The organism is Pseudomonas sp. NPDC088890 (genome assembly GCF_044900155.1).
Lineage (GTDB): Bacteria > Pseudomonadota > Gammaproteobacteria > Pseudomonadales > Pseudomonadaceae > Aquipseudomonas > Aquipseudomonas urmiensis.
The window spans coordinates 779243-834669 of record NZ_JBJDNG010000001.1; the positions used below are offsets into that span (position 1 = coordinate 779243).

55 protein-coding genes and 1 tRNA gene (2 of these 56 running past the window's edge) are annotated in these 55427 nt (G+C 62.4%); 25 read left to right on the top strand and 31 right to left on the bottom strand.

Annotated elements, in window-relative coordinates:
• From purB to ACI2JX_RS03520, 5 genes are all read right to left on the bottom strand, one after another.
• Positions 1 to 1159, bottom strand: partial view of an adenylosuccinate lyase gene (gene purB, locus ACI2JX_RS03500; RefSeq protein ID WP_404689385.1) — the 5' portion only. 212 nt of this gene lie to the left of the window's left edge; only the first 1159 of its 1371 coding nucleotides appear in the window; its start codon is at positions 1157 to 1159; the stop codon falls past the left edge of the window.
• Positions 1160 to 1353: 194 nt separating this feature from the next.
• Positions 1354 to 1980 carry a high frequency lysogenization protein HflD gene (gene hflD / locus ACI2JX_RS03505; protein ID WP_404689386.1) on the bottom strand — a complete coding sequence of 209 codons (627 nt, stop codon included), beginning with the start codon at positions 1978 to 1980 and terminating at the stop codon, positions 1354 to 1356.
• Complete coding sequence (gene mnmA / locus ACI2JX_RS03510; protein WP_404689387.1) at positions 1977 to 3101, bottom strand: tRNA 2-thiouridine(34) synthase MnmA; 1125 nt, start codon at positions 3099 to 3101, stop codon at positions 1977 to 1979. Before mnmA ends, hflD begins: the two co-directional genes overlap by 4 nt.
• Before the next feature lie 56 nt (positions 3102 to 3157).
• Positions 3158 to 3598 carry an NUDIX hydrolase gene (locus tag ACI2JX_RS03515; protein WP_404689388.1) on the bottom strand — a complete coding sequence of 147 codons (441 nt, stop codon included), beginning with the start codon at positions 3596 to 3598 and terminating at the stop codon, positions 3158 to 3160.
• A gap of 83 nt (positions 3599 to 3681) precedes the next feature.
• Complete coding sequence (locus ACI2JX_RS03520; RefSeq protein WP_264233178.1) at positions 3682 to 5907, bottom strand: NADP-dependent isocitrate dehydrogenase; 2226 nt, start codon at positions 5905 to 5907, stop codon at positions 3682 to 3684.
• A gap of 424 nt (positions 5908 to 6331) precedes the next feature.
• Here ACI2JX_RS03520 and icd point away from each other — a divergent pair, with 424 nt between their 5' ends.
• On the top strand, positions 6332 to 7588 hold the full coding sequence (gene icd / locus ACI2JX_RS03525; RefSeq protein WP_186557196.1) for an NADP-dependent isocitrate dehydrogenase: 1257 nt from the start codon (positions 6332 to 6334) through the stop codon (positions 7586 to 7588).
• A gap of 80 nt (positions 7589 to 7668) precedes the next feature.
• On the opposite strand, the gene cspD is transcribed toward icd, so the two are convergent.
• Positions 7669 to 7923 carry a cold shock domain-containing protein CspD gene (cspD, locus tag ACI2JX_RS03530; protein ID WP_404689389.1) on the bottom strand — a complete coding sequence of 85 codons (255 nt, stop codon included), beginning with the start codon at positions 7921 to 7923 and terminating at the stop codon, positions 7669 to 7671.
• 230 nt (positions 7924 to 8153) lie between these two features.
• On the opposite strand from cspD, the gene clpS reads away from it, so the two are divergent.
• A complete protein-coding gene (gene clpS, locus ACI2JX_RS03535; RefSeq protein ID WP_119140441.1) occupies positions 8154 to 8516 on the top strand; it encodes an ATP-dependent Clp protease adapter ClpS in 363 nt (120 codons plus the stop codon).
• Between the two features lie 30 nt (positions 8517 to 8546).
• Complete coding sequence (gene clpA / locus ACI2JX_RS03540) at positions 8547 to 10817, top strand: ATP-dependent Clp protease ATP-binding subunit ClpA (RefSeq protein WP_186557194.1); 2271 nt, start codon at positions 8547 to 8549, stop codon at positions 10815 to 10817.
• Between the two features lie 175 nt (positions 10818 to 10992).
• Here the strand turns inward: clpA and infA are convergent, their stop codons facing one another.
• The 3 genes from infA to aat all read right to left on the bottom strand — a co-directional run bounded on the left by infA (position 10993) and on the right by aat (position 12759).
• Positions 10993 to 11211 (bottom strand): translation initiation factor IF-1, encoded by a 219-nt coding sequence (infA, locus tag ACI2JX_RS03545; protein ID WP_002553999.1) that lies wholly within the window; start codon positions 11209 to 11211, stop codon positions 10993 to 10995.
• A gap of 103 nt (positions 11212 to 11314) precedes the next feature.
• Positions 11315 to 12022 (bottom strand): arginyltransferase, encoded by a 708-nt coding sequence (locus ACI2JX_RS03550; protein WP_264233180.1) that lies wholly within the window; start codon positions 12020 to 12022, stop codon positions 11315 to 11317.
• A 56-nt stretch (positions 12023 to 12078) separates the two neighbouring features.
• Entirely contained in the window at positions 12079 to 12759 is a 681-nt protein-coding gene (gene aat, locus ACI2JX_RS03555) for a leucyl/phenylalanyl-tRNA--protein transferase (RefSeq protein ID WP_186557192.1), read from the bottom strand.
• A gap of 429 nt (positions 12760 to 13188) precedes the next feature.
• On the opposite strand from aat, the gene ftsK reads away from it, so the two are divergent.
• The 6 genes from ftsK (at position 13189) to cysG (ending at position 20693) form a co-directional block, all read left to right on the top strand.
• Entirely contained in the window at positions 13189 to 15600 is a 2412-nt protein-coding gene (gene ftsK, locus ACI2JX_RS03560; RefSeq protein ID WP_186557191.1) for a DNA translocase FtsK, read from the top strand.
• A gap of 62 nt (positions 15601 to 15662) precedes the next feature.
• Entirely contained in the window at positions 15663 to 16286 is a 624-nt protein-coding gene (lolA, locus tag ACI2JX_RS03565; RefSeq protein ID WP_186557190.1) for an outer membrane lipoprotein chaperone LolA, read from the top strand.
• A gap of 12 nt (positions 16287 to 16298) precedes the next feature.
• Positions 16299 to 17624: a replication-associated recombination protein A gene (locus tag ACI2JX_RS03570; RefSeq protein WP_264233182.1), complete on the top strand. Its 1326-nt coding sequence runs from the start codon at positions 16299 to 16301 to the stop codon at positions 17622 to 17624.
• Positions 17621 to 17995, top strand: coding sequence for a fluoride efflux transporter CrcB (gene crcB, locus ACI2JX_RS03575; protein WP_404689390.1), 375 nt, complete (start codon positions 17621 to 17623; stop codon positions 17993 to 17995). The genes ACI2JX_RS03570 and crcB overlap by 4 nt, the downstream gene beginning before the upstream one ends.
• A 25-nt stretch (positions 17996 to 18020) precedes the next feature.
• Positions 18021 to 19301, top strand: a complete 1281-nt coding sequence (gene serS / locus ACI2JX_RS03580; RefSeq protein ID WP_368971648.1) for a serine--tRNA ligase — start codon at positions 18021 to 18023, stop codon at positions 19299 to 19301.
• On the top strand, positions 19302 to 20693 hold the full coding sequence (gene cysG, locus ACI2JX_RS03585) for a siroheme synthase CysG (RefSeq protein ID WP_404689391.1): 1392 nt from the start codon (positions 19302 to 19304) through the stop codon (positions 20691 to 20693).
• 107 nt (positions 20694 to 20800) lie between these two features.
• On the opposite strand, the gene ACI2JX_RS03590 is transcribed toward cysG, so the two are convergent.
• The 5 genes from ACI2JX_RS03590 to ACI2JX_RS03610 form a co-directional block, all read right to left on the bottom strand.
• A complete protein-coding gene (locus tag ACI2JX_RS03590; RefSeq protein ID WP_404689392.1) occupies positions 20801 to 22111 on the bottom strand; it encodes an OprD family porin in 1311 nt (436 codons plus the stop codon).
• A 111-nt stretch (positions 22112 to 22222) separates the two neighbouring features.
• Complete coding sequence (locus ACI2JX_RS03595; protein ID WP_368971650.1) at positions 22223 to 22621, bottom strand: PPC domain-containing DNA-binding protein; 399 nt, start codon at positions 22619 to 22621, stop codon at positions 22223 to 22225.
• On the bottom strand, positions 22618 to 23169 hold the full coding sequence (locus tag ACI2JX_RS03600; protein WP_368971651.1) for a hypothetical protein: 552 nt from the start codon (positions 23167 to 23169) through the stop codon (positions 22618 to 22620). Before ACI2JX_RS03600 ends, ACI2JX_RS03595 begins: the two co-directional genes overlap by 4 nt.
• Positions 23166 to 24749 (bottom strand): acyl-CoA synthetase, encoded by a 1584-nt coding sequence (locus ACI2JX_RS03605; RefSeq protein ID WP_404689393.1) that lies wholly within the window; start codon positions 24747 to 24749, stop codon positions 23166 to 23168. Before ACI2JX_RS03605 ends, ACI2JX_RS03600 begins: the two co-directional genes overlap by 4 nt.
• Positions 24746 to 25915: an acetyl-CoA acetyltransferase gene (locus ACI2JX_RS03610; protein WP_404689394.1), complete on the bottom strand. Its 1170-nt coding sequence runs from the start codon at positions 25913 to 25915 to the stop codon at positions 24746 to 24748. Before ACI2JX_RS03610 ends, ACI2JX_RS03605 begins: the two co-directional genes overlap by 4 nt.
• Positions 25916 to 26305: 390 nt before the next feature.
• On the opposite strand from ACI2JX_RS03610, the gene ACI2JX_RS03615 reads away from it, so the two are divergent.
• From ACI2JX_RS03615 to ACI2JX_RS03625, 3 genes are read left to right on the top strand one after another with little or no spacing between them, the layout of a single operon-like run.
• On the top strand, positions 26306 to 27337 hold the full coding sequence (locus ACI2JX_RS03615) for a TRAP transporter substrate-binding protein (protein WP_186557752.1): 1032 nt from the start codon (positions 26306 to 26308) through the stop codon (positions 27335 to 27337).
• Entirely contained in the window at positions 27337 to 29217 is a 1881-nt protein-coding gene (locus ACI2JX_RS03620) for a TRAP transporter large permease subunit (RefSeq protein ID WP_202885273.1), read from the top strand. Before ACI2JX_RS03615 ends, ACI2JX_RS03620 begins: the two co-directional genes overlap by 1 nt.
• Positions 29218 to 29229: 12 nt before the next feature.
• On the top strand, positions 29230 to 30021 hold the full coding sequence (locus ACI2JX_RS03625; protein WP_264233193.1) for an SDR family NAD(P)-dependent oxidoreductase: 792 nt from the start codon (positions 29230 to 29232) through the stop codon (positions 30019 to 30021).
• 291 nt (positions 30022 to 30312) lie between these two features.
• Here ACI2JX_RS03625 and ACI2JX_RS03630 read toward each other — a convergent pair whose 3' ends face one another.
• Entirely contained in the window at positions 30313 to 31236 is a 924-nt protein-coding gene (locus ACI2JX_RS03630; protein ID WP_264233194.1) for a LysR family transcriptional regulator, read from the bottom strand.
• 161 nt (positions 31237 to 31397) lie between these two features.
• On the opposite strand from ACI2JX_RS03630, the gene ACI2JX_RS03635 reads away from it, so the two are divergent.
• Both ACI2JX_RS03635 and ACI2JX_RS03640 read left to right on the top strand, forming a co-directional pair.
• Positions 31398 to 32447, top strand: a complete 1050-nt coding sequence (locus ACI2JX_RS03635; RefSeq protein ID WP_264233196.1) for a sigma-54-dependent Fis family transcriptional regulator — start codon at positions 31398 to 31400, stop codon at positions 32445 to 32447.
• Between the two features lie 88 nt (positions 32448 to 32535).
• On the top strand, positions 32536 to 33318 hold the full coding sequence (locus tag ACI2JX_RS03640; RefSeq protein WP_186555080.1) for an SDR family NAD(P)-dependent oxidoreductase: 783 nt from the start codon (positions 32536 to 32538) through the stop codon (positions 33316 to 33318).
• 65 nt (positions 33319 to 33383) lie between these two features.
• On the opposite strand, the gene ACI2JX_RS03645 is transcribed toward ACI2JX_RS03640, so the two are convergent.
• The 8 genes from ACI2JX_RS03645 to ACI2JX_RS03680 all read right to left on the bottom strand — a co-directional run bounded on the left by ACI2JX_RS03645 (position 33384) and on the right by ACI2JX_RS03680 (position 39265).
• The gene (locus tag ACI2JX_RS03645; RefSeq protein WP_404689395.1) at positions 33384 to 34346 is read right to left on the bottom strand and encodes a glutathione S-transferase family protein; all 963 of its coding nucleotides are present in this window, start codon (positions 34344 to 34346) and stop codon (positions 33384 to 33386) included.
• Between the two features lie 96 nt (positions 34347 to 34442).
• Positions 34443 to 35456: a glycosyl transferase family protein gene (locus ACI2JX_RS03650; RefSeq protein WP_404689396.1), complete on the bottom strand. Its 1014-nt coding sequence runs from the start codon at positions 35454 to 35456 to the stop codon at positions 34443 to 34445.
• Positions 35453 to 35788, bottom strand: coding sequence for a TusE/DsrC/DsvC family sulfur relay protein (locus ACI2JX_RS03655; protein ID WP_264233201.1), 336 nt, complete (start codon positions 35786 to 35788; stop codon positions 35453 to 35455). The genes ACI2JX_RS03650 and ACI2JX_RS03655 overlap by 4 nt, the downstream gene beginning before the upstream one ends.
• Positions 35785 to 36081, bottom strand: coding sequence for a sulfurtransferase complex subunit TusB (gene tusB / locus ACI2JX_RS03660; RefSeq protein ID WP_264233203.1), 297 nt, complete (start codon positions 36079 to 36081; stop codon positions 35785 to 35787). Before tusB ends, ACI2JX_RS03655 begins: the two co-directional genes overlap by 4 nt.
• On the bottom strand, positions 36081 to 36440 hold the full coding sequence (tusC, locus tag ACI2JX_RS03665; protein WP_404689397.1) for a sulfurtransferase complex subunit TusC: 360 nt from the start codon (positions 36438 to 36440) through the stop codon (positions 36081 to 36083). Before tusC ends, tusB begins: the two co-directional genes overlap by 1 nt.
• Position 36441: 1 nt before the next feature.
• Positions 36442 to 36834 carry a sulfurtransferase complex subunit TusD gene (tusD, locus tag ACI2JX_RS03670; RefSeq protein ID WP_404689398.1) on the bottom strand — a complete coding sequence of 131 codons (393 nt, stop codon included), beginning with the start codon at positions 36832 to 36834 and terminating at the stop codon, positions 36442 to 36444.
• Between the two features lie 148 nt (positions 36835 to 36982).
• Positions 36983 to 38362 (bottom strand): nucleobase:cation symporter-2 family protein, encoded by a 1380-nt coding sequence (locus ACI2JX_RS03675; protein WP_186555087.1) that lies wholly within the window; start codon positions 38360 to 38362, stop codon positions 36983 to 36985.
• A gap of 231 nt (positions 38363 to 38593) precedes the next feature.
• Positions 38594 to 39265, bottom strand: coding sequence for a Bax inhibitor-1/YccA family protein (locus ACI2JX_RS03680; protein WP_186555088.1), 672 nt, complete (start codon positions 39263 to 39265; stop codon positions 38594 to 38596).
• A 124-nt stretch (positions 39266 to 39389) separates the two neighbouring features.
• Here ACI2JX_RS03680 and ACI2JX_RS03685 point away from each other — a divergent pair.
• The 5 genes from ACI2JX_RS03685 to ACI2JX_RS03705 all read left to right on the top strand — a co-directional run bounded on the left by ACI2JX_RS03685 (position 39390) and on the right by ACI2JX_RS03705 (position 44081).
• Positions 39390 to 39477: transfer RNA gene (locus ACI2JX_RS03685), tRNA-Ser, on the top strand.
• Positions 39478 to 39638: 161 nt separating this feature from the next.
• Complete coding sequence (gene arfB, locus ACI2JX_RS03690; RefSeq protein WP_368971656.1) at positions 39639 to 40052, top strand: alternative ribosome rescue aminoacyl-tRNA hydrolase ArfB; 414 nt, start codon at positions 39639 to 39641, stop codon at positions 40050 to 40052.
• 187 nt (positions 40053 to 40239) lie between these two features.
• Positions 40240 to 40656, top strand: coding sequence for a hypothetical protein (locus ACI2JX_RS03695; protein WP_404689399.1), 417 nt, complete (start codon positions 40240 to 40242; stop codon positions 40654 to 40656).
• An 89-nt stretch (positions 40657 to 40745) separates the two neighbouring features.
• Positions 40746 to 41033, top strand: coding sequence for a hypothetical protein (locus ACI2JX_RS03700; protein WP_186555091.1), 288 nt, complete (start codon positions 40746 to 40748; stop codon positions 41031 to 41033).
• A gap of 609 nt (positions 41034 to 41642) precedes the next feature.
• Positions 41643 to 44081, top strand: a complete 2439-nt coding sequence (locus ACI2JX_RS03705) for a membrane-bound PQQ-dependent dehydrogenase, glucose/quinate/shikimate family (protein WP_404689400.1) — start codon at positions 41643 to 41645, stop codon at positions 44079 to 44081.
• A gap of 57 nt (positions 44082 to 44138) precedes the next feature.
• Here ACI2JX_RS03705 and ACI2JX_RS03710 read toward each other — a convergent pair whose 3' ends face one another.
• Together ACI2JX_RS03710 and ACI2JX_RS03715 are read right to left on the bottom strand one after the other, a co-directional pair.
• Positions 44139 to 44324, bottom strand: a complete 186-nt coding sequence (locus ACI2JX_RS03710) for a hypothetical protein (RefSeq protein ID WP_404689401.1) — start codon at positions 44322 to 44324, stop codon at positions 44139 to 44141.
• Between the two features lie 338 nt (positions 44325 to 44662).
• A complete protein-coding gene (locus ACI2JX_RS03715; RefSeq protein WP_404689402.1) occupies positions 44663 to 45580 on the bottom strand; it encodes a LysR substrate-binding domain-containing protein in 918 nt (305 codons plus the stop codon).
• 143 nt (positions 45581 to 45723) lie between these two features.
• Between ACI2JX_RS03715 and ACI2JX_RS03720 the strand changes: the two genes are divergently transcribed.
• The 3 genes from ACI2JX_RS03720 (at position 45724) to ACI2JX_RS03730 (ending at position 47299) form a co-directional block, all read left to right on the top strand.
• Positions 45724 to 46215 (top strand): GNAT family N-acetyltransferase, encoded by a 492-nt coding sequence (locus ACI2JX_RS03720; RefSeq protein ID WP_368971661.1) that lies wholly within the window; start codon positions 45724 to 45726, stop codon positions 46213 to 46215.
• A gap of 68 nt (positions 46216 to 46283) precedes the next feature.
• Positions 46284 to 46637: an SH3 domain-containing protein gene (locus tag ACI2JX_RS03725; RefSeq protein WP_264233350.1), complete on the top strand. Its 354-nt coding sequence runs from the start codon at positions 46284 to 46286 to the stop codon at positions 46635 to 46637.
• Between the two features lie 467 nt (positions 46638 to 47104).
• Complete coding sequence (locus ACI2JX_RS03730) at positions 47105 to 47299, top strand: hypothetical protein (RefSeq protein ID WP_264233352.1); 195 nt, start codon at positions 47105 to 47107, stop codon at positions 47297 to 47299.
• 129 nt (positions 47300 to 47428) lie between these two features.
• Here the strand turns inward: ACI2JX_RS03730 and ACI2JX_RS03735 are convergent, their stop codons facing one another.
• Complete coding sequence (locus ACI2JX_RS03735; RefSeq protein ID WP_404689403.1) at positions 47429 to 48328, bottom strand: LysR substrate-binding domain-containing protein; 900 nt, start codon at positions 48326 to 48328, stop codon at positions 47429 to 47431.
• 100 nt (positions 48329 to 48428) lie between these two features.
• On the opposite strand from ACI2JX_RS03735, the gene ACI2JX_RS03740 reads away from it, so the two are divergent.
• Entirely contained in the window at positions 48429 to 49190 is a 762-nt protein-coding gene (locus ACI2JX_RS03740) for a sulfite exporter TauE/SafE family protein (protein WP_404689404.1), read from the top strand.
• Between the two features lies 1 nt (position 49191).
• On the opposite strand, the gene ACI2JX_RS03745 is transcribed toward ACI2JX_RS03740, so the two are convergent.
• From ACI2JX_RS03745 to ACI2JX_RS03760, 4 genes are all read right to left on the bottom strand, one after another.
• Positions 49192 to 50616: a sensor domain-containing diguanylate cyclase gene (locus ACI2JX_RS03745; RefSeq protein ID WP_264233359.1), complete on the bottom strand. Its 1425-nt coding sequence runs from the start codon at positions 50614 to 50616 to the stop codon at positions 49192 to 49194.
• Between the two features lie 150 nt (positions 50617 to 50766).
• On the bottom strand, positions 50767 to 52596 hold the full coding sequence (locus ACI2JX_RS03750; protein WP_404689405.1) for an SLC13 family permease: 1830 nt from the start codon (positions 52594 to 52596) through the stop codon (positions 50767 to 50769).
• A 147-nt stretch (positions 52597 to 52743) separates the two neighbouring features.
• Positions 52744 to 53142: a glycine zipper domain-containing protein gene (locus ACI2JX_RS03755; protein ID WP_264233363.1), complete on the bottom strand. Its 399-nt coding sequence runs from the start codon at positions 53140 to 53142 to the stop codon at positions 52744 to 52746.
• Positions 53143 to 53216: 74 nt separating this feature from the next.
• Positions 53217 to 53396 carry a hypothetical protein gene (locus tag ACI2JX_RS03760; protein WP_186555277.1) on the bottom strand — a complete coding sequence of 60 codons (180 nt, stop codon included), beginning with the start codon at positions 53394 to 53396 and terminating at the stop codon, positions 53217 to 53219.
• A 222-nt stretch (positions 53397 to 53618) separates the two neighbouring features.
• Between ACI2JX_RS03760 and ACI2JX_RS03765 the strand changes: the two genes are divergently transcribed.
• Positions 53619 to 54779, top strand: coding sequence for a GGDEF domain-containing protein (locus tag ACI2JX_RS03765; protein WP_404689406.1), 1161 nt, complete (start codon positions 53619 to 53621; stop codon positions 54777 to 54779).
• Between the two features lies 1 nt (position 54780).
• On the opposite strand, the gene ACI2JX_RS03770 is transcribed toward ACI2JX_RS03765, so the two are convergent.
• Positions 54781 to 55086 carry an RcnB family protein gene (locus tag ACI2JX_RS03770; RefSeq protein ID WP_392464322.1) on the bottom strand — a complete coding sequence of 102 codons (306 nt, stop codon included), beginning with the start codon at positions 55084 to 55086 and terminating at the stop codon, positions 54781 to 54783.
• A 115-nt stretch (positions 55087 to 55201) separates the two neighbouring features.
• Between ACI2JX_RS03770 and ACI2JX_RS03775 the strand changes: the two genes are divergently transcribed.
• A protein-coding gene (locus tag ACI2JX_RS03775; RefSeq protein ID WP_404689407.1) for a hypothetical protein crosses the window boundary here: on the top strand, positions 55202 to 55427 show its 5' portion. The gene runs 125 nt beyond the window's last position; the window shows 226 of its 351 coding nt (coding positions 1-226); it begins with the start codon at positions 55202 to 55204; its stop codon lies beyond the right edge, outside the window.

Below are 55427 nucleotides of genomic sequence, written 5' to 3' on the forward strand. Positions count from 1 at the left end.
CCAGGACTTCCCAGCAGGCGTCCAGGTCGGCGGCGATGCGCTGGGTGTTGATTTCCAGCTTGCCGATGCCTTTGAGGCTGGCTTCGTAGGCGATCACGCTGTGGGCAAAGCCGACGCCCAGGTTACGCAGCACGGTGGAGTCTGTCAGGTCGCGCTGCCAGCGCGAGATCGGCAGCTTGCTGGCCAGGTGCTGGAACAGTGCGTTGGCGATGCCCAGGTTGCCTTCGGAGTTTTCGAAGTCGATCGGGTTGACCTTGTGCGGCATGGTCGAGGAGCCGATTTCGCCAGCGACGGTCTTCTGCTTGAAGTAACCCAGGGAGATGTAGCCCCAGACGTCACGGTCGAAGTCGATCAGGATGGTGTTGAAGCGCGCGATCGCATCGAACAGTTCGGCGATGTAGTCGTGCGGCTCGATCTGGGTGGTGTACGGGTTGAACTGCAGGCCCAGTTCGTCTTCGATGAAGGCGCGGGCATTTTCTTCCCAGTCGATCTGCGAGTAGGCCGACAGGTGGGCGTTGTAGTTGCCCACGGCGCCGTTGATCTTGCCCAGCAGCGGCACGGCGGCAACCTGGGCGATTTGACGCTCCAGGCGGTAGACGACGTTGGCCAGCTCTTTGCCCAGGGTGGTCGGCGAAGCCGGCTGACCGTGGGTGCGCGACAGCATTGGCACGTCGGCGTAATGGTGGGCGAGGGCGCGGATCGACTCGGCGATCTGGCGCATCAGCGGCAGCAGTACGTCGTCACGGCCTGCGCGCAGCATCAGGGCGTGGGACAGGTTGTTGATGTCCTCGCTGGTGCAGGCGAAGTGGATGAACTCGCTGACCTTGGCCAGTTCAGGCAGTTGCGCAGCCTGCTCCTTGAGCAGGTACTCGATCGCCTTGACGTCGTGGTTGGTGGTGCGCTCGATTTCCTTGACGCGTTCGGCGTGTTCCAGCTTGAAGTCGCTGGCCAGGGTATCGAGCACGGCATTGGCCTCGGCGGAGAACGCCGGCACTTCACCGATCTGCGGGTGAGCGGCCAGACGCTGCAGCCAGCGCACCTCGACCAGGGCGCGGAAACGGATCAGGCCGTATTCGCTGAAAATGGGGCGCAAGGCCTGGGTTTTGCCGGCGTAGCGGCCGTCTACAGGGGAAACCGCAGTGAGCGAGGAAAGCTGCATGGGGTGTTCTCGGACAGTCAGGCTTTTGGAAGGGCGCATATCATACATGAAAAATGCGTCCGGGTCGGGTGGCTGACCAAAGGTCGGGCCATTTCGAAGCGTGTAGTACCTGGCGTGGGAGCGGCCTGGCCCCGCGCCGGCGGTGGTGCCTTCGGCATCGCAATCGCGGGGCAAGCCCGCTCCCACGGTTCACTTCAGTCGTTGGGACGCATCATCGTGTACAGCTCGTTGAGCAGCTTGCGCCGGCTGAACACCAGCTGCCAACGGTGCCCGCCCAGCTGGCGCCACAGGCGGGCGGCGCGAATACCGGCGAGCAGCAGGGCGCGGATCTTTGAGGCGTTGCTGGCCTGCTGCAGGAAGCGCATGTCGCCATGTACCTGGATACGCTGGCGCAAGGTGCTCAGGGTGTCCTGGTACAAGGCTCCACTGGAAGCGATGACGTTTTCATGAACCAGGCCGAAATGGTCGGCCTGCGACTGGATCTGCGGCAGGCGGTTGCCGATGGTCTCGAGCAGGTCGTCGCGCTTGGCCAACTGCCGCTCCAGGCCGAGCATCGACAGGGCATAGCGCAGTGGCTCGCGCTGCAGGCTGCTGGGGTCGCGCTCCAGGGCGCCGACCAGCGCACGATAACCATCGCGCAGATTGAGGTCATCGCCGCCGAACACTTCCAGGGTGTCCTTGGGGTCACGTACCAGCAGGCTGTTGAGCATGCAGCCGATGTTGGCCTCGGTGGCCTGGCCGGTGCGGGCGATACGGTCGACCAGCACCGCCGCCTGGAACACGCCGCCAAGGGCAATCAGTTGCTCCTGGAGGTTGCTCATGGACGAGGGCTCCAAGGCTCGGCGGTTTCGATCACGCCGCCACCCAGGCACACTTCTCCGTCATAGAACACCACCGATTGGCCCGGAGTGACGGCCCGCTGTGGTTCGTCGAACACGGCGCGGTAGCCGTTTTCAGTGCGCTCCAGGGTACAAGCCTGATCACCCTGGCGATAGCGGACCTTGGCTGTCAGGCGGCGCGGCGCAGCCAGGTCGATTTGGTTGACCCAGTAGATCTGCGAGGCGAGCAGGGCGCGGGAGAACAGCCACGGGTGTTCGTTGCCCTGGCCAACTACCAGCACATTGCGCTCAAGGTCCTTGACCAGCACGTACCACGGATCGTCACCGGCATCCTTCAGGCCGCCGATACCCAGGCCCTGGCGTTGGCCGATGGTGTGGTACATCAGGCCATGGTGGCGGCCGATCACTTCACCTTCGGTGGTTTCGATGTCGCCCGGCTGGGCCGGCAGGTACTGCTTGAGGAAGTCACTGAAACGCCGCTCGCCAATGAAGCAGATCCCGGTGGAATCCTTCTTCTTGGCGGTGGCCAGGCCATGCTTCTCGGCAATGGCGCGTACTTCGGGTTTTTCCAGCTCGCCAACCGGGAACAGGGTGCGGGCGATTTCCTTGCCGCCAACGGCGTGCAGGAAGTAGCTCTGGTCCTTGTTCGGGTCCAGGCCCTTGAGCAGCTCGGTGAGCTCGCCAGTGTCGCGACGGCGCACGTAGTGGCCGGTGGCGATCAGGTCGGCGCCCAGCGACAGTGCGTAGTCGAGGAACGCCTTGAACTTGATTTCGCGGTTGCAGAGGATGTCCGGGTTGGGTGTGCGGCCGGCCTTGTACTCTTCAAGGAAGTGCTCGAACACGTGGTCCCAGTATTCGGCTGCAAAGTTGGCGGTGTGCAGCTTGATGCCGATGCGGTCGCACACGGCCTGGGCGTCGGCCAGGTCTTCGCGGGCGGTGCAGTATTCGGTGCCGTCGTCCTCTTCCCAGTTCTTCATGAACAGACCTTCCACCTGGTAGCCCTGCTCGATGAGCAAAAGGGCGGAGACGGAAGAGTCCACGCCGCCGGACATGCCGACGATGACGCGGGTCTTGGCGGGGTCTTTGAGTGCTGGGCTGGTCATGGCTACCGATGTGTATCAGGGAAAAAGGTCGATTCTATCAGGCCAGCTCGCGCGCGTCAGTCGCGCAGCAGGCTAAGGCTGTGCAGCGGGCCTGCCAGGTAGTCGTCGAGGCAGCGTGGCACCAGTTCGCTGCGCCAGCGCGAGGGCTCGGCCAGCAGTTGCTCGCGGGTCATCCATACGGCGCGGACGATATCGCTGTCCAGGGCAAGCGCTGGGTGATGGCGCACGGGGCGCGCGGCAAAGCAGATGCGCTGGTAGGTCACGCCGTTACTGGGGGCGGTATACAGGTAGATGCCGACCACGCCAGTTAGTTTGACGTCCCAGGCGGTTTCTTCCAGCGTCTCGCGCAGGGCAGCCTGGGCCAGGGTTTCGTTGGCTTCCAGATGGCCAGCGGGCTGGTTGAAGACGTGCTGGCCGGCTTTGAATTCTTCGACGAAGAGGAATTTGCCCTGGTCTTCGACGATGGTGGCGACGGTGATGTGCGGTTGCCAGGTCATGTGCATCTCCAGTCCCTGTAGGTTCTTAGAAAGCACAAACCCCGGTGCGTGGCCGGGGTTTATGTTGTTACTTCAAGCGAGCCTTACAGGGCGGCAATGGCACTGTTCAGGGTCTGGCTTGGACGCATTACCTTGGCGGTCAGCTCGGCATCCGGGGCGTAGTAGCCACCGATGTCGGCTGGTTTGCCCTGAACGGCGTTGAGCTCGGCGACGATGGTCGCTTCGTTCTCGGCCAGGGTCTTGGCCAGCGGGGCGAAGCGCGCTTGCAGTGCGGCGTCGTCCGACTGCGCAGCCAGCGCTTGTGCCCAGTACAGGGTCAGGTAGAAGTGGCTGCCGCGGTTGTCGATACCGCCAACTTTGCGCGATGGCGACTTGTTGGTGTCGAGGAACTTGCCGGTAGCCTGGTCCAGGGTGTTGGCCAGGACTTTGGCGCGCGGGTTATCGTAGGTGTTGCCCAGGTGCTCCAGGGAGGCGGCCAGGGCCAGGAATTCACCCAGCGAATCCCAACGCAGGAAGTTCTCTTCGACCAGCTGCTGGACGTGTTTCGGAGCCGAACCACCGGCGCCGGTCTCGAACAGGCCACCGCCGTTCATCAGCGGGACGATCGACAGCATCTTGGCGCTGGTGCCCAGCTCCATGATCGGGAACAGGTCGGTCAGGTAGTCACGCAATACGTTGCCGGTCACCGAGATGGTGTCTTTGCCTTCGCGGATGCGTGCCAGGGAGAACTTGATCGCCTCGACGGGTGCCAGGATACGGATGTCCAGGCCGGTGGTGTCGTGGTCTTTCAGGTACTTCTGGACCTTCTCGATCATCACGCCGTCGTGGGCGCGAGCTGGGTCGAGCCAGAACACGGCTGGGGTGTTGCTCAGGCGGGCACGGTTAACGGCCAGCTTGACCCAGTCTTGGATCGGCGCGTCCTTGGTCTGGCACATACGGAAGATGTCGCCAGCTTCGACGTTCTGCTCCAGGACGACCTTGCCCTTGCCATCGACGACGCGTACGACACCGTCGGCCTTGACCTGGAAGGTCTTGTCGTGGGAACCGTATTCTTCGGCTTTCTGCGCCATCAGGCCAACGTTCGGTACGCTGCCCATGGTGGTTGGGTCGAAGGCGCCGTTGACTTTGCAGTCTTCGATGGCGGCCTGATAGATGCCTGCGTAGCAGCGGTCAGGGATGATCGCCTTGGCATCTTGCAATTCGCCGGCGGTGTTCCACATCTTGCCCGAGTCACGGATCATCGCTGGCATCGAGGCGTCGACGATGACGTCGCTTGGCACATGCAGGTTGGTGATGCCTTTGTCGGAGTTGACCATGGCCAGGGCCGGACGAACGGCGTACAGGGCCTGGATGTCTGCTTCGATCTGGGCCTGCTGCTCAGCTGGCAGGTCCTTGATGCGGGCGTACAGGTCGCCAATGCCGTTGTTGGCGTTGAAGCCGACGTCGGCCAGGGCCGAGGCATGCTTGGCCAGTACTTCGCCGTAAAACTCTTCGACGATGACGCCGAACATGATTGGGTCGGAGACTTTCATCATGGTGGCTTTGAGGTGTACCGACAGCAGTACGCCGGAAGCTTTGGCATCGGCGATCTGCTCGGCGATGAAGGCTTTCAGGGCTTTGCGGCTCATGGTCGCGCAGTCGATGACTTCAGCGGCCTTGACGGCGGTTTTTTCCTTCAGAACGGTGATTGCACCGCTCTTGTCGACCAGCTCGATGCGCAGGCTGTCGTCAGCCTCGATCAGGGCGGCCTTTTCGCTGCCGTAGAAGTCGCCGTTGTTCATGTGCGCGACGTGCGACTTGGAATCGGCAGCCCAGGCGCCCATTTTGTGCGGGTGCTTGCGTGCGTAGTTCTTGACCGACAGCGGTGCGCGGCGGTCGGAGTTGCCTTCGCGCAGTACCGGGTTAACGGCGCTGCCCTTGATGCGGTCGTAGCGTGCGCGGGATTCTTTCTCTTCGGCGCTGGCTGGCTCGTCGGCGTAGTCAGGGATGTTGTAGCCCTTGCCTTGCAGCTCTTTGATCGCCGCTTTCAGTTGCGGGACCGAGGCCGAGATGTTCGGCAGCTTGATGATGTTGGCTTCAGGGGTGGTAGCCAGCTGGCCCAGTTCCGCCAGATGATCGCCTACCTGCTTGTCTGCGCCGAGTTGCTCCGGGAATGCCGCAAGGATGCGGCCAGCCAGGGAGATGTCGCGAGTTTCGACGGCAATGTCAGCCGAAGCGGTGAAGGCTTCGACGATCGGCAGCAGCGAATAGGTGGCGAGGGCGGGGGCTTCGTCGGTGAAGGTATAGATGATCTTGGAACGGGTGGGCATGCGGGTTAACTCTCTATGTGCTGAGCGTACTCGAGTCTCGAGGTGCGCAGGGTAGGCGCTTCGCTCAGGCGACGCCATGAGCGGAAAGTCGAGAGGCTGCGAGCGGTGATGGTGGATGCATCAGTCGAGCGTCAAGTGCTGGGCTGCGGTAACAACCCAGGCTTTTGGCCATTCTTGGCCGAGGGCGAGCCGCATTTTCCAAGGGTTCGCCCCGATGACCCTGCGGTCAGGGCCGGAGTATATCAAACCCTTTGGGCTAATCAGCAAGGCTAAGTGGTATCAACGCATTTATAAGACCAAAGACGTAGGAGCAATGTGGCGTGTTGCCGCAGGTTCGGCGACCAGCTTGCAGGTCAGCAGATGTGGTTTAGGCTCAGTGGATCGCACGATGTCCAATCACACCCGAAAGCGGAGTAGTGCAAGCATGGCTTACCAGAAAATCAAGGTTCCGGCCGACGGCGCCAAGATCACCGTCAATGCAGACCATTCGCTCAACGTTCCCGACAACCCCATCATTCCTTATATCGAGGGCGATGGGATTGGCGTCGATGTCTCGCCAGTCATGATCAAGGTGGTGGATGCCGCAGTAGAAAAAGCCTACGGCGGCAAGCGCAAGATTGCCTGGATGGAAGTCTATGCCGGCGAGAAGGCTACCCAGGTCTACGACCAGGACACCTGGCTGCCGCAGGAAACCCTCGATGCGGTGAAAGACTACGTAGTCTCGATCAAAGGCCCGCTGACCACCCCGGTCGGTGGCGGTATTCGCTCACTCAACGTGGCCCTGCGCCAGCAGCTGGACCTATATGTCTGCCTGCGTCCGGTGGTGTGGTTCGAGGGTGTGCCAAGCCCGGTGAAGAAGCCTGGCGATGTCGATATGGTGATCTTCCGCGAGAACTCCGAGGACATTTATGCCGGGATCGAATGGAAGGCCGGCTCGCCTGAGGCGAACAAGGTGATCAAGTTCCTCAAGGAGGAAATGGGCGTCACCAAGATCCGTTTCGACCAGGATTGCGGTATCGGCGTCAAACCGGTGTCCAAGGAGGGCACCAAGCGCCTGGTGCGCAAGGCCCTGCAATACGTGGTCGACAATGACCGCGAGTCGCTGACTTTGGTGCACAAGGGCAACATCATGAAATTCACCGAGGGCGCCTTCAAGGATTGGGGCTACGAAGTGGCCAAGGAAGAGTTTGGCGCCGAGCTGCTCGATGGCGGGCCGTGGATGAAGTTCAAGAACCCCAAGACGGGCAGGGAGGTGGTGGTCAAGGATGCGATCGCCGACGCCATGCTCCAGCAGATCCTGCTGCGCCCAGCGGAATATGACGTGATCGCCACCCTCAACCTCAATGGCGATTATCTGTCCGACGCCCTGGCGGCAGAGGTCGGCGGGATTGGCATTGCCCCAGGCGCCAACCTCTCGGATACCGTGGCGATGTTCGAGGCCACCCACGGCACCGCGCCCAAGTACGCTGGGCAAGACAAGGTCAACCCAGGCTCGGTGATTCTTTCGGCAGAAATGATGCTGCGGCACATGGGCTGGACCGAAGCGGCCGACCTGATCATCAAGGGCACCAACGGTGCAATTGCAGCCAAGACCGTGACCTATGACTTCGAGCGTCTGATGGACGGTGCGACCTTGGTCGGCAGTTCGGGCTTCGGCGAGGCGTTGATCAAGCACATGTAAGACATGCAAAAAACCGGTCGCCTGGTTAAACAGGCGACCGGTTTTTTCGTTTTACCGGCAGAACGCAGGGTACTCCAGGCTCAGGCAGTCACGGTGGTTGCCGGTGGCGCGGCAGGCGCTTCGGCCTTGGCGCCGACACCGCTGATATTGACGGCGTGCAAGCCTTTGGGGCCTTGGATGATCTCGAAATTCACCGGTTGGCCAGCCTTGAGGGTCTTGTAACCGTCCATCTGAATCGCTGAGTAATGGGCGAATAGATCCTCGGTTTTGCCGTCCTCATTGATGAATCCGTAGCCCTTGGCATTGTTGAACCACTTGACTTTACCGCTTGCCATCCCTATGTCCCTCTGCAAAGGACTCCATCACTGGAGTATCATCCACGTCATCCGCATACGAACCTTGCGAAAAAATCTGGTTGACTGCGCGGATCTTTATCGACCACGGTGGGTTCTTATTGGTTGTAACACCGTTTTGCCGATAGTCAAGGTCATGCGGCGCCCGCGCCAGCGGCGGCCTGTGCGGTCAACCCACAACCTTAACCTGTCGATGTGATGAAATTCTTTCCATGCATGCACACAGTCAGATTCGACTAACATTCAATCAGGATCGTCCTCAAACCAACGAGGACGATGGCTCCGGTCTGGCAGTGCAAGAAGCCAAGCCGATCCTGCAGGCGCCACCGATGTACAAGGTGGTTTTATTCAACGATGACTACACGCCGATGGATTTCGTCGTCGAAGTGCTCGAAACGTTCTTTAGTCTGAACCGCGAGCTGGCGACCAAGATCATGCTGACCGTCCATACCGAGGGACGGGCAGTGTGCGGATTGTTTACCCGCGACATCGCCGAAACGAAGGCCATGCAGGTCAACCAATACGCCAGGGAAAGCCAGCATCCGCTACTCTGTGAAATCGAGAAGGACGGTTAATCGCCGACCACTTGGGTATGAGGTGAAGCTATGTTAAACCGCGAGCTCGAAGTCACCCTCAATCTGGCCTTCAAGGAGGCCCGTTCGAAGCGTCATGAGTTCATGACCGTCGAGCACTTGCTGTTGGCACTCCTTGACAATGAGGCGGCCGCAACCGTTCTACGCGCCTGTGGCGCTAATCTCGACAAGCTCAAGCACGACCTGCAGGAGTTCATCGATTCCACTACGCCACTGATCCCGGTGCACGACGAGGACCGCGAAACCCAGCCGACCCTGGGCTTCCAGCGCGTGCTGCAACGCGCCGTGTTCCACGTGCAAAGTTCGGGCAAGCGCGAAGTCACCGGCGCCAATGTGCTGGTCGCGATCTTCAGCGAACAGGAAAGCCAGGCGGTGTTCCTGCTCAAGCAGCAGAGCGTGGCCCGCATCGACGTGGTCAACTACATCGCCCATGGCATCTCCAAGGTGCCAGGCCATGGGCCTAATACCGACAGCGACCAGGACATGCAGGACGAAGAGGGCGGCGAAACGTCGTCTTCGAGCAACCCCCTGGATGCCTACGCCAGTAACCTCAACGAGCTCGCTCGTCAGGGGCGGATCGATCCGCTGGTGGGGCGTGAGCAGGAGGTCGAGCGCGTCGCGCAGATCCTTGCTCGTCGGCGCAAGAACAACCCGCTGCTGGTCGGTGAGGCGGGGGTCGGCAAGACCGCCATCGCCGAAGGCCTGGCTAAACGCATCGTCGACGGCCAGGTGCCTGACCTGCTGGCGCAGAGCGTGGTCTACTCGCTCGATCTGGGCGCGCTGCTGGCCGGGACCAAGTACCGCGGCGACTTCGAGAAGCGCTTCAAGGCGCTGCTCGGGGAGCTGCGCAAACGTCCGCAGGCGATCCTGTTCATCGACGAGATTCACACCATCATCGGTGCCGGTGCGGCCTCCGGTGGGGTGATGGATGCGTCCAACCTGCTCAAGCCCTTGTTGTCGTCGGGTGATATCCGCTGCATCGGCTCGACCACTTTCCAGGAATTTCGCGGCATCTTCGAGAAGGACCGGGCCTTGGCGCGGCGCTTCCAGAAGGTTGATGTCTCCGAGCCATCGGTGGAAGACACCGTGGGTATTCTGCGCGGCCTGAAAGGGCGCTTCGAGACCCACCACCACATCGAGTACAGCGACGAGGCCCTGCGCGCCGCTGCCGAGCTGGCTGCCCGCTACATCAATGACCGGCACATGCCGGACAAGGCCATCGACGTGATCGACGAGGCGGGCGCCTACCAGCGTCTGCAGCCGGAAGAAAACCGCGTCAAGCGTATCGAAGTGGCCCAGGTCGAGGACATTGTCGCCAAGATCGCGCGGATTCCGCCTAAGCACGTCACCAGCTCCGACAAGGAACTGCTGCGTAACCTGGAGCGCGACCTGAAGCTGACCGTGTTTGGTCAGGACCAGGCGATCGATTCGCTGGCTACCGCGATCAAGTTGTCGCGGGCCGGGCTCAAGGCGCCAGACAAGCCGGTCGGTTCGTTCCTGTTCGCCGGTCCTACTGGGGTCGGCAAGACCGAGGCTGCACGGCAGTTGGCCAAGGCGTTGGGCGTTGAGTTGGTGCGCTTTGACATGTCTGAGTACATGGAGCGCCATACCGTATCGCGTCTGATCGGTGCGCCTCCCGGTTATGTTGGTTTCGACCAGGGCGGCTTGCTCACCGAAGCGATCACCAAGCAACCGCACTGCGTATTGTTGCTCGATGAAATCGAGAAGGCCCACCCGGAAGTCTTCAATCTGCTGCTGCAGGTGATGGACCACGGTACCCTGACCGACAACAACGGGCGCAAGGCGGACTTCCGCAACGTGATCCTGATCATGACCACCAACGCCGGCGCTGAAACCGCCGCGCGGGCCTCGATCGGCTTCACCCATCAGGACCATGCGTCCGATGCGATGGAAGTCATCCGCAAGAGCTTCACGCCGGAATTCCGCAACCGCCTGGATACCATCATCCAGTTCGGTCGCCTGAGCCACGAGACGATCAAGAGCATCGTCGACAAGTTCCTCATCGAACTGCAGGCCCAGTTGGAAGACAAGCGTGTGCTGCTTGAGGTCAGTGATGATGCGCGAGGCTGGCTGGCAGCCAGTGGCTATGACGTGCAGATGGGCGCGCGACCAATGGCGCGGCTTATCCAGGACAAGATCAAACGGCCGTTGGCCGAGGAGATCCTGTTCGGTGAGCTGTCCGAGCACGGTGGCGTGGTGCACGTCGAGCTGCGTGACGGCGAGCTGGTGTTCGACTTCGAGACTACGGCTGAAGTGGCCTAGATCTGGAAGCCGACGTGGGAGCGGGCTTGCCCAGCGATGGCGGCAGTAAGGGCAAATGGGTTGTCTGAGCTGGCGCTATCGCGGGCAAGCCTGCTTCTACATGGCGGTGCCTGATGTTTCGCATGAGTCACAAAAAAGCCCGGCACATTGGCCGGGCTTTTTTTGTGGCTGGAGCTTAACGGGCGCGGTAGGTGATGCGGCCCTTGCTCAGGTCGTAAGGCGTCAGCTCGACGCGGACCTTGTCGCCAGTGAGAATACGGATGTAGTTCTTGCGCATCTTGCCAGAGATATGCGCGGTTACGACGTGCCCATTTTCCAACTCCACGCGGAACATGGTGTTGGGCAGGGTGTCGACGACAGTGCCTTCCATTTCGAAGCTGTCTTCTTTCGACATGCAGTAAAGCCCTCGGTGTCCAGTGTAGGCCCGACGCGTGACTGCACCGGGCAAAAAAAGTGGCGTGGATTATGCCCGAAAATAGTGTTTCAAGCCAATGCTTTCAATTGAGGCTGACCCAACGCTGGTTGATCAGCAGTTCGATGGGGCGGTACTGGGTCTTGTAGTTCATTTTCTTGCAGTTCTTGATCCAGTAGCCCAGGTACACCGCCTCAAGGTTTTGCCGCAGCGCTTCGGTGATTTGCCAGAGAATGGCAAAACGGCCCAGGCTGCGGCGCTCTTCGTCGGGTTCGTAGAAGGTGTATACCGCCGATAGCCCGTTGGGCAGCAGGTCGCAGACTGCTATCGCGAGCAGGCGGCCTTCGAGGCGAAACTCGTAGAACCAGCAGAATGGCAGATCGCGCACCAGAAAGGTGGAAAACTGATCGCGGCTGGGTGGATACATATCGCCATCGCTGTGGCGCTGCTCGATGTAGCGCCGGTAGAGGTCGAAATACTCTTCTTTGAATGCCGGGCGCGCGGCCGTCACGGTCAAGTCGGCATTGCGCTTGAGAATGCGCCGTTGCTGGCGGTTGGGAATGAAGCGCGCAGCCGGAATGCGCGCCGGCACGCAGGCATTGCAGTTCTGGCAGTGCGGGCGATAGAGATGATCGCCACTGCGACGAAAGCCCATTTCCGAAAGGTCGGCATACACGTTGACGTCCATCGGCTGGCTAGGGTCGAGGAACAAGGTGGTGGCCTGTTCGTCCGGCAGGTAGCTGCAGGAGTGGGGCTGAGTGGCATAAAACTTCAACCGCGCCAACTCTGTCATGATCAACCCCTCGGGCAATGCTTTGCCTTAAGTGTAAGCCAGCTGTGGAAACTCGCCTAGCGAACCCAAGTGGCCTGGTTGGGTTGATCGAGGTGGCGCGCCAGATACTCGGCGAAGCTGTCGCGGCTGATGGAGCGAGCGCCCAGGCTGTGCAGGTGGTTGGTCGGCATCTGGCAGTCGATCAGCACGAACCCTGCGCTGCGCAGGTGTTCGACCAGGGTCACGAAGCCGACTTTGGAGGCGTTGTCGGCGCGGCTGAACATCGATTCGCCGAAGAACAGCCGGCCCATCGCCAGGCCATACAGGCCGCCGACCAGCTCGCCGTCCTGACGCACTTCCACCGAATGGGCGATGCCGCGCCGGTGCAGCTCGCAATAAGCGGCGCGCATGCTGTCGGTGATCCAGGTGCCGTCGGCGTAGTCGCGGGGCGCGGCGCAGGCGGCGATCACGGCCTCGAAGTCGCTATCGAAGCTGACCTGATAACGCTCTTGGCGAATCAGCTTGGCCAGCGAGCGCGACACGTGCAGCTCGTCGGGGAACAGCACGGTACGTGGGTCGGGCGACCACCAGAGGATCGGCTGGCCATCCTGGTACCAGGGGAAGCAGCCATGGCGATACGCGCGGACCAGCCGTTCAGGGGTCAGGTCACCGCCTGCAGCGAGCAGGCCGTTGGGCTCATGCAGGGCCTTTGCCAAAGGCGGGAAGGTCAGCGAGTCGCGGGTCAGCCAGGTCAGCATGGTCTTCAAGTGCGGTGGGGGAGGGGAGGGCGACCAGCATGGCGCGCTTGGAAATCGAGGTCAATCATGGGTGTCTGCTGGCTGGGTAGGCATGTTTGCGGGTAAACCCGCTCCTACAAGATTTGTCGTCGACTCTAGGCCCGAAGAAGCAACTGCTGATGGGCTAATGGCTGATTTCCTACACATTTATCCGCTGACTGGCACCAACCTGGCGCTTTGTTGTCACACCTGTGCAAAAACACAGCATAAGCCTTTGTCACAAAAGAAAATGCATGCTCAAATTGCACGCATGGAAAATTGCCCTGTTCACGCCCTTACGGCGTGCCGCCATGGCGGCTAGTGGGCAGTAATGTTAAAAGTAGTGGTTTGCAGACCGATCACCGGGTCGATCACTACTGGACGCGCAGCAAGCGCAGGAATAGACGCGTTTTGAAGAAATCCACCGCAACTCCGCCCCCTCTGCCCGTGCCCCTCTGGCGGCAGCAGCTGCACTACCGCCTCAAGGAAGGTGCGCTGATTGCCGTCGGTGCCCTGTGCCTGTACCTCTGGATGGCGCTGCTGACCTACGACACGGCCGATCCTGGCTTCAGCCACACCAGCAATGTCGAGCAGGTGCAAAACGCCGCCGGCCGGGCCGGTGCGTATTTCGCCGACATCCTGTTCATGGTGCTCGGCTACTTTGCCTACATCTTCCCGTTGTTGCTGGCGATCAAGACCTGGCAGATCTTCCGTGAGCGCCACCAGCCCTGGCAGTGGAGCGGCTGGCTGTTCTCCTGGCGGCTGATTGGCCTGGTGTTCCTGGTGCTGTCGGGCGCGGCCTTGGCGCATATTCATTTCCACCCTTCGGCGAGCCTGCCGTTCTCGGCCGGTGGCGCCTTGGGCGAGAGCCTCGGCGATCTGGCGCGCAACCTGCTCAACGTGCAGGGCAGCACGCTGATGTTCATTGCCCTGTTCCTGTTCGGCTTGACCGTGTTCACCGACTTGTCCTGGTTCAAGGTGATGGACCTGACCGGCAAGATCACCCTCGATCTGTTCGAGCTGGTGCAGGGCGCGGCCAACCGCTGGTGGGAAGCGCGCAACGAGCGCAAACGCCTGGTCGCCCAACTGCGTGAAGTCGACGAGCAGGTCGACGAAGTGGTCGCCCCGGTAGTTGCGGACAAACGCGAGCAGCTCAAGGCCCGCGAGCGCATCATCGAGCGCGACGAGGCGTTGACCAAGCATGTCGCCCAGCGCGAGCAGCAGCCGGCGCCGGTGATCATGCCAGCCCCGGTCAAGGCACCGGAGCCGAGCAAGCGGGTGATGAAGGAAAAACAGACGCCGTTGTTCGTCGACAGCGCCGTCGAAGGCACCCTGCCATCGATCTCCATCCTCGATCCGGCCGAAGAGAAGAAGATCGAATACTCGCCAGAGTCGTTGGCTGGTGTCGGTCACCTGCTGGAAATCAAGCTCAAGGAGTTTGGCGTTGAGGTATCGGTCGACTCGATCCACCCAGGTCCGGTGATTACCCGTTACGAGATTCAGCCGGCCGCTGGCGTTAAAGTCAGCCGCATCGCCAACCTGGCCAAGGACCTGGCGCGTTCGCTGGCAGTGACCAGCGTGCGGGTGGTCGAGGTGATTCCGGGCAAGACCACCGTGGGCATCGAGATCCCCAACGAGAACCGCCAGATGGTGCGCTTCTCCGAAGTGCTGTCGTCGTCGCAGTATGACGAGGCCAAGTCGCCGGTAGCCCTGGCCCTGGGCCACGACATCGGCGGCAAGCCGGTCATCACTGACCTGGCGAAGATGCCGCACCTGTTGGTGGCCGGTACCACCGGTTCCGGTAAGTCGGTCGGGGTCAACGCGATGATCCTGTCGATCCTGTTCAAGTCCGGCCCGGAAGACGCGCGGCTGATCATGATCGACCCGAAAATGCTCGAGCTGTCGATCTACGAAGGCATTCCGCACCTGCTCTGCCCAGTGGTCACCGACATGAAGGACGCTGCCAACGCCCTGCGCTGGAGCGTGGCCGAGATGGAGCGGCGCTACAAGCTGATGGCGGCCATGGGCGTGCGTAACCTGGCCGGCTTCAACCGCAAGATCAAGGACGCCCAGGAGGCCGGCGAGGTCATCCACGACCCGCTGTACCGCCGTGAAAGCATGGACGACGAGCCGCCTGCGCTGAAAACCCTGCCGACCATCGTCGTGGTGGTCGACGAATTCGCCGACATGATGATGATCGTTGGCAAGAAGGTCGAAGAGCTGATCGCGCGTATCGCCCAGAAGGCGCGGGCTGCTGGTATCCACTTGATCCTCGCTACCCAGCGTCCGTCGGTGGATGTGATCACCGGCCTGATCAAGGCCAACATCCCGACGCGGATGGCGTTCCAGGTATCGAGCAAGATCGACTCGCGGACCATCATCGACCAGGGCGGCGCCGAGCAGTTGCTGGGCCACGGTGACATGCTCTACATGCCGCCAGGCACCAGCCTGCCGATCCGCGTGCATGGCGCGTTCGTCTCCGACGACGAGGTGCACCGGGTGGTCGAAGCGTGGAAACTGCGCGGCGCTCCTGACTACAACGACGACATTCTCAACGGCGTCGAAGAAGCCGGCAGCGGCTTCGACGGTGGCAGCGGCGGGGGCGACGGCGACGATGCCGAAACCGATGCGCTGTATGACGAAGCCGTGCAGTTCGTGCTGGAAAGCCGCCGCGCCTCGATCTCGGCGGTCCAGCGCAAGCTCAAGATCGGCTACAACCGCGCTGCGCGGATGATCGAGTCGATGGAGATGGCCGGCGTGGTCACGCCGATGAACAGCAACGGCTCGCGGGAAGTGATTGCCCCAGGCGGCCCGCGCGACTGATGATCACCTTGCCGGGCGCCAACGGTGGTGCCCGGCTTCTTCAATGCTCAATGAGGATTAACATGCGCGCGATTCGCATGCTGTTGGTTTCTGCCATGACCCTGGGTTGCGCATCGGCTTACGCCGCTGAGCAGGACGTGCAACGCCTGACCCAGTTGCTGGAAAAGTCGCAGACCATCGAGGCCAATTTCTCCCAGCTGACCCTGGATGCCGGCGGCACCAGCCTGCAGGAAACCACTGGCAAGATGACCGTCAAGCGTCCAGGCCTGTTCTACTGGCACACCGATGCTCCGGCGGAGCAGGTGGTGGTGTCCGATGGCAAGAACGTCACCCTGTGGGACCCGGACCTGGAACAGGCGACCGTCAAGAAGCTCGACGTGCGCTTGAACCAGACCCCAGCGCTGCTGCTCTCAGGCGATGTTTCGAAGATCAGCCAGAGCTTCGATATCACCTCCAAGGAGCAGGGCGAAGTCATGGACTTCACCTTGAAGCCCAAGACCAAGGACACCCTGTTCGACTCGCTGCGCGTGTCGTTCCGTAGAGGCTTGATCAACGATATGCAACTGATCGACAGCGTCGGCCAGCGCACCAATATCCTGTTCAATGGGGTCAAGGCCAACCAGGCGGTCCCGGCGGACAAGTTCCAGTTCAAGATCCCGGCTGGCGCGGACGTCATCCAGGAATAACCAGAGAGCGTCATGGACCTGTTTCGAAGCGAACCCGTCGCCCAGCCCCTGGCCGCTCGTCTGCGTCCGTCCAACCTGGACGAGTACGTCGGCCAGGAGCACCTGCTGGCCCGCGGCAAGCCGCTGCGTGAGGCGCTGGAGCAGGGGGCGCTGCACTCGATGATCTTCTGGGGGCCGCCTGGGGTGGGCAAGACCACCCTGGCGCGGCTGCTGGCGCAGTTCTGTGACGCCCACTTCGAGACCGTCTCGGCGGTGCTGGCTGGGGTCAAGGAGATTCGCCAGGCGGTCGAGGTGGCCAAGCAGCAGGCCGCCCAGTACGGCCGGCGGACCATTTTGTTCGTCGATGAGGTGCACCGCTTCAACAAGTCCCAGCAGGATGCGTTCCTGCCGTTCGTCGAAGATGGCACGCTGATCTTCATTGGCGCCACCACCGAGAACCCGTCGTTCGAACTGAACAATGCGTTGCTTTCGCGGGCGCGGGTGTATGTGCTCAAGAGCCTCGATGAACAAGCGCTGCGCAAGCTGGTAGACCGCGCCTTGAGCGAAGAGCGTGGGCTGGGCAAACGCCAGCTGACGGTGGGCGATGAGGCCTTCAAGATGCTTATGGCCGCCGCCGATGGCGATGGCCGGCGCATGCTCAACTTCCTCGAGAACGCCTCTGACCTGGCCGAAGACGGGGGCGAGATCGGCGTCGAGTTGTTGCAAAGCTTGCTCGGTGACAGCCGGCGGCGTTTCGACAAAGGTGGCGAGGCGTTCTACGACCAGATTTCGGCGCTGCACAAGTCGGTCCGCGGCTCCAACCCCGACGGCGCGCTGTATTGGTTCGCGCGCATGCTCGACGGCGGCTGCGATCCGCTGTACATCGCCCGCCGCGTGGTGCGCATGGCCAGCGAAGACATCGGCAACGCCGACCCGCGCGCGCTGAGCCTGTGCCTGGCTGCGTGGGATGTGCAAGAGCGCCTGGGCAGCCCCGAGGGCGAATTGGCAGTGGCCCAGGCCATCACCTACATTGCCTGTGCGCCGAAGAGCAACGCAGTCTACGTCGGCTTCAAGACTGCCCTGCGCGAGGCGGCCGAGCACGGTTCGCTGGAAGTGCCGCTGCACCTGCGCAACGCCCCGACCAAGCTGATGAAGCAGCTGGGCTATGGCGAAGAATACCGTTACGCCCACGATGAGCCGGACGCCTACGCCGCAGGCGAAGACTATTTCCCCGAAGCCCTTGAACCGCGCGCCTATTATCAGCCGGTGCCACGTGGCCTGGAGTTGAAAATCGGCGAGAAACTGCGCCACCTGGCCGAGCTCGACCGCCTTAGCCCCCGTCAGCGGAGAAAACCATGATCGCCCTGATTGCCGCCGTCAGCGCGGGCGGCGTGGCCGGTACGCTGCTGCGCTTTGCCACCAGCAACTGGGTCAGCGCCAACTGGCCACGGCACTTCTATCTCGGTACGCTGGCGGTCAACCTGATGGGCTGCCTGCTGATCGGCCTGCTCTACGGCCTGTTTCTGCACAAGCCGCTGGTGCCGGTCGAGCTGCGTGCCGGGCTGATCGTCGGCTTTCTCGGCGGCCTGACGACCTTTTCTTCTTTTTCGCTGGATACCGTGCGCCTGTTGGAAAACGGGCAGATACCGCTCGCCCTGGGCTATACCGGTATTAGCGTGTTTGGCGGGCTGCTCGCGACCTGGGCCGGCCTGTCTTTAACCAAATTCTGAACCACACACATAACGAGAGAACGATATGCTCGATGCCAAACTGTTACGCGGCCAACTTCAGGAAGTGGCGGACCGCCTTGCCTCCCGTGGCTTCAGCCTGGATGTCGCGCGCATCGAATCACTGGAAGAACGCCGCAAGGCCGTGCAGACCCGCACCGAGCAGCTGCAAGCCGAGCGTAACGCCCGTTCCAAGTCCATCGGCCAGGCCAAGGCCAAGGGAGAAGACATCGCCCCGCTGATGGCAGACGTTGAGCGCATGGCCAACGAGCTGACCGAGGGCAAGAGCGAGCTGGACGCCATCCAGGCCGAGCTGGACGGCATCCTGCTGACCATCCCCAACCTGCCGGACACCACCGTGCCGGTCGGTGCCAGCGAAGACGACAACGTCGAAGTGCGCCGTTGGGGCACGCCGAAGGCGTTCGATTTCGAGATCAAGGACCACGTTGCCCTGGGCGAGATCAGCGGCGGCCTGGACTTCGAAGCGGCGGCCAAGCTCTCGGGTGCGCGCTTTGCCGTGCTGCGCGGTCCGATCGCGCGCCTGCACCGCGCCCTGGCGCAGTTCATGATCAACCTGCACACCGGTGAACACGGTTACCAGGAACACTACACCCCGTATTTGGTCCAGGCCCCGGCCCTGCAAGGTACCGGCCAGCTGCCCAAGTTCGAGGAAGACCTGTTCAAGATCAGCCGCGAAGGCGAAGCCGATTTCTATCTGATCCCGACCGCCGAAGTGTCGCTGACCAACCTGGTGGCTGGCGAGATCATCGACGCCAAGCAGCTGCCGCTCAAGCTGGTTGCCCACACCCCTTGCTTCCGTAGCGAAGCCGGCGCTTCGGGCCGTGATACCCGCGGCATGATCCGCCAGCATCAGTTCGACAAGGTCGAGATGGTGCAGATCGTCGAGCCGTCCAAGTCCATGCAAGCCCTGGAAGGCCTGACCGCCAACGCCGAGCGGGTCCTGCAGTTGCTGGAACTGCCATACCGCGTGTTGGCCCTGTGCACCGGCGACATGGGCTTCAGCGCTGTGAAAACCTACGATCTGGAAGTGTGGGTGCCGAGCCAGGACAAGTACCGTGAGATCAGCTCCTGCTCCAACTGCGGCGACTTCCAGGCGCGCCGGATGCAAGCGCGCTGGCGTAACCCGGAAACCGGCAAGCCGGAGCTGGTGCACACCTTGAATGGCTCGGGCCTGGCAGTCGGCCGGACGCTGGTGGCGGTGCTGGAGAACTACCAGCAGGCCGACGGTTCGATCCGCGTACCGGAGGTGCTCAAGCCGTACATGGGTGGCGTCGAGGTCATCGGCTAAATGGATTACCTGCCGCTGTTCCACAAGCTGCAGGGCGGCCGCGTGCTGGTCGTCGGCGGTGGCGAGATTGCCTTGCGCAAAGCGCGCCTGCTGGCCGATGCCGGCGCCGCGTTGCGGGTGGTCGCCCCTGAAGTCGACGGTGAGCTTGCCGCCTTGGCCCGCGAGGGTGGCGGTGACGTCCGTGTGCGTGGCTATCAGGTCGCCGACCTGGACGGTTGCCGGCTGGTGATCGCCGCCACCGACGACCCTGCGCTCAATGCTCAGGTTTCGGCTGAGGCCCAGGCCCGCAGCCTGCCTGTCAATGTGGTGGATGCACCGGCCTTGTGTACGGTGATCTTCCCCGCAATCGTCGACCGATCGCCCCTGGTGGTGGCAGTGTCCAGCGGCGGCGATGCGCCGGTGCTGGCACGCTTGATCCGGGCCAAGCTGGAAGCCTGGATTCCTTCGGCGTATGGCGAGTTGGCCGGTTTGGCCGCGCGTTTTCGGCACAAGGTCAAGTCGCTGTACCCGGACGTCAATCAGCGTCGCGGCTTCTGGGAGACGGTATTTCAGGGGCCGATTGCCGAGCGCCAATTGGCCGGGCAGGGCGCCGAAGCTGAGCGCCTGTTGCAGGCGATGGTCGATGGCGCGCCGGTGCAGCAGGGCGGTGAGGTGTATCTGGTCGGCGCCGGCCCGGGTGATCCGGACCTGCTGACCTTTCGCGCCTTGCGCCTGATGCAGCAGGCGGACGTGGTGTTGTACGACCGTTTGGTGGCACCGGCGATCATCGAGATGTGCCGGCGTGACGCCGAGCGCATCTATGTCGGCAAGCGCCGCGCCGATCATGCTGTGCCGCAGGAAAAGATCAACCAGCTGCTGGTCGACCTGGCCAAGCAGGGCAAGCGTGTCTTGCGCTTGAAAGGCGGTGATCCATTCATCTTCGGCCGCGGTGGCGAAGAGATCGAAGAGCTGGCCGAGCAGGGCATCCCGTTCCAGGTGGTGCCGGGGATTACCGCGGCCAGTGGATGCTCTGCCTATGGCGGAATTCCACTGACTCACCGCGACTATGCCCAGTCGGTGCGCTTCGTCACCGGGCACCTGAAGGATGGCACCAGCAACCTGCCGTGGGATGACCTGGTGGCGCCGGCGCAGACCCTGGTGTTCTACATGGGCTTGGTTGGCCTGCCGACCATTTGCGCCGAACTGATCCGCCATGGCCGCGCTGCCAGCACCCCCGCGGCGCTGATCCAGCAGGGCACCACGCGCAATCAGCGGGTGTTCACCGGCACCCTGGCAGATTTGTCGGAGCGGGTGGCGCGTCACGAAGTGCATGCGCCGACCCTGGTGATTGTTGGCGAAGTGGTGCAGTTGCGCGAGAAGCTAGCGTGGTTTGAAGGCTCGCAGCAGGTCTGAAACATCGTGGGAGCGGGCTTGCCCCGCGATAGCTTCAGAACCAGCGACATCGTTGCCTGATCTGGCGCTATCGCGGGGCAAGCCCGCTCCCACGTGATGTTATGGGGTCAGAATAGCGGCAGCGAGTAGCTCACCATCAGCCGGTTCTGGTCCTGATTCCACTCGCTGGGCACGCCACTGCGCAGCATCCCATTGCGCCAGCTGAACGCCAGCCCCTTGAATGTCCCGCCTTGCACCACGTAATCCAGGGCAATGTCCCGTTCCCACTCTTTCTCATCGCCGCCTGCGGCCATGCGGATGTTGGTCCCCTTCAAATACGTCACCGAAGCCACCAGCCCCGGTACGCCGAGCGCGGCGAAGTTGTAGCCATACTGGCCAAACGTGGTGCGCTCACCGGCACGGGTGAAGCTGGTTACCAGGCGGTCGGTGAACAGGTAGATGCTCGACCCTGCCGCCCCCTCACCGGTATTGCCCTGGTTGAGCTGGACGAAGTTGCCACTGTCGGAAACCCGTTGATGGCCAAGCAACACTGAGTGCCCACCCAGGGCATAGGTGAACATGGCGCTCCAGGTATCGTTGTCGATTTTGCCCGGGGTATCGGCCAGCCCGCTCACCTGATAGCCATCGGCACGGCCGGCCGCTGAGTCGTTGCGGCCATCGGCATCGGTCTTGAAGTAACGCAGGTCGGTGGTCAGCGATTGGTTGTCCGCCAGTGCCCATACATGTACCAGGCCGCCAAAGTGCTGCACGTAGTAGTCTTCCAGCTGGGCGGCGTAGTACTGCAGCTTGAGCGCCTTGGTCAGCTGGTAATCGGCGCCGGCAAAAAGGAATTGGTTGCTCTGCTGGGTGCCACCGGCCACCGCCAGCCCGGAGCGATTGGTCGAGCCGCGCCCAGTGGTGTGCTCAAGGCGTCCGCCCGTCAACGTCAGGCCATCGAGCTCTTGCGAGGTGATCATCCCGCCTTCGAAGGTCTGTGGTAATACCCGGCCATCGTTGGCCACCAGGATCGGCAGCTTCGGCTGCAAGGTGCCATAGCGCGCCTCAGTCTTGGAGAAACGCAGCTTGCCGGTCACCCCCTGCCGGCTCCATTCGTCCACAGCGCCGCCATCGCTATCGTCCGGAATCATCGAGCTGCCGCGATGATTACCCGCGCCGCCATCCAGGCGTACCCCCAGCAGGCCCAGTGCATCGACACCAAAGCCGACGGTCCCGTCGGTGAAGCCAGACTTGTAGTCGAGCAGAAAACCTTGCGCCCATTCGGCGGTTTTGCTCTGCCCGGCTGCGCCTGGGCGGTCACGGAAATCGTTGTTGAAGTAGTAGTTGCGCAACGTCAGCGTGGCCTTGCTGTCGCCGATGAAGTCCGCCTGGGCGGCGGGAACCAGCAGGGCGCTGGTGGCGGTCAGCAGGGAAAGGTGCATGAAGGGCTTTCTTGTCATTGTTGTTTTCCTGATGCAGGGAGGCGCCCAAAACACAGGCGCAAGTGGGCCGGGCGCGGTCACACCCGGGTGAAACTGGGGGCTTGGTCTGGCTCAATCAGGCAGCCATTCCTGCAAGGTCAGCTCGATGGTGATGAACGACAGGTTGCGGCCACGTTGCAGCCTGCCGGCGAAGATATTGCCGTCGGCGTCGGCCACCACCGCTTGCAGGCGGCTTTCGCCCAGGGCGATCTCACCGCTGAGGCTGAGAATCTCCACTCCAGGCCCCGGCACGTGGATGTCCTGCATGCCACTGCGGCCCAGGTAGTGCAGCTCGGCGTCGATCAGGCTGCCCAGCCCGCCGCGCACTACCGCCAGGCTGATGCCGTGGCTGGCACAGAGCGCCTCGGCGCTGTCGATGATGTCTTCGTTGGGCTTGAGCCGGGCCACTACCAAGCGGCCCAGGCGGCCGCTTTGTACCTGGGATTCAGTCTGGGTTGCTGCAAGGTTCATGACGCCTCCTGGAACACCGGATGGAGCAGGTTGAAGTGGGTTTCAGCGTCGGGCTGGACCTGATAGGCGACCTGATCGAACAGGCACAAGCGCAGCACCAGCGGTTCGCTGCCGACAATCAGCCGGTCGAGCACCAGGTGGCCGCCATGCTGCTGGCCATCGCGGTCGAGAAAGCCCGCGTGGCAGTGCAGCAGCGGTGCTCCAGCGGCGTCGCGACCGACCGTCAGTGCGCCGCTGACGAAGGTGATGTAGCCATCGAGGACCACCGCTTGGCCATAGTCGTAGGGCCGCTGTTGGTCTTGGGTGGTGACCATGCGGTGATAGCTCAGGTGCGCCGCACCGCCACACAGGATGCGCCCGACCGCGCTGCCATAGCGACGGCCCGCAAGCACCTTGAGCAGGCCTTCAGCGACATTGCAGGCCAGCGGCAGGACCACGCGCAACTCCTCGCTGGCGGGTACTTCGCAGTCCAGCAGGCGCGGCTGTTGTGGCTCGCCGCCATGAATGAACACGCGCACGCCGGCGCGCTGCTCGAAATGCGGGGTCATAGGGCAGGCTCCTCGCTGGCTTCGAGCAGGGCGCGGATCTGTTTCTTGACGATCTTGCCGTAGCCCGACTTGGGCATTTGCGACCAGCGGACAAAGCGCTTGGGCCATTTGTAGCGGGCCAGGCGCGGCTGCAAATGAGCCAGCAGCTGCTCGTCGCTGACCTCGGCTGTGACCACGATCACCGCACAGCCACATTCACCCCATTTCTCGTCAGGTAGCCCGAGCACAGCAACTTCGTTGACCGCCGGATGGGTGAGCAGGGCCTCTTCGATCTCCCGTGGATAGACGTTGGAGCCGCCGGAGATGTACATGTCCGAAGCACGGCCGGTGATGAACAGGTAGCCTTGTTCGTCGAGGTGGCCGAGGTCGCCGGTGTGGAACCAGCCAAAACGAAAGCACGCCGCGTTGGCCTCGGGGTTGTTGTAGTAGCCAGCAAACACCGCCGGGCCGCGCACGCAGATTTCGCCATCGCTGCCGGTGGGCAGTTGATTGCCATGCTCATCGAGGATCGCCACCTGCATGCCGGTGCGCGGGTAGCCGCATGAGCCGACTTTGGCCTGCGGTCCGTCCTCGGCGTCGTGGCAGTCGGCAGGCAGCACGGTGATGTTGCCGGTGACCTCGCCCAAGCCGTAGTACTGCACCAGCACCTTGCCCAGGGTGCGCAGGGCGTGGCATTGATCGGCACGGTACATCGGTGCGCCGGCATAGATCACATAGCGCAGGCTGCTGTGGTCGTAGCGCTCGACGGCCGGGTCTTCGGTGAGCATCTTGACGATGGTCGGCACGGTGAACAGGTTATCTATCCGGTGCTCCTGGACCAGGCGCCAGGCCTCGTCACAGTCCAGCCGGTCACTGGCGGGCAGCACGCAAGCGGCGCCGCGGGCGACGTTGATCAGCGCGTGGATGCCAGCGCCGTGCGACAGCGGTGCGAGCACCAGCGAGCGCGATTGCGTGTTCAGCCCAGGCATCAGGTCGGCCAGATGGTTGTTGATCACGAAGGCCATTTGCCCGTGGGTCAGCACCCCGGCCTTGGGGTGGCCGGTGGTGCCGGAGGTATAGAAGAACCACAGCGGATCGTGATAACTCACTTCCGCTGCGCGGAAATCCGCTTGCAGCGCAGCGCCCTCATCGAGCAACGCGTCATAGCTCAGCTCGCCTGTACGTGGCGCGCCGATGGCGATGACCTGTTGCAGGGCAGGGGAGGCAGCGCGTACGGCGTCGACGTAATGCGCCATGCCTTCGTCGTAGAGCATCGCCACCGCGCCACTTGAGCTGCCCAGGTAGGCCGCCTCAGGCGGGGTGATGCGCACGTTGGTGGGCACCCAGACCATGCCTAGGCGAAACGCCACCCAGGCGCTCTCGAACAACTGCAGGTTGTTGCGCGAATGCACCAGCAGGCGATCACCCTTGCCCAGCCCGCGCGCGCGCAATGCCCCGGCAACGCTGTCGACCCGGGTCAGCAACTGGCGCCAGCTGTAGCTTTGCCCTGCGCGGATGAAGCCAGGCGCGTCGGGCAAGCGGCGGGCGATCTGGGCAAGCAATTCGCCCAGGTTCATCACATTGTCGATACCGGTGATCATTGCACGGCCTCCAGGATGCTCACGTAATTGGTGACCGCCGCGCCGCCCATGTTGAACACCCCGGCGCGGTCAGCCCGAGGCAGTTGCATGTCGCCGGCCTGCCCCGTCAGCTGCATGGCGGCCATCACGTGCATCGACACGCCACTGGCGCCGATCGGATGGCCCTTGGACTTGAGCCCGCCCGAGGGGTTGATCGGCAGGCGGCCGTCCTTGCGGCTGATGCCTTCGGCGATGACCCGCGCGCCCTGGCCGCGTTCGGCCAGGCCCATGGCCTCGTATTCGAGCAGTTCGGCGATGGTGAAACAGTCGTGGGTTTCCACCAGCGACAGGTCCGCCAGCGTCAGCTCGGCGAGGGCCAGGGCCTGCTGCCAGGCCCGCGCTGCACCTTCGAAAACCGTCGGGTCGCGCCGCGACAGCGGCAGGTAGTCATTGACCTGGACCGCTGCGCGAAAGCGCACGGCGTGTTGCTGGCCGTTCAGCGCGTCGACCCGGCTGATCACCAGCGCGGCCGCGCCATCGGTGATCAGCGAGCAGTCACTGCGCTTGAGCGGGCCGGCGACAAATGGGTTTTTCTCCGAGGGGGTGCGGCAGAAGTCGAAGCCGACATCGCGGCGCATGTGCGCGAAGGGGTTGAGCGCGCCGTTGGCGTGGTTCTTGGCTGCGATCATGGCCAGCGCATCGGACTGGTCGCCATAGCGCTGGAAGTAGGCCTGGGCGATGTTGCCGAACACGCCGGCAAAGCCATTTTCGATCTGCGCTTCCTCGCGGGCATAACAGCACTTGAGCAGGATCTTGCCGACCTCGGCGGTGGGTAGGCCGTTCATCTTTTCAAAGCCCACCACCAGCGCATGCCGGGATTGCCCGCTGAGCACCGACTGCAACGCCGAATGGATCGCCGCGGAGCCTGTCGAACAGGCGTTTTCCACCCGCACCGAAGGGGTGAAGCGCAGCGCCGGCAGGTGGTTGGCCAGCAGTGCGGAAGGGAAGTCTTGGTAGATCAGGCCGGCATTGAAATGGCCGACATGCACCGAGTCGATCTGCTCGGCATCCAGGCGGGCATGGCTGAGGGCGCCGATGGCGGCGTCGGCCATCATCTGCTCGGGGTCGATATCGGGAAACTTGCCGAAGGCGGAGTGGTACCAGCCGCTGATAACAGGCGAATCCATGAGGTGCGTCCTCGCTTGATGGAGAGTGCGAGGTCGATAGCAAGGGTGGTGCCAAGGTCTTTTCGAGGCGTCTGCGCTGAGGCTTTGGCGCGTGTCCAGGGTGTCCATTGGTAGCGTTTAGCCGCCTACAGGTGTCGCCTTGGCCGCGCAGGCGACAGTTCAAGGAGACACCTGTTACACCCAAGCGCCGCGGATGCCAGCTCGATCACACTATCTCTGCCCGCCGGGTGAAATTTTATTTGCTAGCTAAAACATAGGCTTGAATAGCTTCAGCGGTCTTTGCACGGCGCTGCGCGGAGGTGCTGGCGAGCAGTGGCACCCGTATTGCTAACAACACCTGCATCGTCGCTGCAATTCGATCAATAAGAACAAATAGGTCAGGAGAGCTTCATGAGCGATTTCACCCGCCGTTCCTTCATCAAGACGGCCTCACTGGCATCGGCCGCTGTCGCTGCCGCCGGGATGGGCCTGTACAGCGGCAATAGCCGCGCCGCCGACTTCAAGCTGAAGTTTGCCAACAACCTGCCCATCAGCCACCCGATGAACATCCGTGCCCGGGAAATGGCCAAGGCGATCAAGGAGGAAACCAACGGCGCGCTGAGCGTGCAGGTGTTCCCCAGCAGCCAGCTGGGCAGCGATACCGACACCCTGGCCCAGGTGCGCTCTGGCGCGGTCGACCTGTTCTCGCTGTCACCGGTGATCCTCGGCACCCTGGTGCCGTCGGTGCAGATCAGCGCGGTGGGTTTTGCCTTCAAGGACTACCAGCAAGTCTGGAGCGCGATGGACGGCGCCCTTGGCGAGCACGTGCGCGGTGAGATCGCCAAGACCGGTACGCTGTTCGCCTATGAGCGGATGTGGGACAACGGTTTTCGCGTCACCACCACCAGCACCAGGCCGGTGGCCAGCCCCGATGACCTGCGCGGGATGAAGCTACGGGTGCCACCGAGCCCGATCATCATGTCGATTTTCCGCGCCCTGGATGCAGCGCCGACCAGCATCAACTTCGCCGAAGTCTATTCGGCGCTGCAGACGCGCATCGTCGAGGGCCAGGAGAACCCGCTGACCCTGGTGTCCTCGGCCAAGCTCTATGAAGTGCAGAAGTACTGCTCGCTGACCAACCATGTCTGGGACGGTTTCTGGATGCTCGGCAACAGCGCCTCCATCGGTCGGCTGCCGCCTGAGCTGCAAGCGGTGCTGCGCAAGCACATCGAGGCGGCGGTGCTGGCCCAGCGCGATGACCTGGCCAAACTGGAAGGCACTACCCGCGACACCCTCAAAGGCAAGGGCCTGGAGCTGGTCGACTCGCCCGCCGAGCCGTTCCGCGCCAAGTTGCGCAGCGCCAATTACTACGCCGACTGGCACGAGAAGTTCGGCGACGAGGCCTGGGCCATTCTTGAGCAGTTCTCCGGGAAACTGGCCTGATGAGCGCGCCAGCGGTCACGGCCTCCAACGTTTCGCAGCGCCTGCCGGCCCGGGTGCTGATCTGCCTGAACACCTGGACCATGCGCGTGGTCGGGGTCATCGCCGTCACCTTGATGGTGATCGAGACCCTGGTGCTGCTGGCGGGGGTGATCGCCCGCTATGTGCTGCACAGCCCGTTGATCTGGTCCGACGAGCTGGCGTCGTCGCTGTTCATCTGGCTGTCGATGTTCGGCGCGGTGCTGGCGCTGGACCGTGGCGAACACATGCGCATGTCGGCGGTGGTGAACAAGTTGCCGGCTGCCTGGCGCGGCTTCAGTGAAACCTTGTCGGCGCTGATTGTCTGCCTGTTCGTGGCGATGATCATTTCTCCGGCGATGCAGCATTCGCATGAGCAGATGTGGATTACCACGCCCGCCTTGGGCATCCCTGACGGGGTGCGCGCGGCAGCACTGCCGGTGGGCGCGGTACTGATGCTGTTGGCGGCGGTAGCGCGCATGGCACGCTATTCGACAGTGCGCCAGTTCATGGCCGGGCTTGCGGTGGTGGCGGTGGTGGGGGCGGCGTTGTGGCTGGCCCAGCCATTGCTGGCGGCGATGGGTAACTACAACCTGGTGGTGTTCTTCCTGGTGCTGCTGGGGGCGTGCGTGTTTGGCGGTATCCCGATTGCCTTCGCCTTCGGTACGGCGACCATGGCCTACCTGGCCCTGGCCACCCATGCGCCGCTGTCGATCGTGGTCGGGCGCATGGACGAGGGCATGTCGCACATGGTGCTGCTGGCGGTGCCGCTGTTCGTCCTGCTGGGGGTGGTGCTGCAACTGTCGGGCATGGCCCGCACGCTGATCGACTTCATGGCCTCGCTGCTCGGCCATGTGCGCGGGGGCCTTCAGTACGTGCTGTTGGGGGCGATGTTCCTGGTGTCGGGGATTTCCGGCTCCAAGGTCGCCGACATGGCTGCGGTGGCACCGGCCTTGTTCCCCGAGATGAAGCGGCGCGGCTCCAAGCCAGAGGAGCTGGCAGCGCTGCTGTCGGCTACCGGGGCGATGACCGAGACCATTCCGCCAAGCCTGGTGCTGATCACCATTGGCGCGGTGTGCAGCGTATCGATCACCGCGCTGTTCATTGGCGGCTTGATGCCGGCGGTGGTCGCGACAATCGCTATCGCGGTGGTCTGCTGGTGGCGGTCGCGCAAGGAAGACGGACCGAAGATCGAGCGCGCACCGCTGTCGCGGGTGGCCAAGACCTTCCTCATTGCCTTGCCCGCATTGGCGCTGCCGCTGCTGATCCGCGTGGCGGTGCTCGAAGGCGCCGCGACCGCCACTGAGGTGTCGACCATCGGCGTGGCCTACGTGGTGTTGGTCGGCCTTGCCATGCACCTGTTCATGCGCCACATCGAGTTCGCCCGGCTGTACCCGATGCTGCTGGAAGCGGCGGCGCTATCGGGGGCGATTTTGCTGATCATCGGCATGGCCTCGGCCATGGCTTGGGCACTCACCCAGTCCGGGTTCTCTGCCTCGCTGGTCGAGCTGATCGAGGAAATCCCTGGTGGCACCTTTGGCTTCATGTTCGTCACCATATTGGTGTTCCTGATTCTGGGCAGCGTGCTCGAGGGCATCCCGGCGATCGTGCTGTTTGGCCCGTTGATGTTCCCGTTGGCGGAAATGCTCGGTATCCATCCGGTGCATTACGCCATGGTGGTGATCCTGGCGATGGGCGTGGGCCTGTTCGCACCGCCTCTGGGGGTCGGCTTCTATGCCGCCTGCGCAATCAGCAAGACCTCGTCCGATCACGTTATACGCAGGGTTTGGGGTTACCTGGGGGCCTTGCTGGTGGCCCTGGTGGTGGTGGCCTGCTTCCCGTGGATTTCCATTGGTTTCCTTTAAGAGAGGGCTGTCATGAGCCAAGCTGCGAAAACAACGATGTATGCGCCAGCCCACGGCCGGGTTGCGCTGGTGACGGGGGCTGCGATGGGTATCGGTGCGGCTATCGCCGAACGCCTGGGTCACGACGGCCACAGCGTGGTGGTGGCCGATATCAACCTGGCGGCGGCCGAAGAGATGGTCGCCGGGCTGCGGGTGCAGGGCATCGAGGCCCTGGCCATGGCCATCGATGTTGGCGATGCGCAGTCGATCAGTGCACTGTTTGCCCAGTTGCGCGAGCACTATGGGCGCTGCGATGTGCTGGTCAACAATGCTGGCGTCGCCCGCACCCAGGCGTTTCTCGATACTGAGCTTGAGGGTTGGCAACGGCTGATGAACATCAACCTGACCGGCACCTTGCTGTGCAGCCAACAGGCGGCGCAGTTGATGCGCGAGCAGGGCTGGGGGCGGATCATCAACGTCGCTTCGATCAGTGGCATGCGCGCGAGCATGGGACGTACTGCTTATGGCACGTCGAAGGCAGCGGTGATTGGCCTGACCCGGCAGATGGCGATTGAACTGGCTGAGCATGGCATCACGGTTAACGGCATTGCACCGGGGCCGGTGGATACGCCACTGACCCAGACCCTGCATTCGGCGGCGACGCGTGAGTCGTATGCGCGGGCGGTGCCACTGCGCCGCTATGGCACGCCGGCGGAGATGGCGGGGGCGGTGGCGTTTCTGGCTTCTGAGGATGCTTCGTACATCAGCGGGCATGTGATTCCGGTGGATGGTGGCTTCATGGCTTCGGGGATCCTGGAGATCTGATCTGGCAGTGCCGGCCTCATCGCGGGGCAAGCCCGCTCCCACGCCCCCCGGTACGATGGCTGAACCCGGGGAGCGTGGGAGCGGGCTTGCCCCGCGAGGAGGCCAGTGCTGCCACCCCCGCAATCACCCCCCGGGTACGATGGCTGAACCTGGGTAGCGTGGGAGCGGGCTTGCCCCGCGATGAGGCCAGTGCTGCCACCCCCGCAATCACCCCCCGGGTACGATGGCTGAACCTGGGTAGCGTGGGAGCGGGCTCGCCCCGCGAGGAGGCCAGTGCTGACACCCCTGCAATCAACCCTCCAACCCCCGCTGCGCCAGATCCTCGCGCGTTGCCTGCTCGCCCGCCTGCAACGCCGTCTCGACAAAGGTGGCAATGCACGGGTTGTGGTTATCGGCCTTCCACACTGCCACCACTTCGATCACCGGCGCGTGCTTCAACGGCTTGAAGCTGGTGGTGGCCAGGCGCATGTTGCGCATCGAGCGCGGCACGATGGCGACCCCTAAGCCTTCACCCACCAGGTTGACGATGGTCTGCTGCATGTTGATCTCCATGCCGATGTTCGGCGTCACACCGTGCTGCAGGCAGTAGTTGAAGATCATGTCGTGCAGCGCCGGGGCAATCCGCCTGGGCACGATGATGAACGGCTCGCCGGCCAGCGCTTGCGGGTCGATCAGCTCGTGTTCCATCAAACGATGCCCAGGCGGTAGCACCAAGGTCATTTCTTCGCGGTACAGGGTCACCGTCTCCAGGCCACTGCAATCCTGCGGCCGGTACATGATCGCCACGTCCTTGTTGCCACTGCTGATGTCCTGGGCCAGGTCCAGCGGCAAGGTCTCGGTCAACTTGAGGTTGACCTGCGGATACAGCGCTGCGTAGCGGCGGGTGATGGCCGGGGTGATGCTGTAGGCGGTCGACATCATGAACCCCACCGATAATTCGCCAGCCGCCCCGCGCGCAGCGGCCAGGGCATTGCGCTTGGCCTGCTCGAAGGCGGCGAACACCGTGCCGGTGTCCAGGTAGAAGCGCTGGCCGGCTTCGGTCAGCTCGACCCGGCGCCGCGAGCGATCGAACAACTTCACCCCCAGTTCCTCTTCCAGCAGGGCGATCTGCCGCGACAACGGCGGCTGCGAGATGTGCAGGCGCTCGGCTGCGCGGCCAAAATGCAAGGTCTCGGCCAGGGTGCGGAAGTAATGCAAATGGCGCAGTTCGATCACGTTGATGCTCGCAAAGGTATCAATGGATGCTTGATTATGTATTGGAAAATATAAGTGCGCCTACCTAATGTGATCAGGCAACACCCCTTCGGCCCCGGCCGCGCCACAAGCGTCGCCCGCCGACATAGTCACAAGCTATAGAACAATAAAAGGTGACGCTGATGCATTCCCTGACTGACCCTGCTGTGCCGTACGCCACCACCGCCGAAACCGATATCGCCCATGACAGTGACCCGCAGGTGCGCCAGGCCTTTCGCCGCGCGTTGCGCCTGATGGAGCGTGGCATTGCCGTGCTGATCCGGGGCGAAACCGGCACCGGCAAAGAGATTCTTGCCCGTGCCCTGCATGCCCACAGTCAACGGCGCAACGCCCAACTGGTGGCGCTCAACTGTGCCTCGATCCCCGAGACGCTGATCGAAAGCGAGCTGTTCGGCTACAGCCGTGGTGCCTTTTCCGGCGCGTTGCCGGGTGGCAAGAAGGGCAAGGTCCAGCAGGCGGATGGCGGCACCTTGTTTCTCGATGAGATCGGCGATATGCCCTACGAGCAGCAGACCCGTCTGCTGCGGGTGATCGCCGAGCGTGAAGTGACCCCGCTGGGCGCCGAACGCAGCCTGCCGGTGAATTTCGCCTTGGTCTGCGCCACCCACCAGGACCTGACCGCGCGGGTGGCCGACGGCAGTTTTCGCGAGGATTTGTTCTATCGCATCGCCACTGGCGTGGTGGAGCTACCGCCGCTGCGCGAGCGCACCGACCGCGGCGAGTTGCTGTGCAACATGGTTGCTCATGAACTGCCCGGTTGCGATCCGCGCCAGGTGATCAGCGCTGAAGTCTGGTCGCTGCTGCTGACCCACGCCTGGCCCGGCAACCTGCGCCAGATGCGCGCGGTGATCCGCTATGCCTGTGCGGTGATGGAAGGTGCGCGGATCCAGCGCGGCGATCTGCCGGTGGACTTCCTCGCCCAGTTGCCGCCTGCCTCAGGCGCAGTACGTGCGCTGATGCCGAATGTCACGCCGATTCGCCCGCTTCGCCCGACGCACGCAGGCGATGAGCGCGCCGATGTGCTCGAAGTGCTGCAAGCCTGTCGCTGGAACATGTCGGCGGCGGCGCGTGAGCTGGGTATCTGCCGGCCATCGCTGTACCGGGTGCTGCGGCGCCTGGATATCCCTCCGCTCAAGGAACAGTTGGCGCTGGGCGCCTGCCGCAACGCCTGATCCGCATCACCCACTGATCGCACAGATCCAACGCCCCTTGCCGTGCAGGGGGCGGGCCTGACTTCGACCTCATGAAGGAATAACATCAATGAATGCCGCTGCCGCTTACGCCCCTTTGAACTTCACCCTGACCGGTCGCACCGCATTAGTGACGGGCGCCGCCCGCGGGATTGGCCACGCCATCGCCGTCGCGCTTGGCCACTGCGGGGCGCGGGTCGCCCTGGCCGATCTTGACCCACAGGCCGCGGAGCGCGCGGCCGAACTGCTGCGTGCACAGGGGATCGAGGCTATTGGCGTGGGGGTGGATGTGGCAGAGGAGCAGCAGGTGCAGGCGATGGTCACGCAGGTCGAGCGACTGTTCGGTGGCGTCGATATTCTGGTCAACAACGCCGGAATCGTTTCTACCGCGCCGCTGCTGGAGCTGACCACGGCGGAGTGGAATCGGGTCATGGCCATTGACCTCAACAGCGTGTTCTTTTGCGTCAAGGCGGTGCTGCCGGGAATGATGGATCGGCGTGCCGGGCGGATCATCAATATCGCCTCGGTAGCCGGTAAGCGCGGGGGAGGGTTGTTGGGCAACAGTTGCTATGCAGCAGCCAAGGGTGCGGTGATCGCCCTGACCAAGGGCCTGGCGCGTGAGGCGGGGCCGTTTGACATTACTGTCAATGCGGTGTCGCCGGCACTGACCGATACCGAGATGACCAGCGTGCTGGCGCCGCAGGCTCGGGCCCAGGTGCTGGCGCAGATGCCGCTGGGGCGTGCTGGGACGCCAAGGGATATTGCTGCGGCGGTGTGCTTCTTGGCGTCGGCGGAGGCAGGCTTTGTCACCGGCGAAATCATGGATGTGGATGGCGGGTTCATGCGCGACTGAGCGATGCTACGGGCGCGAAGGTTGGAGGCGCGGGACAAGCCCGCGCCTCCATATCGATGTCTACCTTAGCGGCCCTGCCAGATGCCGTGGCCAGTGAGGCGTTCACGATCATGGGCCAGGCTGAAGTCCTGTAGCGGCCCTTTAGGCACGATGCCATTGGGGTTGATGGTCTTGTGGCTCATGTAGTAGTGCTTCTGGATATGCTCCATATCCACGGTGCCTGCCACTCCAGGCCACTGATACAGCTCACGCAGCCAGTTGGACAGGTTCGGGTAGTCGCTCAACCGGCGCAGGTTGCACTTGAAGTGGCCATGGTAGACCGCATCGAAACGCACCAGGGTGGTGAACAGGCGCACGTCGGCCTCGGTCAGGTATTCACCGGCCAGATAGCGCTGGCGGCTGAGCAGCGCTTCCAGGTAGTCCAGTTCGTTGAACACCTCGTCGAACGCCGCTTCATAGGCCTCTTGGGTGGTCGCGAAACCTGCCCGATACACGCCGTTGTTCACTGCCGGATAGATGCGCTCGTTCAACGCTTCAATGGTTGGGCGCAGCGCTTCGGGGTACAGGTCAAGACGATTGCCGGTCAGCTCATCGAAGGCACTGTTGAAAATGCGGATGATCTCGGCCGACTCGTTGTTGACGATGCGCTTTTGCTTCTTGTCCCACAGCACAGGCACGGTCACTCGGCCGGTGTAATTGGGGTCATCCTGGGTATAGCGCTGGTGCAGGTAGTCGAGGCCGTCGAGCTGATCGCCGCTGGAGCCATTTTGCTTATCGAAAGTCCAGCCGTGCTCGCCCATCAGCCAACTGACCACCGAGACGTCGATCAGCGGCTCCAGGCCTTTGATCGCGCGGAAAATCAGGGTGCGGTGTGCCCACGGGCAGGCCAGTGACACATACAGGTGATAGCGGCCGGCTTCGGGGGCGGGCAGCTGATTACGCCGTTGTGCGTTCTCGCGCTGGAACGCGCCGTCCTTGCTGGTCTGGTACCACTGGTCATGCCAGCGGCCATCAATCAAAAGGCCCATGGTGAGCTCCTCGGAACAAAGTTGTTTGTCGTTGGAGCCCAGTCTAGGGCTTATCGTTCGAATAAATAGCGCAAAGACTGCGCTGTTCTTATCGAATTAATTGATGTTTTTGCGCTCTGCCCAGTAAACACGGGCATTGCCGAAAGCCTGCTCGCGATCCTGCCCAAGCCCGCGCAGGGCCAGAGCCATGGTTGCGATCACGGCCATTTCGCCGTAGCTGTCTTGCGCTTCGCCGCGCCAGACCGCAAGCAGTTGCTCAGGCTGCAGGCTGGCCGGTTTGACATGGCGCTGGGCGCTCATGGCCGGCCACTCTTCGTCCCAGTTCTCGCCGCCGCTGGTGCCGTACAGATGGCTGGCAACGTCCGGGTTGATCTCGATCTCGCCGCCGTCACCTTTGATCACCACGGCGTGGTCGCCCAGCAAACGGCTGGCCTCGCGGTGCACTGCCTGGTAGCCGGGGTGGAAAATACTTTGCAGGCCGCAACGCGCTGCCAGCGGATTGAGCACCCTCGCCAGCGAGTGAATCGGCGAACGCAGGCCCAAGGTGTTGCGCAGATCGATCATCCGCTGCAGCTGGGGCGCCCAGTCCTGCAACGGGAAGAAGGCCAGGCGCTGTTCATCGAGGGCGTTGGAGACCGCTTGCCAGCTGCGACACAGCGGAATTTCCAGCAGGGTCAGCAACTGCTCGGTGTACATCCGGCCTGCGGTGTGGGCGCCACCGCCATGCAGCATGATCCGCACGCCATTGCCGGCCAGGCACTTGGCCGCCAGCAAATACCAGGGTAGATGGCGCTTCTTGCCGGCGTAGCTGGGCCAGTCCAGATCGACAGCTATGTTCGGCGCTTGCAGGTGCGTGCGCAGCGCCTCGGTGAACCCGGCCAGCTCCTCGGCGCTTTCTTCCTTGTGCCGCAAGAGCATGAGGAAGGCGCCCAGCTGGGTATCCTCGACCTTGCCTTCGAGCAGCAGCGTCATCGCCGCGCGGGCCTCTTCCCGGGTCAGGCCGCGGGCGCCGCGCTTGCCTTTGCCTAGGATGCGCACGAATTCGGCGAAGGGGTGTTCGGCTGGGGTTTCCAGGGTGAGCGGGCGCGGCTCGGTGCAGAGTTCGGTCATATGCAATTGGTCGGCTTGGGCAGGCCCGCCAGCTTGGCGGCGAGTTTGGCGGGAGTGCCGTTGAACAGGCGATTGAGGTGTGGGCTGTTGCCTTTTTCCGCGCCCAGCTTGAGTGCGGTGTACTTGATCAGCGGGCGGGTGGCTGGCGACAGCTCGAACTCCTGGTAGAACTGGCGCAGCAGTTCGAGGATCTCCCAGTGATCCTGGCTCAGGGCGATGTCTTCGCGCGCAGCCAAAGCCTCGGCGACGGCGGGGGACCAGTCGTGCAGGTCGACCAGAAAGCCGTCCTTGTCCAATGCGATCTGCTGATCGCCGACAGTCAGGGTGCTCATAACCAGCTATTTACCTTGTCATACTTGAGCGACAGCGCAACGAAGGCTGGGTAGTCCACGGCTTTGGCCAAGGCGCTATCAATGCCGCGGGCCTGCAGGTCTTCGTCGAGCGCGTACAGCCGAGCCTCCAGGCTGGCCGCTTGCAACAGCCGCTGTGGCTCAGTGCCGTTACGCAGGGCGTAGACTGCATCGCCGCACAACAGCAGCGCATCGTCAGCACCCAGCAAGCGCAGGCAGCTTTGCAGGCGGTTGTCGCCAAACGGTGAGTGGGCAATTACATGCAGGGTCGTCATCAGAGCGTTACCACCTGGTCGAATCGGGCAATCAGTGCGGCCAGGGCCGCGTCGTCCAGCACTTCTACCGGCAGCGCCAGTTCGCCACTTTCCAGGCCGCGCTCGGCCAGGCTATGACCGCAGGCGAACAGCGCATCGACGCCAAACATCGGCAGTGCCTGCAGGTTGGCCGCAAGGTTCTTCTGCTGCACCTGTGCCGGTTGCTGACCTTCGGCCAACTGGAATACGCCATCATCGAGAAACAGCATGCCCAGCGGCAGGTCGAAGGCGCCGCCGGCCAGGGCAATGTCCAGGGCTTCGCGGGCAGAAGGGCCGTTCCACGGTGCCTGACGGCTGATGATCAATAAGGATTTGGCCATTTCAATCGCCTCCGAAACAGACCAGGCGGTCGGCCATTTGCGCCGCCTCGTGCAACTGGCCAAGGCCCGACAGCTCCCACGGCGCTGGTAGGTTCACGGCGGGGCGCTGGTAGCGGTTGGCTTCGCTCTCGTCCAGCACGCCACGGCGCAGGGCCGCGGCGATGCACACCACAGCGTCGAGCTGATGCTCGTTGATGAAAGTGCGCCACTGCGCGGCGACGTCCAGTTCATCCTGGGGTGCGACGACGTTGGCCGAGGCGCTGTGCACCCCGTCCTGATAGAAGAACAAGCGGGCAATCTCATGCCCGCCGGCCAGCGCCGCCTCAGCGAAGCGCAGGGCGCGGCGCGAGGAGGGCGCATGGGCTGGGGAAAAAACCGCAATGGCGAATTTCATGGGAGGCTCTTGCAACGTAATGCGGCCATGATAAAGCAAAAAAGCCCGGATAGAGTGCGGGGCAAGCCCGCTCTCACGTCAACCCTACCAACAGGACGAGCAACGTGAGAGCGGGCTTGCCCCGCGATAGCTAACGGTCAGTCGACGCTTAGTGCTGATCCTTGCTCTCTGGCAGGAACCAGTTCAGCACCAGGGCGCAGATGCCGCCGGTGGCCACACCCGACTCGAGCACGTTACGCAGCGCTGCGGGCATATGCGCAAGGAACTCCGGCACCTGCGCCACGCCCAGGCCCAGCGCCAGGGACACGGCAATGATCAGCAGGGCACGGCGATCCAGACGGGTGCTGGCCAAGATATTGATACCCGAAGCCGCCACGGCGCCGAACATCACCATCGCCGCGCCACCCAGCACTGGCTCAGGCACTGCCTGGATTACCCCGGCAACGCTTGGGAACAGGCCGAGCAACACCAGCATGGCTGCGATCCAGATGCCGATATGACGGCTGGCGATACCGGTCAGCTGAATCACCCCATTGTTCTGGGCGAAGATCGAACTGGGGAAGGTATTGAACACCCCGGCCAGCAGCGAGTTGGCGCCGTTGACCAGCACACCGCCCTTGATCCGCTGCATCCACAGTGGCCCTTCGACCGGCTCGCGCGACACTTTGCTGGTTGCAGTGACGTCACCAATGGCTTCCAGCGAAGTCACCAGGTAGATCACCAGCATCGGGATGAACAGCGCCCAGGAGAAGCTCAGGCCGAAATGCAGTGGCATCGGCACCTGGAACACAGCAGCCTCGTGCATACCGGTAAAGTCAAGGCGGCCCAGATAGCCCGCCAAGGCATAGCCAACTGCCAAGGCAATAACGATGGCGCAACTGCGCATCCACACTACCGGAATCCGGTTAAGCACCACGATAATCGCCAGCACCACACCCGACAGCAGCAGGTTCTCGCCATTGGCGAAGGTGCCATTGCCCATCGCCGTGAAGCCACCGCCCATGCTGATCAGGCCCACCTTGATCAGGGTCAGGCCGATCATCAGCACGACGATGCCGGTCACCAGCGGGCTGATCAGGCGTTTGACGAATGGCAGGATGCGCGACACGCCCATCTCGACGAACGAGCCGGCGATTACCACGCCGAAGATCGCCGCCATTACCCCTTCAACCGGCGTGCCTTGCTTGACCATCAGCGCACCACCGGCAATCAATGGCCCGACGAAGTTGAAACTGGTGCCCTGCACAATCAGCAGCCCCGCGCCAAACGGGCCGAAGCGTCGGCACTGGACGAAGGTGGCGATACCCGAGATTACCAGCGACATCGACACGATCAGGTTGGTATCGCGCGCTGACACGCCCAATGCCTGGCAGATCAGCAGGCCCGGGGTCACGATCGGCACGATGATCGCCAGCAGATGCTGCAGTGCAGCCAGCATGCCGATCAGTGGCCGCGGCTTGTCCTCAAGGCCAAGGACCAGTTCATTGGCAGGCGCTGGCGCGCCGGGCCCGTGTTCGATGGAACTCATGGGAAGCTGCCCCGGAAGAAAAAAGGAGCGCATTCTACGGGGCGCTAGGCAATTGGGGTAGGCCCCAGGCTCATTTGTCGCTTACTGGGCGATTTCGTGTTCGCCCCCCGCAGTTTCAACCCGTGGGAGCGGGCTTGCCCCGCGATGAGGCCAGCGCAAACAACACACCATGTGGCGCGCACAAAAAAGCCCGCCGAAGCGGGCTTTGCGTTACTCGATTACCACCATCGATCAGTCATCACGACCCATGATGCCAAACAGCTGCAGCAGGCTGATGAACAGGTTGTAGATCGATACATACAGGCTGATGGTCGCCATGATGTAGTTCCGCTCGCCGCCATGAATGATGGCGCTGGTCTGGAACAGAATGCAGACCGACGAGAACAGAACGAAGCCAGCACTGATCGCCAACTGCAGGCCGCTGATCTGGAAGAAGAAGCTGGCAACCACAGCGCCGAGCAGGACGAAGAAGCCCGCGGTGATGAAGCCGCTGAGGAAGCTCATGTCCTTACGGGTGATCAGCACGTAGGCCGACAGGCCACCAAACACCAGCGCGGTCATGGCAAATGCCGAGCTGACCACTTCAGCGCCACCGGCCATGCCCAGGTAGCGGTTGAGGATCGGGCCAAGGATGAAGCCCATGAAACCGGTGAGGGCGAAGGTGGAAACCAGGCCCCAGACCGAATCACGCAGCTTGGCGGTGAGGAAGAACAGCCCGTAGAAGCCGATCAGCACCACGAAGATGTTCGGGTAACCGACGCGCATCTGCTGCGCGACGAACGCCATCACACCGCTGAAGGCGAGGGTAAGCGCCAGCAGGCTGTACGTGTTGCGCAGGACCTTGCTGACCTCCTGCTGCTCGACCTGCTGGCCGTGTTGTACGGCATAATCCTGTTCGCGCATGGCGACACTCCTGTGGGGTTGAAACCTATGGATGCTGTGAGCATACCAGAGCCGCCGCAGGCCGCGACACAGAGAGTTTGACAGCTTGTTACATTACGGTATTATGGCGCCGCAAATCTGTTCCGGAAGCGTGGCCGAGTGGTTTAAGGCAACGGTCTTGAAAACCGTCGATGGGCAACTATCCTAGAGTTCGAATCTCTACGCTTCCGCCATATTTTTCAGCAAAAGCCCCGATTATTCGGGGCTTTTGCGTTTCTGGAGTTTGTAAGAGCCCCAGCAATGGTCAATTCCCCGCCGACTCAAGCAATCATGTGTTGTCCTATGGAAGACCGGCGGAGGCTGTGATAATGGGGGCAATCACAAGGGCCATGTCATGCTGACCATCTCCAATAACGTGCATCTGCCGGATGCCGAAATCGAACTCACCTACATCCGCGCACAAGGCGCGGGCGGGCAGAATGTCAACAAGGTGTCCAGCGCGGTGCACCTGCGCTTCGACATCCCGGCCTCATCGTTGCCCGAGTTCTACAAGGAGCGGCTGCTGGCGCTGCGTGACAGTCGCATCACCGGCGACGGTGTGTTGATCATCAAGGCCCAGCAGTACCGCACCCAGGAGCAGAATCGTACTGACGCATTGGCGCGTCTTGCCGAGCTGATCATTGCAGCCGGCAAGACCGAGAAAAAACGCCGCCCCACCAAGCCGACCCTTGGCTCCAAGACCCGCCGTCTCGAAGGAAAAGCCAGGCGCAGCACTGTCAAGGCTGGTCGGGGCAAGGTCGAGTTCTAGTGCTGGTGGTACAACGTTGCTGGTGAGTTTCAGTTCTGCTAATGCCTATATCGCCTTAGCGAGCAATGTAGGTTGCGATCTCCTACACCGTCTGTGCAAAAGCTTGAGGTTAGACGGATGATCAATCTTGCAGCGAGGCAGCAGGTCAGCGCAGATTCCTGCCCACTGTAACTTCCGGTTCTTTTCGATGTCCGATCTTCCCGATGCCGAACCTAGGGTACTGCCTCAGGCATCGTCCACTATGGATGAAAAGGAGCTTCCAATGTTTTCAGCACGGATTACCGCAGTTTCGCTTTGCTTGGCTACCTTGGGCATGGCCAATGCGGCCCTCGCCGATTCGAAGGCGGAAAATCACAAAACCGCCGTGACTATCCTCGCCATGGAGCAGGTATGCAACAAGGCCATTCCTGGGTTGAACGGCACTGTTGATAACGCATTGGCCAACGAACCGATGGACGATGCGTTGAAGGCCGAGATCATGGCGCTGAGGTCGGCACCGGGCAGCAAGACTCAAATCGATGACATGGCTAACAGGCTGTCGGGCTCCCCGTTGTCGACACTGGCGGTGGAGCAGGGCACCTGCAAGATGTACGCTGCCAAGTAGTCCTGCATCCCGCTGGTACGCCTTCTCCGTGTATGCCTGAACCGAGATCACCGCCCTCCAGCCCCACTTGTATCCCCAGAGCATGATCGATGATCACCCAGTCGCAACTGATGACCTTGGCGCGGCAAGCAGATGAGGACGTGTTTTCCTGGGCCAGCTTCGTCGCTCAAACCGAGTTCCTATGGCAGGACACGACGCTGGTACCGGATGCTTGCGCCTGGCAAGCCCTCTGGTTCGAGCTGGAAATCGTCAATGCCCTGGCCTTGGCCGAGTGGGACGAGCACGGGCGGCCCGTCGACTGGGCAGACTGCTGGCGGGAGGGCTACAAGCAGCAAGCCCAGGGGTTGTTGGCCGCACTGCTGAAATTGATCAGCTGACATTTTCACTAAGGGACAGCTGACGCTCGTATTCGCGTGATCGGGAAAACGCCTTTTCTCAATAGTGGCATGTTGCTGCATTGCGCGCCGAAAATCACAAATAGAGCCCGCCTTTGAGGGCAAGGCTGTTCACTTAAGTCCGGTGTCGTCTGCTTTGGGGCCGCTTTGCGGCCCTTCGCGGGCAAGCCCGCTCCCACAGGTTTAGCGCTTAACCGCGCAATAGCGCTTTGCCTTTGCGCGTGGCAGGAATGATCCGGCTGACACGGATTGTTACATCTCCCCCAATACTGCTTCTCAATCTCCTGGATTTATCCCCTCTAACTGAGGCGATACGCTGCCCCCAGCCTTCGTGCGAACGCCGTTGAGCGCTGAATTAACAGGGGTAGCAGTCACTCTCCCAGGCTGATCTGTTTACGCGGCTTTCCTCTGGCCGATTTCGATCCGGCCCTCGAAATCCTCTTGGTTTCGCCCCTGCCCAAGCACGTCCAATCCGGGACTTGAATGTTCAGCTGCTGATCAGCCCCTCGCGCGTCGTCGACCAACGCTGTCGACCCAGTCCCTTCGCCTCTGGCGCGAGCAGTTTGATTTAACCAAAGGAGTTTAAGAAACATGACGGATGACCAACGCCCCCCAAGCGCAGCGTCGCCGCTACGCACGAGCGCCAGGGTGCTATTTGCCCTGCTCGTTCTGGCCGTATCGCTGGCGCTGATCTATGGCGGCTTCAAGCTGGTTGCACTGGGTGGCTCATGTTACTACCTGATCGCGGGCGTGGCATATTTGCTGCTGGCGGTGCTGTTCTTGATGCGGGCACGTGTGGGCATTGCGCTCTCTGTAGCGATCTTCCTGGCGACCTGTGTCTGGGCGCTGTATGAAGTCGGCCAACTCAGCTACTGGGAGCTGCTGCCACGCCTGGTAGTGCCGGCGATTATCCTGACCTTGAGCCTGTGGGTCGGCGCTGCGCTGCCAAGTGTTTCCGTGAGCACGCGGCGTGTGGCCAATCGGGTGGGTTTTGCGCTGTTGGTGGCGTTGCTGGCCACGTTCGTAGCTGCATTCTACCCGCATGGCGCAATTTCCAATCCGGCCGCGGCGGGCGGTGCCAATGTGGCCAAGGAGCTGGCTAGCGCTCCTGAAAACTGGGAATTCTTTGGCCGCAACGCCTCGGGCACCCGGTTCGCGCCGTACACGCAAATCACTGCTGACAACGTCAACCAGCTGCAAGTCGCCTGGACCTACAGAACCGGCCGCAGAACCACCGGCGCTGGCGCGGGTGTAGACGAAAACACGCCGCTGCAGATCGGCAACGTGCTGTACTCCTGCACCCCAGAAAACCTGGTGACCGCGCTCGACGCCGACACCGGCACGCCGCTGTGGAAGTTCGATCCGCACGCCAAAAGTGCAGAGCACGTGACCTGCCGCGGTGTCGGCTATTACGACATCGATAAGGACGACAGCCTGAGCGCGCAGGCCAAGGCTGCCTATGGCGATGAGCAGCAATGCCGCCAGCGCATCTTGGTCTCGTCGGTCGACGCCCGTCTGTTTGCCTTGGATGCGCGTAGCGGCGAGCTTTGCCCAAGCTTTGGCGACAACGGCTACGTTGATTTGAAGAAGGGCATGGGCCCGACCGAGAACAGCAAGCGCTACCACCCCACCTCGCTGCCGGTGGTCATGGGCCACCTGACGGTGGTCGGCGGCTGGGTGCGCGATATCGTTGCCAAGGAGCCTTCAGGTGCAGTGCGGGCCTTCGATGTACTCAGCGGTGCGCTGGTATGGGCATGGGATGTCGGTGCGCCAGAGCGTGAGGATGCCGCCCAGGCCGAGCACCAGTTCACCCTGGAAACGCCCAACGTTTGGACCGTACCGACCTACGATAAAGAGCTGAACCTGGTCTACCTGCCTACTGGTAACGGCCCGCCCGACTACTGGGGCGGTGATCGTAACCAGGCCAAGGAAAAGTACGGTTCGGCAGTGGTGGCGGTGGATGCTTCTACCGGCAAGGCCAAGTGGGTTTACCAGACCGTTCACCACGATGTCTGGGACTATGACCTGCCGTCGCAGCCGGTGCTCTACGAGATCAACAATGCCCAGGGCGTGAAGACCCCGGTGCTGATCCAGACCACCAAGACCGGTCACATCTTTGTCCTGGATCGGCGTACCGGTGAGCCGGTCACCGAGGTTGAAGAGCGTCCGGTGCCCACTTCGCCAGCCGCTGTTGGCGAGCACTTGTCGCCAACCCAGCCTTACTCCAAAGGGATGCCGGTCATTGGCGCCGAGCCGCTGACCGAGAAGTCGATGTGGGGTGTGTCGACCTTCGATCAACTGTACTGCCGGATCATGTTCAAGGACTCGGTTTACGTGGGACCCTTTACCCCTCCCAGCGAAAAGCCCTACATCGAGTGGCCGGGCTTGCTGGGTGGGATGAACTGGGGTGGCATCTCGATCGATGAGAACACCGGGATGATGTTCGTCAATGACATGCGCATGCCGTTGCGGATGTCGCTGGTTACTCAGGAAAACACCAAGAACTTCAAGGTTTCGACCGATGAAGTACCTGGCTTCATGGGCACCATTCGGCCACAAGTGGCGGGGATCTACGGCGGGGTGAAAATCGACATCCTGCAGTCTCCACTGGGCGTGCCGTGCAACACCCCTCCGTTTGGCAGCATGAGTGCGATTGATTTCAATACCCAGAAGCTGGTCTGGCAGGTGCCCCTGGGCACCGTGCAGGACACCGGTCCGCTGGGGATCAAGACCCACATGCAGATCCCGCTGGGCATGCCGACGCTGGGCGGGCCGACCTCGACTGCATCGGGCCTGGTGTTCTTCGCCGGTACCCAGGACTACTACCTGCGCGCGCTTGATTCGGCCACTGGTAAAGAGGTGTGGAAGGCACGCTTGCCGGTGGGAGCCGTGGCCGCGCCATTGATCTACGTATCGCCAAAAACCGGCAAGCAGTATGTGCTGATCTCGGCTGGTGGGATGAGCCATTCGCCTGATGTGGGGGACTACATCATCGCCTATGCGCTGCCAGACAATGTCTCCAAGCACTAAGCACGCCTGACAATAATCCCCGTTCGCGGGGATTATTTTTGCCTGCTGCGGCTGAGCTTATTGCAAGGTCGGTGGCTTAAACGGGCTCTGTAACTGGCCTAACGTTGCTTCGATGCCGGCAATCACCTTTTCAAGGTTATCGGCTTGTTCATCATTGCCCATCGCTCGCAGGTGATCACGCTGTTGTCGCAAGGTAAGCAGGTTCTTTTGCAGGGCGACCGCTGAGGTAGTAAACGTTTCCATGTCTGTCTCTGGCTGATGGCATCCATGCCGTTGTAGGAATATCCGGACCGTATCAGGCAATTCCAGACAGTGAAACTGCGTTTTCATACAGGGATTGGTCTGTCGCGGGCTTCATCCTACTCAGCCGCCAGAAGCTTCCTACAAGCCTAGGTGAGCCGGTATTGCTAAGTGTGTTCAGGATTGCGCCCGCAGGCCAGTGAACAAGCCGCTTGGCGTTCATATAGCCTCCCTCGATCCTGGTGCTTGCCAGGCAGGTCGTTTATCTGTGTCTCGCGCGAATGGCGAAACGTTATGTTGCAAATAGGCTCGCTCCACTTAAGGCGCGTGGAGGCCCGGCGTTAACCAGGCTCGTGCTGTAGTACTTCCTGCAGCAGCCACTGCGCGACCAACGTGCTCGCCGAGCCCGCTGCTGGGGGTTGGGCCGTGAGCAGGTGAAACCCAGCTGCGCTGTCCAGTTCGTGCCCCTCGAGGGCAATCACCAGGGTGCCGGCCTTCAATGCGTTCTCGACCAATAACTGCGGTACCAGGGCGATCCCCATGCCTTGCTCGGCGGCCTCGATGGCCAGGATGGTCTGGGAGAAGGCCGGGCCGCTGAAGCGGGTGCCGGGCAGGCCGTAATGATCGAACCAACGTTTCCAATTGTTGTGGCTGTCTGAAATCAACGCTACGTCGCTGAGTTCTGCTGGCTGTTGCCAGCGTCGCTCCCCGCGCAGCGACGGGGCGCACACGGGCACGGCCTGGCCGGCTAGCAGCGGGCGGGCGTGGGCATCGGCAAAGGGCGGTGCACCCCAGCGCACGGCCATGTCCACCGCGCCTTTACCGCTGAGCGGGCGGGTGCTGTCGGAGGCATCGATCATCAGCGCGATCTGTGGATGCGCGGCAGCCAGGCGGCCCAGGCGCGGGATCAGCCAACGGCTGGCGAATGCCGGAGTAGTGCTCAGCAGCACTTGATGCGGGTCTTGCGGGGCATCGCGTTCGAGCAGTTCGCGGCTGGCATCTTCGATGATGTGCAGCGCCAGGCGGACCCGCTCCAGATACTCACTGCCCGCGCGGTTGGGCCTCAAGCCGCGTGGCAGGCGCTCGAACAGTGCTTGGCCGAGTTTCTCTTCGAGCGTGCGCACCTGCTGGGCCACCGCGCCGGGGGTGACGTGCAGCGCTTGGGCGGCGGCGCGGAAACTGCCCAGGCGCGCCGCCGCCTCAAAGGCGACCAGGTGATTGATCACGTAAGGCGTGGTGCGTCGTTTGGAAACGCTCATCCAGTAGGTGTCCTGCAGGCTAGGCCCGCTGATCGAGAAGTTTGAAGTGCCCGCCGATTCTGGCCCGAGGGTGCTGTGCTAGCAACCTGAAGGTGCTCAGTTGCGCTAGCATGTCGGCCTTCAACTGTTTTGCGGATTTTGCCATGAGCACTGCCATCTTTCGCCACGCCACGCCCCATGACGTGGATCGCTGCTTCCACATCGAAACTAGCGCCTATGAGGGCGACGAAGCGGCCACCCGCGAGAAAATCGCCACGCGCATTGCGCAGTATCCCGAGGGTTTTCTGATCCTTGAGTTGGACGGCCAGGTGATCGGTTTCATCAATAGCGGCTGCGCTGAGCACGTGGTGATGTCCGATGAGGCGTTCAAGGAGCTGGTCGGCCATGATCCGCACGCCGCCAATGTGGTGATCATGTCAGTGGTGGTCGACCCGGCCTTCCAAGGCCGAGGCTATGCGGGCTTGCTGATGACGCGGTTCGTCGAGCAAATGCGCGAGCGCGGCAAGGCGAGCATTCACTTGATGTGCAAGGACCAGCATGTGGGCCTGTACGAGAAGTTGGGTTATCGCTATGTGCAGCCGTCGGCCTCTGATCATGGCGGCATGGCCTGGCATGAAATGGTGATGGCGCTCTGAGCAGGTGCGTCAGGTTTTGTCGCATCGCCTGCTAGGATCCGGCCTTTTGGCTAGCCAGGGAGAGGCTTGTGAAGTACGTCGTGATCGCAGCACATCGCTCTGAATACCCACGTCCGATCCGTTTTGCCCAAGGTGAGATGCTCGACATCGGCCCGCGCTATGCCGGTGAGCAAAATTGGCAGGACTGGTACCTGTGCAGCTGCGCTGGGCAGGAGCCTGGTTGGGTGCCGGCGCAGGTCATCGAACGGCTCGGTGTTGCCCGGGGCAGGGCGCTCGAACAGTACTGTGCTCACGAACTGGATGTCGATCCGGGGCAGCGGGTGCTAGGTTTGCGCCCGCTCAATGGGTGGCTGTGGTGTCGCCGCGAGGCCAACGGTGAGCTGGGTTGGCTGCCGGCCGAGAAGCTGCGCCCGGTGGACTGATCGGCTCATCTGATCCGCTTTTTTTCCACCAACCTGCATCTGTAACCGTATCAGCGAAACGTCGAAAATGCTTACCAGGCCCAGCCTTCCAAGCCGGTGTGCGCTGGGCAAGTTGCGCTGCTCTGCACCCGCATCGGCCAGCTCCGGCATTCTGTTATCACACTGTAGAGGTTCCAATGGGCAAGCTCTCGCTGTTCCTGGGTGGTTTTCTGCTGCTGACAATCCTCATTGGCCTGCTGGGTACCATTCCGCCCACCTGAGGCCGCACGCCCTATCCTTGAGGTCCGTCCTATCCAGCAGAGACGGGCCTGCACCTCTCAACGGGCTTTTTGCCCGTTTTTTTGTACCAGTTGGATAAGTGGTAGCTGCAAGCAATTCTCAAGTGCGAATGGCTCGTGTAATCTCCCGCCGCCATCAAAGGGTCTCACGCTAGAGGACCCGTCACTTGCCTTGGAGTTGAGATCTACATGGAATGCAAGAAGGGCGCTGCCGCGATGCTGGCGTGGCGCAACCGGTTTCTCGCAGAGGCTGGCCTGCAAGAGGATGATTACGACCAAGCCTTGCGCTGTGCCGAAGAGCTGGAACGCTCGGGAGTGATCAGTGCAGGGGAGTGGATCGAATTGGTCAAGCAAGCCAATTCGGCGTTGCTGCGTGCGCGATAAGTCGTTCTTTGTGCGAGGAAAACTGTCCACAGAAAACGTGGGTAGGTCTGTGGATAAATCGCTGTAAGTAAGGCCGGTTGCGGCCTCTGTTAAATTGGGCAGAATTTGAACAGTGATTGGCTTGCTGTATCACGGCTTGCCGCGACGCAGCGCTTGCAGTAGGTCGCGCATCCTCGCCGGCAACTCCCCGGCCGGGTACACCGCATGCATTTGTGGATCGTCGCCACTGCTTGAGGTCAGGTGATAGCTAGGGCAGACGCGCACCAACCGACCTGCTGCGACCTGTGGTTCACCCACCCAGTCAGCCAATCGAGCGATACCGGCCCCAGCTAGGGCGCTGTGGAACACCGCGCTTCCGGCGCTCAGGCGCAAGCGAGGGCGTGGCTGCAAGCGGGTGATCTGCCCGTCGCGGCAAAAATGCCAAGCCTTGAGAATGCGCGGGGCGGTGTGCAGGATCAGCGCGTGTTCGCTAAGTGCTTCCGGCTCCTGCGCAAGGCCTGCGCGGGCCACGTAGTCGGGGCTGGCGTACAGGTGCCGACGGTAGCTCCACAGGGGGTAGCCGATCAGTTCGCTGGACTGCGGGAAGGCGCCGCGCACCACGAAGTCGAACTTGCCTTGAAGCGGGTCGAGGCTCTGGTCGCTGAACTGCACGTCCAGGGTGACCTGCGGGTGGCGGCGCGAGAATTCAGCCAAGACCGTTGGCAGCACGTACTGGCCAAGCAGTTCAGGCGCGGCAAAACGAATCCAGCCCTGCGCCGTACCACTCAACGCCGCCAGTTCATCGGCCGCATCGCGTTGCACATCGAGCAAGCGCTCGGCGTGTGGCAGCAAGCGTTCACCCGCTTCGGTCAGGGTGACGGCGTTGGCGTTGCGGTTGAGCAGCTTGCTCCCGGCGTTGTCTTCCAGTGTTTGTAGCGCCCGGGTGATCGCGCTAGGCGAGCGGCCCAGGGCGCGGGCAGCAGCGACGAAGCTGCGCTTGTGCGCGACGCTGACGAAGGCCTGGATTTCGCGCAGCATGTCCAATGCCATGAGTGGCTCCTTGTTGCAGTTTTCGCAATATGGCATTTCAGCACAAGCGCGTGGCTTTGATTAGCCTTGGGCTCTGTTTTTTCTGCCTGGAGCCCTCGCCATGATGGATGTTGTCCTGCTGTCGCTATTTGCCTTCGCCGCTGGCTTGATCGATGCGGCGGTGGGCGGGGGCGGGCTGATCCAGATTCCGGCACTGTTCAATGTGCTGCCCAGCGCCCAGCCGGCGGCCCTGCTGGGAACCAACAAGCTGGCCTCGGTGTGTGGCACCGCGTTCGCCGCGCGCTCGTTCATTCGCAAGGTGAGCTTGGACTGGGGCCTGATCGTGCCGGCGGCGCTGAGCGCCTTCGTCATGTCGTTCGCCGGGGCGGCGACCGTGTCATTGGTGCCGCCTAGCGTGATGCGCCCAGCGGTGCTGGTGATGATCGTGCTGATGGCGGTCTATACCTTCTGCAAGAAAGACTTTGGCACCTTGCACAAGCCAGCGCAGATCGGCCGTAAGGAGCAATGCCTGGCGGTGCTGATCGGCGGTGCAATCGGCTTTTACGATGGCTTGTTCGGGCCGGGTACCGGCAGCTTCTTGATCTTCCTGTTCATCCGCTTCTTTGCCCTGGACTTCCTGCACGCCTCGGCCTCGGCCAAGCTGGTCAACATCGCCACCAACCTGGCGGCGCTGGTGTTCTTCATTCCCACCGGTAACGTGCTGTATGCCATCGCCTTGCCCATGGCGCTGTGCAACATCCTCGGCGCCCTGACCGGCACCTGGCTGGCGGTGCGCAAGGGTGCAGGGTTTGTCCGTGGGCTGTTCCTGATCTTGTTGTGCGTGCTGATCGCCAAGCTGTCGTGGGACTTGCTGGCTGGATGAGTCAGACCACCTGGCGCTGCGGCTCGGCCTGTTCGACGCGGTTGCGGCCATGGGCTTTGGCGCGGTACAGCGCTTTGTCGGCGCGTACCAGCAGTTCGTCCAGGCTCGGTGCCGGGGTGTCGGCTGTACAGCCGTCCAGGCCAATGCTGACGGTGATCTGCAAGCGCGGGTCGTTATGGGTCAGGTGCAAGTCCTGGATCGCCCGGCGCATGCGTTCGGCGGTGAATTTGGCGCGTTCTGGGTCAAGGCCTGGAATGATCACCACGAACTCCTCACCCCCCAGGCGGGCGAATAGCTCTCCGTCGTGCAGTTGGTCCTGCAAGGCGTTGGCGAACTGGCGCAGCACCTGGTCGCCTACGCCATGGCCATGACGGTCGTTAATCGTCTTGAAGTGATCGATGTCGAGCATCATCAAGGTCAATGGCAGCGCCTGGGCGTGCTGTTGGCGGCTTTCGAGCAGGGCATTGGCGCGGCGGGTGAAGGCGCTGCGGGTGAGTGCGCCGGTGAGGTGGTCGATGGTCGCCTGATGGGCCAGGCGGGCGAGCAGGCTGCGGTTGGTGTTGCTGACACAGGCGACCACCAGTGGGCCGAGCACCAGCATGGCGATGCCTAAGCGCGCTGACATCAGCGTGGTCACCCCTGGAACGCTCTGCGGCACGCTGAAATGCATGAGATTTTGCGCCACGGCAACGATCAGCGTACTGCCGGCAGTCAGTGCCAGCAGCGACACCAGAAACGGAGAGTAGGTCCAGGCGCACCACAGCAGCGCGGCAATCGGGAAGGCGATGGCACCCGGCCCGCCGAAGGCGATGCTCAGGGCCAGCGAGGCCAGCAGCACCAGCATCGGCGCCAGGCGAATCGCCTGGCCGCTGCCGCGTAGCAGCGCGCCGGTATTGGGCGCGGTCAGCAACGCCGGCAGGACCAGCACGCTGGTGGAGAACTGCTCGCTGAACCAGGCCAGCCAGGTGGCGCGCAGCGATTCCTGGAACCACGGCGCCGCCATCACGCAGGCCATGCTCGCCGCAACCATCGCGCCCGCTGCGCAGGCACCGAATACGCTCAACACCCCATGCGGCGTGCGCATGCGTCGGTGCAAACGCGGCAGGCGCGACAGCAGCAGCCAGATAGTGACGATCACGCCCAGGTTGCACAGGTTGAACCACAACGCCGGCGGCCAGGTACTGCCACAGGCAAGGTCGGCGCCGACCATGGCTACCCAGATCAGGACGAAACCGAGCGGATTGGCCAGGCGTGGATAACGCAGCAGCACCCCCGCCAGCACGGCGTTGACCGGCCAGAACAGCGACAGCGATTCGATCGGACGGGCCAGTATCCCAGCCAAGGTCAGGATGAAGGTAAGGCTGAATAGCGCGAGGTGAGGCAATGGGCGCGAATGAGCTGGAAACACCATGGGCTCTACCGGCAAGCGGAGACGGAATCCAGGACAACGACTTCAAGGCACCTGGGACATATTCGTATCAGTGTGTTTCGAGAGCAGGGTTGATGTCAATTGGATATTATCGCGGCACAATCCAGACCGATAATGCCATTTTGCCGCTATTCGCTGACATCACCTTTACAGCCCGAAGAACCACGGCACCATCAACACCGTTACCAGCATCACCAGTACGGTAAATGGCACACCGACTTTTATGAAATCGGCAAAGCGATATTGACCTGGCCCCAACACCAGGGTGTTGACCGGCGAAGACACTGGCGTCATGAACGCCGCCGAGGCTGCCAGGGCCACGGTCATGGCAAACGGGTAGGGCGACATGCCCAATTGGCTGGCGGTGCTGATCGCCACGGGCGCCATCAGTACTGCGGTGGCGGTGTTGGAGATGAACAGGCCAATCACCGCCGTTACCACGAACAGGCAGGCCAATATCGCGCTAGGCCCAGCGCCGCCGAGCAGCCCGACCAGGCCGCTGACGGCGAGATCGATACCACCGGTTTTCTGCAATGCCAGGGCAAACGGCAGCATGCCGACGATCAGCACCAGGCTTTGCCAATGGATGGCCCGGTAGGCGCTGTTCATGTCGATGCAGCGGCCGGCGCCCATCAGCAGGCAAGCGATCAGCGCGGCGAGCACGTTGGGCACCACGCCGCTGACCATCAGGCCGACCATCACCGCCAGGCTGATCAGGGCAAAGGGCGCGCGGCTGCGGGCTGGCGCGACCTGATCGATCTCGGCAGGCAGGCTCAGTACCAAAAAGTCTTTGGCTTGGCTCTGAAGCTGGCGCACCGCTTTCCACGGGCCGACGACCAGCAGGGTGTCGCCCAGGCGCAGTTTTTCTTCGACCAGTTGCTCCTCGATGGCCGCCTGATCGCGACGCAGGCCGACCACGTTGAGGTCGTAGCGGCTACGGAAGGCCAGTTCCAGGATGCTTTTGCCGATCAGTTGCGAGCCCGGTGGCAGGGAGACTTCGGCCATGCCCACTTCCTGGGATTGATCGATGAAGTAGGCGGCCTTGAAGTGTAGGGGTTCGAGCTGCATGGTCTGGCACAGGCTGCGCAGGTCGTCGCGGTTGGCGAACAGGTCGAGCAACAGCACGTCGCCTTGGTGCAGCACGGTGCCGGAGTCGGCGGTAATCACCCGGGTGGTGAATTTATGCTGGCGCTCGATGCCGATCACGTTGGCGCCGTGGCGGGTGCGCAGCTCCAGCTCGCCCAAGGTATGTCCGATCAATGGCGAATGCGGGCGGATGCGCAGTCGGCGTTCGCGGCCGTTGAGCTTGTAGTCCAGCACCAGGTCGAGCAGGGTGCGCCGGGTTTCTACGCGGCCATCCTTGCGCACTTCACCGTTGAGCCAGCGCCGGGTGAGCAGCATGTAGCCCACGCCCAGAGCCAGCACGACCAGGCCGAACGGGGTGAAGCTGAAGAACGTGAAGCCTTGCTCGCCGTGCCGCACCAGCTCGCTGTGCACCACCACGTTGGGCGGCGTGGCGACCAGGCTGAGCATGCCGCTGATTAGCCCGGCGAAGCTCAAGGGCATCATCAGTCGACTGGGCGAAATGCTCAGGCGCGCGGCAATGCTCAGCACCACCGGGATGAAGATCGCCACCACGCCGGTCGAGCTCATGACTGAACCCAGCCCTGCGACCGATACCATCAACAGCACCAGCAGGCGTGCTTCGCTATTGCCAGCACGGGCACTCATCCACTCGCCGATGCGATAGGCGATGCCAGTGCGCACCAGTCCTTCGCCGATCACGAACAACGCCGCGATCAGCACCACGTTAGGGTCACTGAAGCCCGCCAGGGCTTGCTCAACGGTGAGGATGCCCGACAGTGGCAGAAACAGGATCACCAGCAGGGCGACCACGTCCATGCGCGGTCGGTTGATGACGAACAAAATGACGACGACGGCCAACAGGCCTAGGACCGTGAGCAGCTCAGGGTTCATCGGGAGGGGGTGTTCCTTCACTCAAGGGGGCACGAAAGACAGTAGCAGCCAGTGTGCCATTGTGGGTGAAGGGTGTATTGATGTGTTGCAGGGTTTTTGTGGCCAAGGCAATCGCGGGGCTTGCCCCGCGATGGGTGGGGCAAGTGATCAGTGGCGATGGTGACGACGCTTGTGTTTCTTCTTGCTGCCGTTGTTGTCGCCCAGGTGGTTGCCGATGGCACCGCCAGCAGCGCCGCCCAGGCCGGCACCGACGGTCGAGCCGGTCGAGCCGCCGAGCTTGCCGCCCAGCAGCGAGCCGCCAGCCGAACCCAGGCCACCACCGATCGCCGCTTCGGTGCGGTTGCCTTTGCGGGCACCTACCGCACTGCCGGCGGCACCGCCCAGGCCGGCGCCAATGGCTGCGCCAGTGCTGCCGCCAATTTGCTGGCCAACCACGTTGCCCAGGGCGCCACCCAGGCCGCCGCCAATGGCCGCAGTACCGTCACCGGCAAAGGCGCCTTGGCACAGCAGCAGGCCGAGGGCAACGCAAGGCAGAGTCAAACGCATGTTCATGAACCTCAAAGCAATCATCAAAGTAGAGTGCCGCGTCACGGGCGGCAAGCCAGGGTTGGAAAGACGTTTCAGCGGTAATCGCGGTCACGGTAGCGGCGATCATCGTCACCACGGTCATGACGGTGGTGATGGCCGCGATCGCGGTCGCGGTCACGCCAGCCATCATCATCGTCGTGGTAATGATGGCTGTGGCAACCAGCGGCGAGCAGCATCGCGGCAATCAGCGGGAGACTTGCAAGGCGGGTGATCACGATATAGGTCCTTGATCCGCATAGGTTTACGGGGTAACCACTAAGACCGGAATCGCTCAATTTGGTTTCTGCACGGTAAAAATATTTCTCGCGCGCAACATCGTCACGTGCCTGGCGGCTGCTGTTCTGTCCCGCTCGGTCATGGCTGGGTTGAGCGCTGGCCCCTAGACTTGAGCCAGGCCGCATTGAAGACGGCTGTCTGCCACACGGTGAATCACGATGATCGCCCATACCCCGACACTGTTCGCCGCCGTTGCCCTGGTCGCGACCATCCTGGCCTTTTGCCTGTTGCTGGTCGGCCAGTTCAACCGCCGCGACAACCTGCTGCTGACCGGCTGCGGGCTGCTCGCCCATGCCCTGGCGTACGTCTGCTATACGCTGTACGCCCATGCGCCGCTGTGGATCAGCTATGGCTTGGGTAACAGCCTGCTGTCGCTGGCCCTGGCGTTCTATTCGGCGAGCTTGTTCCGGGTGCGCGAACAGCGGGTGCCGTGGCGCTCGATCTTTATCATTCCGGCAGTCATGTTGCTGGGGTTGATGCTGCTGCTCGACACCTTGGAGCCGCGCATGCTGCTGGCGACCTTGGTGCTGATGCTGCAATGCTCGTTGATCCTTTGCTGGGCGCGACGGCACGTCGAGCGTCCAGGCCGGGCGCACCTGCTGCTGGTGATTGGCGCGTTGATCAGCCTGGTCGGGCTGGGCATGCGCGCCGTGGCGGTAGTGCTGGGGGAGGCGGCGGACATGCGCTACGACACCAGCAATCTCAAGCAGACGGTATCGGTGGCCATTGGTACGGTGACGGTGATGATGTATTCGATTGGCCTGGTGCTGATGGCCAAGGAGCGCAGCGAATCGCGCTTGCAGCATATGGCCTTGCGCGATGTGCTGACCGGCACCTACAACCGCCGGGCGATTCTTGAGCGCTTCGCTGTGGAGCTGGAGCGGGCAAGGGGCGAACACAGCAGCCTGGCCGTGGCGATGATCGACATCGACCATTTCAAGCGCATCAACGACCTGCACGGCCACTTGGCCGGTGATGAGGTGCTGTGCCACTGCGTGCGCCAGTTGCAGCAGCGCTTGCGCTTGACCGACAGCCTTGGCCGTTATGGTGGCGAAGAGTTCTTGCTGCTGTTGCCCAATACCGATCGAGAGGGCGCCATGGCGGCGCTACAGGGCTTGCGTGAGGCGATCGCCCAGAGTCCGGCGCGCTTTGCGGGCGATGACATCGAGCTGCGTTTCAGTGTCGGTTTGTGGTGTGGCATCCCCGGTGCCGAGGACAACGCCGCCAGCCTGCTCGGCCAGGCCGACGCTGCGCTCTACCAAGCCAAGGCCGGTGGGCGCAATGCCGTGCATATGGCGGCATTGCTCGGCCCGTGCTGACTCAGGAGGCGGGCTGAATGGCCAGCACCACGCCGTTGGTGATCTGCACCAGCACATAGTGATCGCCCATTTTCACCCAATGGCTGTCCTTTTCCGGGGCGGGTAGGCCTTTGCCTTTCCAGTCGGCAATGGCTGCGTCGTCGCGTTTGTACTGATCTGGCGCTTTGTCGCCAACTTGCAGTTCGCGGTTGTGGGTTTCTGGCGCGGTGACGCTTTGCTCAGCACTTGGCGCGGCCGTGGCGGTCAAGGGCAGGATCGGCAGGGTGGCGCTAAGCAGTAGGGCCGATAGCAGTGGACGCAGTTTCATAGTGATCTCCTAATGGCAGGCATGCCCTCTATGCGACAACAACCTGCTCGGGACAATTCACTCGACATGGCCGCCAGTGCTAGAGTCGCGTTCTTTTTTGCTCCGAGGATCGAACATGCGCGCACTTTTGCCGATGGCCGTAGCGCTGATGCTGGTTGGTTGTGCTTCATCGACCATGGAAGCCGCACGCGGCGGCGCGCCGACTGCGCAATTGGCTTCACAGAAGGCCCCGCAGATCGTCTCGCAATGCATCCAGTTCAGTTGGCAGGAAGAGGCCACGTTCGGCGTTGATGCCAGTGGCTATCTGCAGCCGCGCAAGCAGGGCGGTTACACGGTCTATA

Bases quoted from the DNA above. Each gene is read 5' to 3' on its own strand.
- ACI2JX_RS03740 (WP_404689404.1), top strand. From the start codon at position 48,429: ATGATGGATGTTGTCCTGCTGTCGCTATTTGCCTTCGCCGCTGGCTTG.
- infA (WP_002553999.1), bottom strand. From the start codon at position 11,211: ATGTCGAAAGAAGACAGCTTCGAAATGGAAGGCACTGTCGTCGACACC.
- ACI2JX_RS03620 (WP_202885273.1), top strand. From the start codon at position 27,337: ATGAGCGCGCCAGCGGTCACGGCCTCCAACGTTTCGCAGCGCCTGCCG.
- ACI2JX_RS03700 (WP_186555091.1), top strand. From the start codon at position 40,746: ATGATCACCCAGTCGCAACTGATGACCTTGGCGCGGCAAGCAGATGAG.
- ACI2JX_RS03640 (WP_186555080.1), top strand. From the start codon at position 32,536: ATGAATGCCGCTGCCGCTTACGCCCCTTTGAACTTCACCCTGACCGGT.
- ACI2JX_RS03650 (WP_404689396.1), bottom strand. From the start codon at position 35,456: ATGACCGAACTCTGCACCGAGCCGCGCCCGCTCACCCTGGAAACCCCA.
- ACI2JX_RS03655 (WP_264233201.1), bottom strand. From the start codon at position 35,788: ATGAGCACCCTGACTGTCGGCGATCAGCAGATCGCATTGGACAAGGAC.
- ACI2JX_RS03735 (WP_404689403.1), bottom strand. From the start codon at position 48,328: ATGGCATTGGACATGCTGCGCGAAATCCAGGCCTTCGTCAGCGTCGCG.
- cysG (WP_404689391.1), top strand. From the start codon at position 19,302: ATGGATTACCTGCCGCTGTTCCACAAGCTGCAGGGCGGCCGCGTGCTG.
- ACI2JX_RS03590 (WP_404689392.1), bottom strand. From the start codon at position 22,111: ATGCACCTTTCCCTGCTGACCGCCACCAGCGCCCTGCTGGTTCCCGCC.
- crcB (WP_404689390.1), top strand. From the start codon at position 17,621: ATGATCGCCCTGATTGCCGCCGTCAGCGCGGGCGGCGTGGCCGGTACG.
- arfB (WP_368971656.1), top strand. From the start codon at position 39,639: ATGCTGACCATCTCCAATAACGTGCATCTGCCGGATGCCGAAATCGAA.
- ACI2JX_RS03705 (WP_404689400.1), top strand. From the start codon at position 41,643: ATGACGGATGACCAACGCCCCCCAAGCGCAGCGTCGCCGCTACGCACG.
- tusB (WP_264233203.1), bottom strand. From the start codon at position 36,081: ATGACGACCCTGCATGTAATTGCCCACTCACCGTTTGGCGACAACCGC.
- icd (WP_186557196.1), top strand. From the start codon at position 6,332: ATGGCTTACCAGAAAATCAAGGTTCCGGCCGACGGCGCCAAGATCACC.
- hflD (WP_404689386.1), bottom strand. From the start codon at position 1,980: ATGAGCAACCTCCAGGAGCAACTGATTGCCCTTGGCGGCGTGTTCCAG.
- tusD (WP_404689398.1), bottom strand. From the start codon at position 36,834: ATGAAATTCGCCATTGCGGTTTTTTCCCCAGCCCATGCGCCCTCCTCG.
- ACI2JX_RS03765 (WP_404689406.1), top strand. From the start codon at position 53,619: ATGATCGCCCATACCCCGACACTGTTCGCCGCCGTTGCCCTGGTCGCG.
- ACI2JX_RS03595 (WP_368971650.1), bottom strand. From the start codon at position 22,621: ATGAACCTTGCAGCAACCCAGACTGAATCCCAGGTACAAAGCGGCCGC.
- clpS (WP_119140441.1), top strand. From the start codon at position 8,154: ATGCATGCACACAGTCAGATTCGACTAACATTCAATCAGGATCGTCCT.
- ACI2JX_RS03615 (WP_186557752.1), top strand. From the start codon at position 26,306: ATGAGCGATTTCACCCGCCGTTCCTTCATCAAGACGGCCTCACTGGCA.
- ACI2JX_RS03730 (WP_264233352.1), top strand. From the start codon at position 47,105: ATGGAATGCAAGAAGGGCGCTGCCGCGATGCTGGCGTGGCGCAACCGG.
- ACI2JX_RS03680 (WP_186555088.1), bottom strand. From the start codon at position 39,265: ATGCGCGAACAGGATTATGCCGTACAACACGGCCAGCAGGTCGAGCAG.
- ACI2JX_RS03605 (WP_404689393.1), bottom strand. From the start codon at position 24,749: ATGATCACCGGTATCGACAATGTGATGAACCTGGGCGAATTGCTTGCC.
- ACI2JX_RS03645 (WP_404689395.1), bottom strand. From the start codon at position 34,346: ATGGGCCTTTTGATTGATGGCCGCTGGCATGACCAGTGGTACCAGACC.
- ACI2JX_RS03720 (WP_368971661.1), top strand. From the start codon at position 45,724: ATGAGCACTGCCATCTTTCGCCACGCCACGCCCCATGACGTGGATCGC.
- aat (WP_186557192.1), bottom strand. From the start codon at position 12,759: ATGCTGACCTGGCTGACCCGCGACTCGCTGACCTTCCCGCCTTTGGCA.
- ACI2JX_RS03750 (WP_404689405.1), bottom strand. From the start codon at position 52,596: ATGAACCCTGAGCTGCTCACGGTCCTAGGCCTGTTGGCCGTCGTCGTC.
- ACI2JX_RS03515 (WP_404689388.1), bottom strand. From the start codon at position 3,598: ATGACCTGGCAACCGCACATCACCGTCGCCACCATCGTCGAAGACCAG.
- ACI2JX_RS03635 (WP_264233196.1), top strand. From the start codon at position 31,398: ATGCATTCCCTGACTGACCCTGCTGTGCCGTACGCCACCACCGCCGAA.
- ACI2JX_RS03755 (WP_264233363.1), bottom strand. From the start codon at position 53,142: ATGCGTTTGACTCTGCCTTGCGTTGCCCTCGGCCTGCTGCTGTGCCAA.
- serS (WP_368971648.1), top strand. From the start codon at position 18,021: ATGCTCGATGCCAAACTGTTACGCGGCCAACTTCAGGAAGTGGCGGAC.
- ACI2JX_RS03550 (WP_264233180.1), bottom strand. From the start codon at position 12,022: ATGACAGAGTTGGCGCGGTTGAAGTTTTATGCCACTCAGCCCCACTCC.
- ACI2JX_RS03610 (WP_404689394.1), bottom strand. From the start codon at position 25,915: ATGGATTCGCCTGTTATCAGCGGCTGGTACCACTCCGCCTTCGGCAAG.
- ACI2JX_RS03710 (WP_404689401.1), bottom strand. From the start codon at position 44,324: ATGGAAACGTTTACTACCTCAGCGGTCGCCCTGCAAAAGAACCTGCTT.
- ACI2JX_RS03520 (WP_264233178.1), bottom strand. From the start codon at position 5,907: ATGCCCACCCGTTCCAAGATCATCTATACCTTCACCGACGAAGCCCCC.
- mnmA (WP_404689387.1), bottom strand. From the start codon at position 3,101: ATGACCAGCCCAGCACTCAAAGACCCCGCCAAGACCCGCGTCATCGTC.
- ACI2JX_RS03570 (WP_264233182.1), top strand. From the start codon at position 16,299: ATGGACCTGTTTCGAAGCGAACCCGTCGCCCAGCCCCTGGCCGCTCGT.
- ACI2JX_RS03675 (WP_186555087.1), bottom strand. From the start codon at position 38,362: ATGAGTTCCATCGAACACGGGCCCGGCGCGCCAGCGCCTGCCAATGAA.
- lolA (WP_186557190.1), top strand. From the start codon at position 15,663: ATGCGCGCGATTCGCATGCTGTTGGTTTCTGCCATGACCCTGGGTTGC.
- ACI2JX_RS03600 (WP_368971651.1), bottom strand. From the start codon at position 23,169: ATGACCCCGCATTTCGAGCAGCGCGCCGGCGTGCGCGTGTTCATTCAT.
- ACI2JX_RS03625 (WP_264233193.1), top strand. From the start codon at position 29,230: ATGAGCCAAGCTGCGAAAACAACGATGTATGCGCCAGCCCACGGCCGG.
- tusC (WP_404689397.1), bottom strand. From the start codon at position 36,440: ATGGCCAAATCCTTATTGATCATCAGCCGTCAGGCACCGTGGAACGGC.
- ACI2JX_RS03695 (WP_404689399.1), top strand. From the start codon at position 40,240: ATGTCCGATCTTCCCGATGCCGAACCTAGGGTACTGCCTCAGGCATCG.
- clpA (WP_186557194.1), top strand. From the start codon at position 8,547: ATGTTAAACCGCGAGCTCGAAGTCACCCTCAATCTGGCCTTCAAGGAG.
- cspD (WP_404689389.1), bottom strand. From the start codon at position 7,923: ATGGCAAGCGGTAAAGTCAAGTGGTTCAACAATGCCAAGGGCTACGGA.
- ACI2JX_RS03770 (WP_392464322.1), bottom strand. From the start codon at position 55,086: ATGAAACTGCGTCCACTGCTATCGGCCCTACTGCTTAGCGCCACCCTG.
- ACI2JX_RS03715 (WP_404689402.1), bottom strand. From the start codon at position 45,580: ATGAGCGTTTCCAAACGACGCACCACGCCTTACGTGATCAATCACCTG.